The organism is Bifidobacterium hapali (assembly GCF_002259755.1).
GTDB classification, from domain to species: domain Bacteria; phylum Actinomycetota; class Actinomycetes; order Actinomycetales; family Bifidobacteriaceae; genus Bifidobacterium; species Bifidobacterium hapali.
The window spans coordinates 1-48,942 of record NZ_MWWY01000044.1; the positions used below are offsets into that span (position 1 = coordinate 1).

Annotated in this window: 26 protein-coding genes, 1 pseudogene and 1 CRISPR repeat array; of the genes and pseudogenes, 10 read left to right on the plus strand and 17 right to left on the minus strand. The window is 52.3% G+C overall.

What is annotated here, in order from left to right; all coding sequences use genetic code 11:
- Positions 1-460, plus strand: a 460-nt coding sequence (locus tag BHAP_RS10110; RefSeq protein WP_211279730.1) for a transposase, incomplete at its 5' end; no start/stop codon positions are given.
- A 54-nt stretch (positions 461-514) separates the two neighbouring features.
- Positions 515-799: pseudogene (locus BHAP_RS10115) on the plus strand (IS3 family transposase); the annotation flags it as partial.
- Between the two features lie 107 nt (positions 800-906).
- A CRISPR array of direct repeats spans positions 907-2,291; the repeat unit is 33 nt; unit sequence ATTTCAATCCACGCTCTCCGTGAGGAGAGCGAC.
- A 442-nt stretch (positions 2,292-2,733) separates the two neighbouring features.
- On the opposite strand, the gene cas2 reads toward BHAP_RS10115, so the two are convergent.
- The 7 genes from cas2 to BHAP_RS10150 form a co-directional block, all read right to left on the minus strand.
- A complete protein-coding gene (cas2, locus tag BHAP_RS10120; RefSeq protein ID WP_094730561.1) occupies positions 2,734-3,024 on the minus strand; it encodes a CRISPR-associated endonuclease Cas2 in 291 nt (96 codons plus the stop codon).
- 12 nt (positions 3,025-3,036) lie between these two features.
- Positions 3,037-4,068 carry a type I-C CRISPR-associated endonuclease Cas1c gene (gene cas1c, locus BHAP_RS10125; protein WP_094730562.1) on the minus strand — a complete coding sequence of 344 codons (1,032 nt, stop codon included), beginning with the start codon at positions 4,066-4,068 and terminating at the stop codon, positions 3,037-3,039.
- 28 nt (positions 4,069-4,096) lie between these two features.
- The gene (cas4, locus tag BHAP_RS10130) at positions 4,097-4,789 is read right to left on the minus strand and encodes a CRISPR-associated protein Cas4 (RefSeq protein WP_094730563.1); all 693 of its coding nucleotides are present in this window, start codon (positions 4,787-4,789) and stop codon (positions 4,097-4,099) included.
- Positions 4,790-4,984: 195 nt separating this feature from the next.
- Entirely contained in the window at positions 4,985-5,917 is a 933-nt protein-coding gene (cas7c, locus tag BHAP_RS10135; RefSeq protein ID WP_094730564.1) for a type I-C CRISPR-associated protein Cas7/Csd2, read from the minus strand.
- Complete coding sequence (cas8c, locus tag BHAP_RS10140; RefSeq protein ID WP_094730565.1) at positions 5,910-7,712, minus strand: type I-C CRISPR-associated protein Cas8c/Csd1; 1,803 nt, start codon at positions 7,710-7,712, stop codon at positions 5,910-5,912. Before cas8c ends, cas7c begins: the two co-directional genes overlap by 8 nt.
- Entirely contained in the window at positions 7,709-8,365 is a 657-nt protein-coding gene (gene cas5c / locus BHAP_RS10145; protein ID WP_094730566.1) for a type I-C CRISPR-associated protein Cas5c, read from the minus strand. The genes cas8c and cas5c overlap by 4 nt, the downstream gene beginning before the upstream one ends.
- Before the next feature lie 319 nt (positions 8,366-8,684).
- On the minus strand, positions 8,685-11,156 hold the full coding sequence (locus tag BHAP_RS10150) for a CRISPR-associated helicase/endonuclease Cas3 (RefSeq protein WP_094730567.1): 2,472 nt from the start codon (positions 11,154-11,156) through the stop codon (positions 8,685-8,687).
- 381 nt (positions 11,157-11,537) lie between these two features.
- Between BHAP_RS10150 and BHAP_RS10155 the strand changes: the two genes are divergently transcribed.
- Complete coding sequence (locus tag BHAP_RS10155) at positions 11,538-13,358, plus strand: AMP-dependent synthetase/ligase (RefSeq protein WP_094730568.1); 1,821 nt, start codon at positions 11,538-11,540, stop codon at positions 13,356-13,358.
- 160 nt (positions 13,359-13,518) lie between these two features.
- Here the strand turns inward: BHAP_RS10155 and dapB are convergent, their stop codons facing one another.
- The 5 genes from dapB to BHAP_RS10180 form a co-directional block, all read right to left on the minus strand.
- Positions 13,519-14,271, minus strand: coding sequence for a 4-hydroxy-tetrahydrodipicolinate reductase (gene dapB / locus BHAP_RS10160; protein ID WP_094730569.1), 753 nt, complete (start codon positions 14,269-14,271; stop codon positions 13,519-13,521).
- A 149-nt stretch (positions 14,272-14,420) separates the two neighbouring features.
- A complete protein-coding gene (locus BHAP_RS10165) occupies positions 14,421-15,782 on the minus strand; it encodes an MFS transporter (protein WP_094730570.1) in 1,362 nt (453 codons plus the stop codon).
- Positions 15,779-16,615, minus strand: a complete 837-nt coding sequence (locus BHAP_RS10170; protein ID WP_094730571.1) for a GNAT family N-acetyltransferase — start codon at positions 16,613-16,615, stop codon at positions 15,779-15,781. Before BHAP_RS10170 ends, BHAP_RS10165 begins: the two co-directional genes overlap by 4 nt.
- 159 nt (positions 16,616-16,774) lie before the next feature.
- On the minus strand, positions 16,775-21,091 hold the full coding sequence (locus tag BHAP_RS10175) for an ATP-dependent DNA helicase (RefSeq protein ID WP_094730572.1): 4,317 nt from the start codon (positions 21,089-21,091) through the stop codon (positions 16,775-16,777).
- Positions 21,088-25,254, minus strand: coding sequence for a PD-(D/E)XK nuclease family protein (locus tag BHAP_RS10180; protein ID WP_094730581.1), 4,167 nt, complete (start codon positions 25,252-25,254; stop codon positions 21,088-21,090). The genes BHAP_RS10175 and BHAP_RS10180 overlap by 4 nt, the downstream gene beginning before the upstream one ends.
- A gap of 404 nt (positions 25,255-25,658) precedes the next feature.
- Here BHAP_RS10180 and BHAP_RS10185 point away from each other — a divergent pair, with 404 nt between their 5' ends.
- The 5 genes from BHAP_RS10185 (at position 25,659) to BHAP_RS10205 (ending at position 37,493) form a co-directional block, all read left to right on the plus strand.
- Positions 25,659-26,852 carry a serine/threonine-protein kinase gene (locus BHAP_RS10185; RefSeq protein WP_094730573.1) on the plus strand — a complete coding sequence of 398 codons (1,194 nt, stop codon included), beginning with the start codon at positions 25,659-25,661 and terminating at the stop codon, positions 26,850-26,852.
- 326 nt (positions 26,853-27,178) lie between these two features.
- Positions 27,179-32,398 carry an Ig-like domain-containing protein gene (locus BHAP_RS10190; protein ID WP_211279731.1) on the plus strand — a complete coding sequence of 1,740 codons (5,220 nt, stop codon included), beginning with the start codon at positions 27,179-27,181 and terminating at the stop codon, positions 32,396-32,398.
- An 18-nt stretch (positions 32,399-32,416) separates the two neighbouring features.
- On the plus strand, positions 32,417-33,553 hold the full coding sequence (locus BHAP_RS10195; protein ID WP_094730575.1) for an AAA family ATPase: 1,137 nt from the start codon (positions 32,417-32,419) through the stop codon (positions 33,551-33,553).
- A 518-nt stretch (positions 33,554-34,071) separates the two neighbouring features.
- Complete coding sequence (locus BHAP_RS11670; protein WP_158216469.1) at positions 34,072-34,887, plus strand: DUF58 domain-containing protein; 816 nt, start codon at positions 34,072-34,074, stop codon at positions 34,885-34,887.
- Between the two features lie 398 nt (positions 34,888-35,285).
- Positions 35,286-37,493 (plus strand): transglutaminase-like domain-containing protein, encoded by a 2,208-nt coding sequence (locus tag BHAP_RS10205; protein WP_158216470.1) that lies wholly within the window; start codon positions 35,286-35,288, stop codon positions 37,491-37,493.
- Positions 37,494-37,593: 100 nt separating this feature from the next.
- Here the strand turns inward: BHAP_RS10205 and BHAP_RS10210 are convergent, their stop codons facing one another.
- Positions 37,594-41,604, minus strand: coding sequence for a DNA-directed RNA polymerase subunit beta' (locus BHAP_RS10210; protein WP_094730578.1), 4,011 nt, complete (start codon positions 41,602-41,604; stop codon positions 37,594-37,596).
- A 78-nt stretch (positions 41,605-41,682) separates the two neighbouring features.
- Here BHAP_RS10210 and BHAP_RS11675 point away from each other — a divergent pair, with 78 nt between their 5' ends.
- Positions 41,683-41,838, plus strand: a complete 156-nt coding sequence (locus BHAP_RS11675) for a hypothetical protein (RefSeq protein WP_158216471.1) — start codon at positions 41,683-41,685, stop codon at positions 41,836-41,838.
- On the opposite strand, the gene rpoB is transcribed toward BHAP_RS11675, so the two are convergent.
- The 4 genes from rpoB to BHAP_RS10230 form a co-directional block, all read right to left on the minus strand.
- Entirely contained in the window at positions 41,832-45,362 is a 3,531-nt protein-coding gene (gene rpoB, locus BHAP_RS10215; RefSeq protein WP_169713215.1) for a DNA-directed RNA polymerase subunit beta, read from the minus strand. The two genes, BHAP_RS11675 and rpoB, sit on opposite strands and share 7 nt — an antisense overlap.
- A gap of 270 nt (positions 45,363-45,632) precedes the next feature.
- Positions 45,633-46,295, minus strand: coding sequence for a hypothetical protein (locus tag BHAP_RS10220; protein ID WP_244569393.1), 663 nt, complete (start codon positions 46,293-46,295; stop codon positions 45,633-45,635).
- A 69-nt stretch (positions 46,296-46,364) separates the two neighbouring features.
- Positions 46,365-47,297: an HhH-GPD family protein gene (locus BHAP_RS10225; protein ID WP_094730580.1), complete on the minus strand. Its 933-nt coding sequence runs from the start codon at positions 47,295-47,297 to the stop codon at positions 46,365-46,367.
- Positions 47,298-47,521: 224 nt separating this feature from the next.
- A complete protein-coding gene (locus BHAP_RS10230; RefSeq protein WP_420807739.1) occupies positions 47,522-48,172 on the minus strand; it encodes a tRNA (cytidine(34)-2'-O)-methyltransferase in 651 nt (216 codons plus the stop codon).
- Positions 48,173-48,440: 268 nt separating this feature from the next.
- Here BHAP_RS10230 and BHAP_RS10235 point away from each other — a divergent pair.
- Positions 48,441-48,942 (plus strand): transposase-like zinc-binding domain-containing protein (locus BHAP_RS10235; RefSeq protein ID WP_143248790.1); only part of this gene is annotated, 502 nt, incomplete at its 3' end.

Genomic DNA, 48,942 nt, shown 5'->3' on the forward strand with positions numbered 1-48,942 from the left:
GGCGCGTTATCAGCGGTGCATGGTGCATTTCGAACGCAATATCCTCGCCAAGGTCAACCCCAGAAACCGGGAGTGGGCTGCGGACGCGCTTAAGGCCGTGTTTGCTATGGAATCACGCGACAAGGCGTTGGAGAAGGCGGAATCCGTCGCCAAGGAACTGGAGACAAGGAAGCTCAGAGAGGCTGCCAAATGCCTGCGCGAAGGCATTAGCGAGACGACGACCTACCTGCTCGACGACTATCCGAGGGAACATCGCCGGCGCATCCGTACGAACAACATGATCGAACGATTGAACCGCGAGATCAGGCGACGCACGCGCGTGGTCGGCTCGTTTCCGGACGGGCGGAGCGCGTTGATGCTCGTCTGCGCGCGCGTCCGCTACGTGACCTCGAACGAGTGGTCGACGCGCCGTTACCTCGACATGTCCCGGCTCGGTGAGAGCGTACCAGTAGCGAACTGATCATCGTCGCAGAGCCGGGCGAAGACCAAAGTGCGCAAGAATCCGGGCACTACCGGATGCCACTACCGGTGGCCTGAATGGATTCGCATCTGCACGGATCATGGATTGACGAGGTCGATGAGCGCGAAGGGCTGCAGTCCGGACAACGCCGCCGCCGAGGGGTTCTTCGGCCGGCTCAAGCAAGAGTTCTTCCACAAGAGGAGCTTCCAGGGCGTCACGATCGACGAGTTCATTGCGATGCTGGACGAGTACATGGTCTGGTACCGGGACAAGCGCATCAAACTCGAATACGGGATGAGCATCATGGACAAGCGCATCCAGCTCGGGCTCGTCGCCTGAACACATGTGATATCGTTCTGAACGACCATTCAGACAACGAAGTCCAACAAAACGTCACCACCCCCAAACGCGGATACCAACTTGACAAAACACACACAACAAGCATTATTTCAATCCACGCTCTCCGTGAGGAGAGCGGCGGGGATTGCCATATGGGCATCACCTGCAATAACAAATTTCAATCCACGCTCTCCGTGAGGAGAGCGGCGTATCCCAAAGGGGAGAATTAAATATCCCAAAAGGATTTCAATCCACGCTCTCCGTGAGGAGAGCGGCGTTCGAACCGTTCTGCGGCGACAAGGAGGCCGTATTTCAATCCACGCTCTCCGTGAGGAGAGCGGCTCGAACAGCTGCGCATCATTCACGACAGCATGCCCATTTCAATCCACGCTCTCCGTGAGGAGAGCGACCTAGGCACAACCAGCCGTGAAGCGTCTACCACCATCATTTCAATCCACGCTCTCCGTGAGGAGAGCGACCGTAATTGTCCATTGGTTTCCACCACAGGTAGGAATTTCAATCCACGCTCTCCGTGAGGAGAGCGACTATACGAGGCGTCCCCATCATCCCCGACCGCATGATTTCAATCCACGCTCTCCGTGAGGAGAGCGACTATACGAGGCGTCCCCATCATCCCCGACCGCATGATTTCAATCCACGCTCTCCGTGAGGAGAGCGACTTGTTCATGTCACCGCCAGCAGCTTCAGCACTGATTTCAATCCACGCTCTCCGTGAGGAGAGCGACCGACTACCACCGATCCGGCGCAATGGCGGCTGATATTTCAATCCACGCTCTCCGTGAGGAGAGCGACCGCTGGGTCGAACATCATCAACGGCCTGTGGAACGATTTCAATCCACGCTCTCCGTGAGGAGAGCGACCCCAGACCGCCGGCGCCGGCAAGCTCACGACCGAATTTCAATCCACGCTCTCCGTGAGGAGAGCGACACGTCCGCAAACGATTGGATCGCACCAGTATTCTGATTTCAATCCACGCTCTCCGTGAGGAGAGCGACTGGCCCGCACGACGTTGATCCCATGATTGCGACGTATTTCAATCCACGCTCTCCGTGAGGAGAGCGACCGGACTATATGGTTCTCGGATCATCCTCGAGTCATTTCAATCCACGCTCTCCGTGAGGAGAGCGACCAACGGAGAGTCGCCCCTGTTCTTTTTCGATTCGGAATTTCAATCCACGCTCTCCGTGAGGAGAGCGACCGCCGGGCGGGTGCTCCGTAAAGCAGCAAAATCTGTATTTCAATCCACGCTCTCCGTGAGGAGAGCGACCCATGTTCCACCGTCCTTACTTGGTGAGGAGCACATTTCAATCCACGCTCTCCGTGAGGAGAGCGACTCGGACAGGACTTCATCGCCGCCATGATGACCATACACATTTCAATCCACGCTCTCCGTGAGGAGAGCGACCTACAAGGACGGCAAACGGTATTTCGCCTACGTATTTCAATCCACGCTCTCCGTGAGGAGAGCGACTGCGACCGTGAGATGCCCTGACCGCATTGTGGACAGAACATTCACCCACAATCATATTTTACCGCTCATGCTGCCTAACAATCATTAATACTCGCATCCTCAGCTACCCAATTCGCCTCAATACCAATTCAACCCTGTTGAATTATCAAACTGCAATCAAAAACAAGAAAACTTGCTTCAACATCGCTATGCACGCGCATGCTCCACATTGACTCAACGTGCACAACAGCGAGCACAACGATGGTGCGAACAGCCCGCATATTCATGATAGCTTGACTGTCGCACTGCGCAACCACGCTCAACGCTCGGCAGTGCCCACAAGTAATCAAAGCGCCAATCACAAGCGGCACCAATACGCATAACGCACAAACACACTACGCATCCCAGTCAATCAACAAAAATGGGTAGCCAATTCCCATCAACCGGGCACCATCGCATTGGTCTATATCATCATGACATCATCAACCGGCAGATGTCGTTGTTGACCAACATACTCAATCCGAGTCGAATACTTCGCACCAAGATTATAAAACCGAAGACTGTCATGTTCAGCATCAATAATCTCGTCCAACTCGTGACGCAACACCACATAATCCGACGACGATACTGAACATTCGAATACACTGTTCTGTACTCGTTGACCGTATTTCATACAGGCTTTTGCCACCCGCCGCAGTCGACGCCGCCCCGCTGGCGTTTCAGTATTCACATCATAGGTAATCACAATCATCATCGTTATCACTCATCATTTCCACATAAACGGCGGATACGCATCACTATCACCACGCACATAACGAGCCAACAATAATGCCTGTGCATGCGGCACTAATCCCCACGGAATCTTTTCTTCTAAAAATGGATGCGTGATTTGCTCGGTTTTTCGTTTCTGCCATGCCGCAAGCACAATTTTGCGACCTGATTCGTTCAGAAATACGCCCCCATTCTCACGTTCTTCAAAATGCGCGGCTTGCACAGCACCAGTATTAATTAGCGTTAGTGCGAATCGATCGGCAACTACTGGACGGAATTCTTCCATCAGATCCAATGCCAGCGAGGGCCTCCCTGGTCTATCGACATGCAAGAATCCCACATAAGGATCCAATCCAACCCCTTGCAATGCAGCAACGCAATCTCCTGTCAACAACGTATATACAAACGACAGTAACGCATTCATTCGGTCTAATGGAGGCCTTCGACTGCGCTGTTCAAAGAAAAATGAATCTTTATCGCGAAGAATTAGATCATCGAATGCATAAAAATAATCTTTCGCAGCTTTGCCTTCCACTCCACGCACCTCGTCAACCGAAGCACAAGACATCACTCGTCTCAACCCATCTTTCAACAAACTGCTTTGCTCCATAAGACGTTCAGCATTCACGCGCAACGTATGATCTCGTTTTGTGCGTTCGATAACCCATCGACAGTTATATATCTTGCCAGCAACGAACGCTGCAGCAAGTTCAAGACTATTCTCAGAAGAATCAGCTCTGCGAAACTGCTCTCTGCGAAGCAATACGTTACGATTATTTTCACCAAGTATCGAACAATAGAATCTTCCACGCGGAGAGAAAAACGACATTCCCACACCAAACCGCGAACATTTGCCCATTAAAGCTGGCGACGCGCCTTTGTACGAGAAACTGATAATTTGTTCGATGGAACGCAACGGTATCTTTGCCAAAGTTTTATCGTCAATCTGTACAACAACATTGTCATTTTCTAACGATAGATATGCATCGTCGCTCGTTACGAACAATGTATTAAGCATGGTACGCATTATTTATTCTCCCCGCTCAGCCACTTCGCTAAACAGCCACTTCGCTATCATGTATAACCTCATAAATACGATCATCAACATATTTGCGTGCTGATCGTTTCTTCAATAATTCCGGCAAACATACATCTTTCAACGAGCACGCTTTACAACCTTGCTTTGTTCTCACTTTCGGAGTATGACCACGGGTATAAAAATCATGCATCTGACGAAACATATCCGTCACCGTTTCGCGCAATGATTCATCAAAACTTACGGTTTCACGTCGCCGTATGTGTTGATAGAATAACGCGCCTTCACGAATGTCACAAGACAACATTTCTTCTAAACACATCGCTTCAGCACACAACTGCAATCGATCAGCATCCTGCGTTTTAGGCTGTCCGTGTTTGTATTCTACCGGATACGGAATCCACTGACCATCACGTCCTTGCAACGTCACACCATCAGGCGAAGCATGAAACTCCACAACATCGCACGCTCCAGACACACCCATCCGCCGGGAAAATACTCTCAGATCACGTAAAATTAACAGATCCCCACGTTTTTCTGATGCGCCATAATCATGTGCTCGCTCATGCTCTATTGAACCTGATGTCGTCAACACATTGTCTTGCCATAATTGCTCGACATGAATCAGCGCCCATTGACGACGACAGAATGAAAAATGTTGGATGCCAGATAAAGATAGCCAATCATCTTCTGCGTATTCGGCCAGTTCCATCGCAATGACTCCTTTGTCGTTCGCGACTCGCTCACTTCTCATGACTCGCGCATCTTACACGTTACTAACTTACGTACATGGATACGCGCACATACATTCTCACACAGTAGTGTTCGGAAGCACACCAATCATGCGCTCCCGAACACTGACGCAACACATACGCTGCTTCTGCCGCTACTGCCGCCTCAATGTCGTTTACAGTTCGTGATCGACCATTTCAGTCACAGATACAGCATCCGGAATAGCACTGCGATCCACGGAAACCTCATAGTCTCCAAAGCTGCGCGCAACATCCACATCATCGCGTTTGTGAACCGCAATGCTATCGAACAATCTCCACGATGGAGCGTCGCCAAGTGCGCTACTGTGCTTGAACACATACAGCTTGCGTACTGCCATGTTGCCTCGCGCAGCGGAACGATCAAACTCAAACATGTTCACAATCGCCTGCCATAGTACGTCGAGATCCTCATCGCTGAATCCGGTGACATTCTGCGCGAGTTTGGCGGAAACATAGCCGTTCATGCGATATAAACCGTAGGGAATAATGAACTTATTGCCCATCGTATTGTTCTTTTCCGCAGCATCCGCTTCCGTAGTCACGGCAATACGCGTAATAGAAATTTCTTGCACGCTGACTGGGTCAATAGAACGAGCGAAACCAAGCTGGACCGGTCCACGAACTTGACCGCAAGACAAGCTGCCCTTAACGAATGTGGTCATTACCGCACCGAATGTTCGAATATCAAAGAAATTAGCGCACATGTAGTCACGCAACCGACGATCCAATGTCGGATCATCTTTTTTCAACGCTTTTATTTCTTTGGCGAATTCCTTATCTTCAGGACGTGCATCAATGTGTTCAGCTTCTAACGCTTCACTATCAAGTCGATTAAGAGTTCGTTCATTTTGAATGTAAATACGCCACGGAGCAGCATTGCCCATAATAGCTTGCACTCCGTCACGAATTTTACGTTTAATACAAACATCAGTCACCAGACCGTTGCCGGTTTCGATATCGACGCGCGGCATGTTACCCGAATCTGGGTCGCCGTTAGGATTACCATTTTCCACGTCGAAAAGGATGGTAAAGTCATAGCGATTTTCAATAGGTGCGTAATCAGTCATTGATCTCTCCTTGTTCATCATCATTGGTGTTTATAGTGGTCTTGTTGTAACGCTTCTGATTTTCGAAATAGTACCCAAGCTGGAAAGCGCCGCGTTCTTCAAGAGAAAGTTTCGATGGGAAACGGTCCCCCACCATCGCGCTTAGCTCTCCAAGCTTTTGGCCCAACTTAACCTTGTATCCTTGCGAGGTCCAAGTTTTCTTCATATGCTTTGCAGCAAGATCACCCAAAATCGGGAATATACGAGCTGGAGTCGCAGACGCACTAGTGAAATACTTATCTTTAATCGTAGTATTAATACCGGGTATAGCAGCTAATTGAATCTGCTCATAGACTGAGAACATGCGACCAAGTACGTATGGCACATATCTGCTTTCTTCATTAATGTCCACTTGTAATACCTCCTTGAATTGTGCATTCGTTGTTGTGCGTAAGTAATACGCTTTAATAATTGCTGCTTTGTCAGGTGAAACATCGTGTTCAGCGATAATGCGGCGTTCCACAGCGTTGATTAAACTCACTGGATATGGCGTGCCGTTAAGAATTGCCTTCATAACCGCACCAGCCATTTCCGCTGATATTTTCGCATTTTTACTTTGCTGTCTGATAGTTTGATTAAGCAATCGCCACGTCGGTAAAAATACGGTCGTGTCGTAGTTGGGACGACGAATTTCAACATCGTTATAGTGTTGTTCGATGTTGCGAGCGAATGTGCCGAACGTGTTAGTTAAGTAGAATCGAACTGATAGTCGTGCTGCATTAGGAGATAACGCCAGTATATGGAATTCTTCATCTGGTGCAAGATGAATACCTTCATAGTTATATGGTTTTCCATGTGCGAGCGCTTGTGTCGCCGACTTAATTGTCGATTCTTTCAAACCACCGGCAGATTGTGCCGAAGCACCATATCGAGAGCGAGAGGACATCGCACCATTGATCATATAAGAATAAGCAGGGTCGCCGCAGCGCGCCCACGACACAACAGTGGCGTCACCAATATATTGGACTCCATCCTGATCGAAGAGCAGCGTATTTAATGCTGTAGTGTATTCGTAAGCTTCCCGTTTGCTCATTGGAGCATTCTCGTTCTGCTCAACACCATGAGAGCAGAACGCTGACGCATTAAATGAAATCAGCGATGCGCCAGCTGATTGTGCTCCCATGACTCCCTTGATTTTGGGATGCGTTTTTGCTGGGATGACAGGTTTACCAGAAACTAGACTGATCATTGTTTCCGCCTCGCCATCTGCATCCTCATGATCGTAGTATGCAAGCCAAGCATCTTGTACGGAAGCGCAATCTCCAACGAATGTTGTACCAGTCCCATCGTCATATCGCAGGACGAAATTCATCGTCTGAGCAGTTTTCCAAGCATCGTCGCCCAAAAACCGTTGCGCAGTTTCCCATTGCGGATCGCGTGTGAAAAACTCACGTACCGCAGCTGCGGCTGGCTCTTCAATTCCATCTAATATGCGATTATGTAAATCACCACACGCTCGGAACGCTTGTACAGCTCGTTCTGGCTTGCCCTTGGCATTGTACCCAAGCATGTATGCGACAGTATCGCAGAGAAAATTCGCTACAATATCGGACGATCGAGGAGTACGAGTTGGTACTGAGATGAAATTTATTGGTTTTTTACTGCTGTGATCGCCCAAGGGTTGAACATTGACTAGTTGACCTGCATCGTTGATCACGAGACCGTACGGCACATTGATATTATCGTATCCATAAGCTGGCGCTAGCTGCTTGGACACAAGCACGTTGTATTCATCGCAAAGATCGCTGATAATCATGAGCGCACCTCCGCCGATGCGACATCCAATACCCCATTGTCTAGCGCAGCGCGGAAGAACAATGGCTGAGGCTGTGCTGGATTACGATAGTCAAAGTCGTAAAACATATAGCCCAGATCGCGGTGCCCTTGTTCAAAACCGACTGGTTCTGATTCTCCTTCCCACACGCGGAATTCGGCAGGAAATTCTCGTGTTCCAAAATACGGATGATGGAAATACTGTCCTTTGGCTGCACGTCGCATAAACATGCTCTGGAATTTTTCCGCTGAATCCGCTGGTGACATTCTCTTACGATTCATGTCAAAATGTGCATCGATCACATATCTCACATCACGCAAAACAGTAGAAGCGCGCTGCTGAATGGATTCCGACGTATAGATGGCACCGCCATCGCCGCGGCCTTCTGCCATTGCTTTGATTTTACTGACATTGATAACGCTGTCCACCTCATTGCGGCGAATACTTGAGAATCGTATAGGATTGAGCACATGAATCTTATCGATTCTCCATATCATGCCAGGATGCCAGAAGATAGCTTCCAACAGGCCGCGAGCCGCTGATGGCGTCATAACGTCATAGGTGACACGCTCAACCTTTAATTCGGGACGAGAGAAGAGTGCGTAGTCTCCCCACACTTCTAAACGTACTGACATATTCCTCCTTCCCTTGCTGGAGTGGTACATGAGAACATCTCTGTTCTGCTGGTAATCAATATACCATATCTTAATGATAATTAACAATAAAATAAATATGAAAATATTATTTATTTACCGGTTCATGGCATCAACAGATCTCCGCCTCCATGAGCCTTATTCATAATTGCGAAACAAGTCACCCCATTGGACTATGTATTCTGTACATATCAGTCATTCTCCGCAAGGAGAATGTGGATTGAAAAATATTGATTTTTTTGTTTCGGTAGATCGTAAACACCTCGTGTGCCCACCCTTTCACGGACGAGCACACGAGGTATCACACAAAAATACCGTCAGTCGACACGCCATCCACGCGCAGCCCCAGCCGCGACGAATACAAACTCATATCCCGCAAAATAAAACACTCTTCCTCAGCGTTCGTCCCGCGACCAACCGTCAACACGGCGCCTGCCGACTGTAATTTCGCAAGATGCTGAGGCCACACGTTAACCGCATACTTACCCAACTTCCGAAACAGCATGCGGTCAATATCGCCGTGTTCTAGCCGCTCACATAATCGCGCACCCTCATCGCCGAGCTCATCAGATAATGGGATATACACCGGCACTGTAGGGGTGTCAATGAGTTTGAACGATCGAGCAATACGTTCAAACGGCATGTCCACTACCGCATTGTCACCGTGTAAAGGCAGGATGCGATGCGTATCAAACGCGTCATTAACAGCGGAACGAGCCGAACCAGCAGATCCACTGCCATACATTTCCAGCAGCCTCTGAAAATAGGCTTGAATCGCATCTTGCGAAGTCAGATCAGGATACTGTCGTAACACATCACGAAACGCCGCGATATTCTGCTGAAGGAACGGCGCACAACCACCCTCCGTGCAAAACACATATACTTTGCTTGTCTCAGCAGAATGCCGACCTTCACGATTGCATCGTCCGGCAGTCTGAATAACGGAATCAAGTCCAGCCTGTTCACGGTATGCGACAGGAAAATCAACATCTACACCAGCTTCAATCAAAGAAGTCGACACCACGCGGCACAACTCTCCTGCTGTAAGACGCGTACGAATAGTGTCAAGCAATCGTTTACGATCAGCCGCACACTGTAATGTGGTCAGGCAGAAGGTTCCCTCCGCACCGCCATTCTGCGCAAGTTGATCATAGAGATACTGTGCTTTCTTGCGCGTATTGACAACACACAAAACCTGTTCATGACCGCCCAGTCGGTCCGCAAGCGTATCCAATGCAATGTCACCGATGTGTTCGATAGTCACACGGCGGAACGAGTCGCGATCAGTATCTGAAAACGGCGAAATCTCTTGAATATCAACGTCTGCCTCATCAGAAATACTGTTGAACAGTGGCGTAAAGTCCGGCTGTGTAGCTGTACACAACACAGCTGTGGAACCGTATTGTTGCACAAGTTCGGCGATTGCGGTAATGCACGGTCGCAAATACGGTACTGGCAGCGTCTGCGCTTCGTCGAACACGATAACTGCATTCGCAATGTTGTGAAGTTTACGACAGCGCGACGTTGAGTTCGAATACAGGCTTTCAAAAAACTGTACTGCCGTAGTGACTACGATCGGCGCGTTCCAGTTTTCGGCCGCGAGCGCACGGCTGAGATCGGTTTCATCCATATCCGATTCATCTTTGAGCTGGTACGGAGCTTCAGCGTAGTGCGGCAGCACGGCATCCGTTCCAAAGATTGTCTCAAACTGGCTGACAGTCTGATCGATAATTGACGTGTAGGGGATCACGTAGATGACTCGCGGCAGTCCGTGCGTACGCGCATGTTCGAGTGCAAACGTGATTGATGAGATGGTTTTACCACTGCCAGTGGGAGCGGTTAATGTGTACAGCCCTTTGCCGCGCGATGAGTCTTTCCCATAGGTAAGGCATCGCGTAAGTAGTTCACATCGTTTGATGTCGAGCGGTGTTTTGTTAGGTTTATTGAGATACTGTTGAGCGGTTTGCTCGACAATATCAGTCAGCCGCGCGATTGCCGAACATTGTTCGTGAGCATATGTAGCGGCAATTTTCGACGATGTTTCACGCAATGTTTCCCATGAGGGAGCTTGTTCCTGCGCTAACGATTGTGGACCAAGCTGCTCCTTGAGCTGTTCTAACAGTTCATGTTCGGCGCGATGTTCACGGTTTGACGTGAAGAATTCCGCATCCAGACGGTCTCCATCCACTAACGCTGATAGCAGCATACGAGTCAGCATCATGAAGGAGTAATGGGTCGGCTCAGTGGCCGGCGGTTGTGCAGATAACGCTGAGTCTGGAATATGCAGTTGCGTCGACCACGCATGAGCTAAGGCTAATGGACTGCGCTCGCCAGCACTGAAAGCCTTGTTCATACGCCCGCTAAGGGTTGCTCCGTCTAGCTCATGAACATCGCCCACGTCTGCTAACCCTGCATGATGAGCAGCTACTGCAAACTCCGCTGCGATACGACCATATTGATCTAACAACATCGCGCCTGCAGTGGAATGGTCAACTTTTCCTGAGTGTTCAGGATCTCGTATGCGTTTTTGAAACACAGAAGCATATTTGCCGATGTCGTGAAATAGTCCTGCTAACAGACCATCATCGAGATACCCGAATTGACTTGCAAAACCGCCAGACAGGCAACCGGTCATACACAGATGTTCTACGCATGTTTCATATCCGTGGTCGCTGGTTCGCGCATAAAACGGCTGAACTGGACGAGACGAGGAATTCCGACTAACTATTCCGTGTTGGCACCCGTGTTGAGCCGAATGTTCAACTGTTTCCATTATCAACCCCTCATCCGTTGCCGATCACAGTCTGCTTACAACAGGTACGTTTTAAGTAACACAACATTGTGGCCATGTTTCTTATCATCATACTCAATACACCTTGATATTAAGCCGCAACTGCAACTACCTATTATGAGTAATTCATAAGTAATCACAAGCGATCATCAAGCAGACACTAACTCTCCCAGTAATTCCGCCGATCTCCACCGTCAGGCAGTTTGTACACGGTCACAAACCACGCCCAACGGTTTCGTAGGAGCATACAACGCACCATAACCTACGCTGACGTAAGTTATATGACGGAATACAAGAAACACATTATGAGACTTCTGCAATCACATAGGCGATCGCAGAAAAACAGAAAGACACGAACCCAACATGCTCACCGAATACACTACCCCTGGTTCAATCGTCGTACGCGACGACGAAACCTTGTACAGTCTGCTCACTGATCGCATTGCGCGCACCGGAGAAGACACCGTTATCGCCTCGCGCAAGCTCGGACCGGGTCGCTGGGATGACATCAGCGCTGGCGAATTTCAGCAACTCGTACTCGCGGCCGCCAAAGGCCTTATCGCGTTCGGCATCGGCAAGGGCGACGCGGTCACCCTGTTTTCCGCAACCCGTTACGAATGGGGCGTACTCGACTTCGCACTGGCTGCGATCGGAGCTGTGAACGTACCGATTTACGACACTGACTCTGCCGCGCAAGCTGAACGTATTCTCAACGATTCGTCCGTCAAACTCGCCATCGCCGACGATCGCGAACGCTTCGATCGACTCGATTCAATCAAAGACCACTGTCCAAAACTCAAGCAGATTCTGATGATGGACGGTAACGCGCTCGGCGCATTGCAAGGATTCGGAGTCACTGTTTCTGACGAAGAATTGAACGAGCGCATCGCATCCGTGCATGCTGACGATCTGGCGACGATCGTATACACGTCCGGTTCGACCGGTGCACCGAAAGGTGCGGAACTGACGCATCGCAATTTTCTGTCGATCGTGCGCGCAGGATATGAATGCTTGCCACAGATGATCTGCGATCATCACCCGCGGCTGCTGCTGTTCCTACCGCTTGCACACTGTTTTGCCCGTTATATTCAGTATTGTTCGATCGGTTCAGATGATGGCGTGGTCGGTTACTTGCCGGATACAAAGTCGCTGCTGCCGGATTTACGTTCGTTCCAGCCGACATATCTGCTGGGCGTGCCGCGCGTGTTTGAGAAGGTATACAACGCCGCCTCACAGAAAGCAGGCATGGGTTTCAAGGGACGTTTGTTTGCGAAGGCAGCCGCCGCCGCACGCGCGTGGAGCCGCGATGAGCAAGCAGGACGCGCGCATTCAGCAAAAGCGATTGCTGAGCGAGCAACGTTTGAAACGCTCGTATATCGTACCGTGCGCGGCGCGTTGGGACCTAAGATTCGGTTCGTCGCATGCGGCGGTGCACCGCTCGATCCTGATCTCGCACATTTCTATAACGGTATCGGCCTGCCGATGATCCAAGGCTACGGTATGACGGAAACAGCCGCTCCGTTTACCGTGACTCGCGTTGACGACAATATGATCGGTACGGTCGGACAGCCTGCACCCGGCTCATCAGTGCGTATTGCTGACGACGGCGAGCTGCAGGTGCGCGGCGCAAACGTATTCCGCGGTTACCATAATCTCCCCGAGAAAACTGCAGAAGCATTCGCTGAAGATGGATGGTTGAAAACCGGCGATCTTGCGTCGATTGATGACGAGGGCCGCGTAACGATCACTGGTCGTAAGAAGGACATTATTATCACTGCTGGCGGCAAGAACGTGTCGCCGATTCCACTTGAACAGGAAATCGTCAAGTGCCCGATCGTCGAACATGCGGTAGTCGTCGGTGATCAACGGCCGTTTATCGGCGCACTGATCACGCTCGACCCGGATGCGCTCGCCCAATGGTTGCCAGCTCACGGATTTGCTGCTGATCTTCCGGTTTCGGACGTTGCATTACTACCGGATGTCCATGATGAAATCCAACAATATGTCGACAAAGCGAACGCTACTGTTTCGCGTGCTGAATCAGTACGCAAATTCGTAGTCCTCGATCAGCGGTTCACACAAGACAACAAATGTCTTACACCGTCGCTGAAGGTTGTGCGCCCGGCAGTCAACCGCATATTCGCTGATATTATCGATCGCGATATTTACGCCGGCAAGCGGTGATCATCCAGCGCTCGACAATATATCAGCTGTCGTGTAGACCAAAAAGCATGCGTAACTGCGCGCAATACCGAGCCCTGCGCGCAGTTATGCTGGATTTTGAGGGGAAAAACAAGCGTAACTGCGCGCGGGCCTCGGTATTGCGCGCAGTTACGCTGGAAAATTACAGATCGAGGAAACGATCAAGACCGATAGTCAGACCAGGGAACGCGCCAGACGCGATCTTGCGCACTGCGAGCAGAACGCCCGGCATGAAACTCGCACGGTCGAAACTATCCGCACGAATAACCAGTTGTTCGCCAGCATTACCGAACAGTACCTCTTCATGAGCGTTGAGACCACGCAAACGTACTGCATGTACGTGTACACCATCAATTACTTGCCCGCGCGAGCCACCATCTGTAGTCGTCGCATCCGGCATGTCACCAAGCCCGGCTGCGCGGCGAGCCTCACCAATCGCATGAGCCGTGTGGATAGCAGTGCCAGAAGGCGCGTCCACCTTGGTCGGATGATGCAGTTCGATAATTTCAGCTGATTCAAAATATGGTGCCGCAACTTGAGCAAAATGATCAGCAAGCACGGCAGAAATTGCAAAATTCGGTGCGATGAATACACTTTGGTTGTCGCGCGGTGCATTCGCAAGCGCCGTTGTAACCTGCGCGAGTTTGTCATCAGTCCAACCGGTAGTACCGACGACTACGTTTACACCTTGCTTGACGAGCGTAAGAACGTTGTGTAGCGATGCACTTGGCACAGTAAATTCGACCACGACATCAGTATTGTCCGGTGTGATTGCTGTCAGATCATCCTTGGCGTCAAGTGCAAGCGCAAGCTGCGTATCTGCCGCACTGTTGACCGCATCAACCACATGAGAACCCATGCGTCCTTGAGCTCCCACTACGGAAACGTTGATCATTGTTCGCTCCATTCTTACGTTATGCAAATCCTGCACAATCATGCGATTGCCGTTGTGTCTCATACTACAAACGTCGCAGACGACTGAGAGGTAGTTACACAGGTTGAACGTTCCAATGATGTGACTACCCCTCAGTCAGCTTCGCCATACTAGTCGCGTTTCCGTGCGAGCAACCAGCCGAATACCGCGAGCGGTACTGAACAGGCGACCGAAATCCACGGAATCATCATGCTCGCATGGGTACCAGCTGCGTCAATAACTGCGCCCGCAAGCGTCGATCCCAGTGACGTACCGACTGCGCCAGCAGTAGTAAGCCATGACAGTCCTTCAGTCAAGGAACGTTCTGGCACAGCATCTTTAACAATCAAATTGCCGGTGGCGAACAGCGGCGAAACGCACAAACCCGAAAGCACTTCTAATGCGCCAAGCAGCAGGAAATGATCCATAGCAAGGCGGAAGAGTACGAATCCGATCGTGAGTAGCACGAGGAACAACATCATGTGTTGCCAATGCGATCCACGCATCTGTCGAGAACCAAAAATCATCGCTCCGATGCATGAGCCAACCGCGAACATGGCGAGCTGTAAGCCGAGCCATTGTTCGACGCCCGCAGCTTTCATCGACGCGGTAATAGACACGTCGAACGCATTGAAACTCATATTGAATACGATGAACACGATCATAATTGACAGGACGCCGGGATAGAGCAGCGCACTCTTCGGTTTCGGCGCGCTAGTGCGCAATTGACGTATCGTCAAGGTATCAGGTTGCGCGCTGTCGACAGATGAACTGGAAGCTGGAGCTAGGGTTGAATCCGACGTTGAAACAGAAGCTGAAGTCGCACGATTATCTGTTACGTCAACCAATTCCATAACCGGCGGCTGAGTGTGTTTCAACGAGAAAAATACAGCGCCACCGATACCACATGCCAGTGTCGGCACGAATAACTGCGAAACCGGATGTACTGAAGTCGCGAGAAATGCGGAGAGAATAGGACCAACGATAAATACAATTTCGTCAATAGCCGCTTCGAGTGCATAGGCTGTGTTGAGTAACCCCATGTTATTGGAATCACGCAATGCGTACGCCCAACGGGTTCGTACAAGTGCACCGAACGAGAATTGGGTAAATCCCATAACAATCGCGAGCGCAAACAGTAGCGGAATCGGTACACGATTCCATGCGGCGAACGCGAAGCCGAGCATGGCGATCACCTGCACAGTCAAGGCAACTGTACCGATGCGACGTTGCCCGAAACGGTCGAATAACCGCGCATAAAACGGCGTAACTGAAGCGACGGCGAGAATATACGCAGCGCTCATCGAACCAGCAACGGTCCAGTTATCGTACAAGTAATTCAGCGCAAGTACGATACCGAGACTCATCATGGAAATTGGCAGGCGCGCGATCGCGCCGGATATGCAGAACGATTTCGTGCCGGGAATAGCGAATAGTTTCGCGTACGGGGATGCCGCAATGCGTGATGTGGTTGTGGATGTCATCGATGTCATGCACTAGCTCCGTCGTGGTGAATGTCGTGTGTTGTACTGTGCTGTGATTGCTGTGATTTCGTTATTCTGGATGACGCTGCGTCTGTGGCTCCGGCATAAATATAGACATCGGCCATAGTTTTGCCATACTCCGGATGACCAGCCGCATACCACGAGATCAGACAACTCAGTCCTTGATGCACGTAGAAGCTCACGTCGCAAGTGGAATCGGTGTGTAGGAAGTAGCGAGTTACACCTACTTCACGCATGGTACGCATGGCGCTTCGCCACAATGTTCCACCGACACCATGTCCTCGTGCTGCCCTAGCCACAAGGAATAGTTCAATCTCCCCTTGCGTTGTTTCGTTGGCTTGAACCTCATGTTCCAAATCGATTTCCAGCGCATGCCATCGCAATGTTTCGGTAAGCGCTTGTGCGCCGCGCGGATCGTCTTGGAGCATGCGATCCACGTCGGCGAGCGCAGGTGTTGCTTGAGGAAATAGTCTCGGACATCCGACTACACGGCAAACGATTACGCCGAGGAACTGTCCGTCACGTTCTGCAAGAATCGTATGTGTTGCTGGCTCAAGATAATGCAGTACGAAATGCCTTGATAAGACTATGGAAGCCGGAGTGCCGGCTGCACTTGAGAATCGTCCCCACGTTGCTTCGAATTGGGTAACGATGTCGTCGACGTCGCTCCATGTCATTGGCCGGTAGATAATTCCTGACGGGGTTTGTTGTTCGTGCTGTTGGTGAGAAGACGATACAGTGTCCGTACTGGAATGATAGATAATGCGGTTGGTGTGATCGTCGTGCGAGGCGATCCGATCGGTTGCGCTCGTCGCAGCCATGATAATTCCTGCTCCTTTTTGTACTGGCTGTTGTGTACGTGTGCCCGCCCACACGTAATGGCCAAGGGTCGCAGCTTCCCTCCGACGCGAGGCCCACGGCACGTTTTACCTCTGTGGGTGGCACATGGTATTGGCCGCCATGACTTTGGCCGCCATGTGTCAGTCGTCGTCGGATTGTTCCGGGATACCGGAGCTCAACTCGGCAAGGATTTCCTGTTCTGTTTTCGCATGTGCATGTAGCTCACGCGTTCCCTCATTGGGTTCACTCAGATAGTAGAGGGTGGCATCGATACTGTCTAACGGCACGTGTTCGACGTTCGCTAATAACAGTCGATACCAGTCAAGTTGCACAAGTTTGTTGGCAATATCCTCCGATGTATGAGGTCGTTTTCCTGTCTTCCAATCTACAATAACGTATTGTTTGGTCGTATCAGATTCGTCAAGTCCACCGTAAAAAACCGCATCAAGTTTGCCGTTGACAATGGTTCCATCTGGCAGAGCGACGACGATTTGCCGCTCAGCCCACGCTGGTCGTCGGCTCGCCCACGGTGATGTTGCGAGGCGGCGTTTCCACAATGCTACATGGCGTTCTTTGGCGGTGCTGGGGTTGGCACGTATTGTGTTCTCTTGTTCGACTAGTTCGGCAAGCATAGTTTCACGAGTCGGCGGTATGGCTGCGGATGCGATGATGTTGTCCGAATTGTCTGCATTATCTGCCGATAAGTTACGTATATCCGTGCCGATAGTTTCGCCGCCGAATTCGTCATATGCTCTGATAAATTGTTCTGCCCACGCATGGAGCAACGTGCCAGCTTCAGCTGCGGGCGGTGCTACATGCGGAATTGGACGGATGAGTCCTCGCCATATGATGCGCGCGTCTCGTGGAGAGATCTGGCCAGCTCTGGTTTGTAATGCGGTGACTGACTGCCGGCCTCGCGCAAGGATCTGGCTTGCTTTGCGGCGCACATGATCGTCAAGTTCTGTGTCATCGTACGACTGCGGCATCAAGTCAGGATCGGACGTGAGCATGAGTGCACGAGCCAGTAATGAGTCACGCGAGTCTGTATTGACACTGTTATTGTCATTGGTACTGTCGGCATGTTTCGGCAACTGGTCACTGGCTGACGACGTATCAGTTGACTGTTCCAATTCGTTCATACCAGCACAGATCCGTTTCATAACGCCGTGGGATAGCGTTGCTGGCCATGACAGTGTACCGTCCGAAACTTGCTGATTAAGCTCACTACGCCACGCTTGTTCAACAACTGCTTGTTCATATGCGAAGGCTTGGTCGCCGACGAAGAAACCGTCAGGTCGCGCTACGCCTGCTGATTGCAAAGTGATGATGTCATGGTCGTCATGTGCTGATTCTTCACCCGTTGACGGTGTCTCATTCGTCTTGTCCCTGCCTTCAATAGCGTGTTCATTATCACCGTCGGCAGTTACGCGATCGGCATGATTGCCCAGTGATTCGTAGAGTTCACTCCAGAATACTGATGGTTTAGCCGCAACAGGTTTGCGACCACTTGTATTCAGCAACACATTGGGATCGCGGCTCTCCGTGTTATATCGACTGTAGGTTATGAGTGCATCATGTCGCGCACGAGTGAGGGCAACATAGGCAAGACGACGTTCATCCGCGAGTAGACGACGACCGTATTCTTCTTCCTGTGTTAAATACCAGTCGTCTGGATTGGAATCTTCCATACCATCGCCGATATCTTTACCGCGCATGTCTCCGTAAATCTCATCATCGATAACTTCAACATCGTCAAGCAGGGCAAGCCCGTCAGTCGCGTTTTGTGACGACGAATGTGCGTCGTGTGGGAATCTCGGCAAAATACCAGCGTCCACACGTACCGGCGCGGGTACTGCGGATTCATCGTCTAGCCATGTGGTCACACTCGTCTGATATTCGGGCGGCGACCATCGACCTGAAACTGGTGAATAACCACCCGAATGTTGTTCATCAACTGCAATATGCAGGCCGCTCTGATTGCTGGGGAATGAGCCGGCAGCCATGCCGACGACGGCCACCGCATCCCATTCCAATCCTTTAGACTGGTGGATGGTCATGAGTACGACGTCAGCCGGAGTGTCTGGTATTACAGCAGTGTCTTCTTCGATACGATCCATTGAGTCGAGCCATGCGATAAATCCTCGCAATGTTGGTGACTGTCCTTCAAGTGTTTCTTTCGTATACGTATCAACCAAAGTAAGGAGGGTATCGATACCAACGCGCGCTAATACTGGCGTAGTTGAAGAAGACGAGGCATCCGGATGCATGATTGACTGTGCGACAATCAGATCAATATCAAGATTGAGCGCTCGCACTGCAGTTTCGATCACCTCGACAAGCGCATGATTAGCTACTGCTTGCACTTCTTGCAACGCACGGCCTGCGCGCAAGATTATTGCAGCCGAGCGATCGTCAATCGACGTGTCAGCATCAAGCAAGCGTGCTAAATCTTTACGCAACAGTACATCTGCAAGATAGATAGCATGCGGCACCTGATCTCGATATGCGCGCACAATTGCGGCCTGTTCTCGTGCGATCTTGCTATCGATCGCAGTGTCAATCGCATCGTCATCGTGCTGCTTTGGTGTTACAAGGCCCGCTTCAACAAGCGACCGATACCGGTACTGGTCGTCCAATCGACTCGCTAACCCAGCTAACGCAGCTAGTGCGTCAGCCCCGAGTGCAAACCGTGGCGTAGCGAGCAGACGCATCAGTGACGCACTGTCGGTACGATCAGCCACCACATGCAGTAATGCGAGTATGTCACGAATTTCTGGCCGTTCGAGAAGCGCTGCTCTACCGACTACTAGTGTGGTAAGCCCGGCACGTTCTAGACCTTGCGCAAACTGTGCCATGTGGGTTTTGCTGCGCATCAGTACAGCAACGTGCGTTCGATGGTCTTCCGTCGACGTTCTGGTTTCGGGCGTCTTTTGACTATCTTGTCCATCGACTTCGGCGTTATTTTTGCGATATCGGCGAATCGCCTGCCGTGCAAACCTTGCTACCGCATCGACTTCTTGCCCGAACGTGTCAAATCCGAGCACGCCAATCGTACCGACATCAGCAGTGTCAAGAGCTGATAATTCGTTCACTTCAACTTCATGCATGAGTGAGCTACTCTGCCGCGATGAGGGAAGTCGCAACGGCAATGTCAGATTGTTAGCAGCTTCGAGCACGATACGCGAGTTACGACGAGTTACACTCAACGGGTAAGGTTTCACGTCCGCAGGCATGTCGAAATCTCGCTGGAACATGCGGAATGCGCCAGGACTTGCGCCTCGCCATGCGTAAATCGACTGGAATGGGTCACCAACAGCATTAACATGCGCGTACGAATCGGTGACTGGTCGTTTAAGAGAACGCGCCAGCAGATGTTGTGGTACACCGTCATGTTGCGTGTGCTGCGATAGTGCAGTAACACTGTGTGATGCGGCCGATGTCACCGATGTGACAGTGTCGGTATTCTGCGACGGGTGGAATAATGCCGCGATAAGCATGGCTTGCGTGGTTGACGTATCCTGATACTCGTCAAGCAACACGTGAGAGTATCGCCGCCGATACGTTTGCGAGATCGATGGGAATCGAGACACCAGCTGGTAGGCAGCAACAGTAAAATCACTGAATTCTGCCATATTCTGTCGCCGTTTCTCGCGCTCATACTCCGCTACTAAATCGAGAAGTACATCACGACGCTGAGCAACATCACGTAACCTATCACATCGCCATACGCACAATTCATGTAGTTGTGCTCGATACTCGTCTTGTTTCACTGCATAGGAAGCATCCGAATCTTTGCGAGCGCGAGTGGGAGCTTTCGCTTTCGGTATCTCTTGCGGCACGGGTTGTTCACCGATCGCAGTATCGAGCCGTTGTATGAAATCCGCATCCCACTGTCGGATACGAGCGATGGCTTCATCTACGCTCGAGACATCCGCACCGATCATTGCATTGCCGATCGCATGTGACAGTCCAAGCATATGGTCAACTACGGTATTAAACGACCCGAAATCACGCGAGAGTAACGATTCAGTATGCCGACCGATTACCGAAGCAGCCAGTGTCATCGCTCCTGCTTCGCTTAACGGTTGCGTCTCGCGATCAAAACCGACCAGCAGACCATACTGTCGCACAATCGATTGAAAAAACGCATCATACGTGGATATCTCAGGTTTGAGAAACATTCGCCGCGCATGTGTGGCACTGGTCCGATCGGTCAGTTCATCACGCTCGCTTATTGCAGCAGATACTCGTGTGAGTAGTTCGGATGCGGCTTTGCGCGTGAATGTTAAGCCGAGAATGCGTTCTGGCGGCACGCCTTCTGCGATGAGATTGATGATACGACGTGTCATCGTGTAGGTTTTGCCACTTCCAGCACCGGCAACGACGAGTACATCATCGTCGGCTGGCGCGTGAATAACCTTCGCCTGTTCTGGACTGTCAGTAATACGAATGCTCATGCTTGCCTCGTCTCGAATATGGTGTCAATCTGGCCAGCACATGCCGGGCATACTGTCGTCATACGACACTTACGAACATGAGACGGCAACGGGTGAGCTTCTAGGACACGCGATTGGCTTGCTGCAGTCGCATACCATACGCGGGCAATCATCGTAAGCGCCCACACCGCCTGCGTGCCGCGCAAATTCAGTAATGATTGCCATGTTGACTCTCGTACACCGTCCGGCGGCGTGTCAGGTAAATCGGGTACGTCCAGCACCTTGGACGGCTGATTGTAGCCTCTGCGAGGCATGAATACTGTGTTATTCAGTCCTTGACCTGTGAACAGCGATGGTTGGAATAAACTTTCCTGACCGTAACTTTTTGCAGGAGCATCATTGTATGCAACATGGAACAAGGCACTCTGGGCAATAGTCGGCATATGTCCGGATGCAAGACCTGTGTTCGGCTCATGTTCTGGGAACGCGAGAGCAAGCTGATAACATACGAGCTGCAAATCGTTGACGATGTCTTTCACTGATGGCACGCTGCCTGTCTTGTAATCGATCAAACGAACCGTCTCACAGCCGTTCGGCAGTATTCGTCGCTCTAGTCGATCCATACGCCCGGATAAACGGATGGTGAGATGTTCATCCATTGCTTCAGGCCAGCCGCCAACGAGAGAGCCCATGATCGCAATGAGTTCACTGCGACTCATCGATTCGATGCCATCTGTAGCCAAACAAGCGGCAAGAATATCGTTACTGTCAAACCGGGCGGTAAATGTTCGCTCGCATTCGGCCTCTTGCAGAGTGCCTACAGTGAAATTCGTATGATTGCCCGCCGGATATTCGTCCATGTTTGACATGACAAAATAGTGGGCAATCATGTCAAGTATCGCGTCTGCGGAAGCATCTTTACGTGCTGCATCATATTGTTGCTTCGGGTCAGAGACAGACAACGGACCGCTTAACTCGTGATAAATATCCAACATACGGGCGTGAATTGCTGCCACACGCGATTCAATCGGCTGATCTGCGAATGCATTTGGCAAGTCAAGGCCCTCTTCGCTGGCCTGTTGCGCGACAGCGTGAATGAGTGAACCAAATGATGCTTGCACACTGCTAGCGCGAGGACCATAGAACCGTCGAGACAACATCCAGCATATTGGACATGCCCAGATTGCGTCCACATCAGACGGCGACAGAGTAACCACTGACGAAGTATCGCCGGTATTGCGATAGTGCGTGTGACCTTGAGTCAGATCAACCGTATGCTGCTCAGCTTCACACGTACGAAGTTCGTCGCCAAGTGCTGGTGTGTGATGTTCGTTATCTTCATCTTGGCCGTCGCTTACAAACGGCCATTGCTGCGGGTCTGCTGCGCTGACGCCGCGAGAGCGAAGTAGTCGCAACGCGGCGATTGCATCAGCCCATTGAGGAGAATCTTGTGGTTGAGTAACGAGTATCGTACGGGCAGCAGCAACTAATCCACGTACCGTGCCGTCTAATCCGTTGAACCGATCAGCATCTGCAAGTGGAGTATACCCTCTTTGTTGGGGATCTGCTTGTGCGCTGCGGTTGAAACGCTCTGGCAGATACACGTAGAGGAAATCTGAAGGCGCTGTATCGTCGTCGTATACTGCGCTTAACGTCACTCTCCGTGCGCGAGTCAGCGCCACAAGCAAACTCTTCTGTTCAGAAGCTAGCACCGCGTCGATTGCAGGATCAAGGGCTGTGTCAGCACCGTCAAAAATACGGCCGAATAGCACCACATTCGTCAAGTCTTCACCGCCAAACATGGTATTACGCGGTGTCAGATTCGGCCATACGTCTTGCTGCAGTGCTGGAATCCATACTTGTTTCCAATGTCGTCCAGCAGCTCCAGCCGGTGTGGTTAAGGTGACAGCCTGATCAATAGGGGCGAGACGTGCTAGGGAGTCAGCTTCAATACGCATGTCTCGAATTTGATTGACAAAACTGTGCCAGTCATGTGCAGCAGTTGAACCAGAAGCGTAGTCAAACAGGCGCATTGCAGCGTCCAACCGGTCATTAGCTGTTCTGCCTTCATCCGTGTTATACAACGCCTCACGCTGCCAACGATGCGCAACGCCGCACGCATCCCATGCGAGCGCCAACGCATATTGCGGTTCGTTAGATGGCAGGCTCTCTAATCCTTGTGCGACTTTGGATACAAGAGTCCACAAGCGTGAAAACGCTTGCGCGTGCGGATCGTCACCACATATGGCTTCAATCGAAGCCAATACTGTATCAGTCGCGTCAAATTCGAGGAGCAGATACAGTGCGTTCGTGCCAAACAGCAGGTTATCACCGGCCGATGTAGCCTCATCAATGAGCGAATCATCGCGTTCTACAAGCACACCAGCTCGTGCCTGAAGTATAGCGTCATGCCACTGATTCCAGCGTTCAATAAGCGCGCGCAATGCAGAAGCACCATTGTGATGAAGATCAGTGTCTGTAAGATCATTCGCATCGTTGTATATAACCGATGCTAATGATTCGAGCGCGTTCATAGCAGATTCTACGTTAGCTAATATTGCTGGACGTCCCTCATGATTGCGACTCGCGCCAATACTGATGAGCGGACTCGACATAAGCATGCTGACGCGTGAGCGGACAAACAGTGCTATAGCGCTCAAACTCATCGGCATCTCAGCTGGCATATTGTGGCGTAACTGTGCCAGTTCAAGAAGTGCAAACAATCCTTGAACGAACGACTCATCGCGCAATGGTCGAGTCACCGACGAGTATCGTACTGGCACACCGTCGCGGCGCAATCGTTCACCGAACGCACGTACCGTTGCATTATCGTGAGCGATAACAGCCATATCATTCCACGCATCACCCTGCGTAAGATGCGCTTGTTTGATATGCCATACGATATCATCGAGTTCCTCTGCCTCACTTCGATACAACCGTGTAAGCAAACTGTCGTCTTCAAGTATCGCGTTATCGTTGTCCAATGTGCGTATTGGCAAACTATTCGGCAGTTGTGGCAGTTTACCGGGACGAGATGGCAACGGCGTATCGCTATCCGCGGATGAACGGATAGAGAGTGATACGCGGGATGCTATTAACTCCCGATACGTGTAAGCCGAATGCTCACCATCGCGCTCATCAAGCGAGACATTGACTTGACTGTTATCAGGATGCCTATCAACCGTTTCAATACGCAATGTTCGCGCATCAAATCTGTGGATGATCTGTGCAAATACATACTCAGGATATGATCCACGGAACGTTTGCACCGCCTCGTCAGGATTGCCAACCAATACCAACGGCACTTTTTGCTCATGTAACGCTTCTAAGAATGACAATCCAGCTAATGTCAGATCTTGAACATCGTCAACAACTACCATGCGAGGCAGTTCGTCAGCGTTGGCCTGACGTACCGCTTCCACGCCTTCAATGAGCAGTCGAGATGAATCGAGTCGAAACTCATTGCCAGGCATCTGACGAATAGCGTCCATGTACTGCTTTCTGAGCGCAAAGGCAAGCCGCCACTGTACGCGTAGCCGCTCGACATGCGCCGACCATTCGCCGAGTGTGGCTAATACGCTCGACTCATCCTCATCATGCACACCCAGCTCATTCATGCGCGCAATCATGTCACGCAGCTGCACGACAAATGCACCACTTACCGTGCGGCTAGCATCGCCAGATACTCGCTGTTCTCGCGTATCACCATTCTCAGAGGCGAGTACACTACACCAATCGTCTAAGCCGAAATAGTCGCGTAACAGCAGACACGTTTCGCAGGTATCGCCTGCCTTATCGTGTGTTACGTGTGCTTCGACTACACGATGCAGTAACGCGTCCTGCTCCGCTCCGTTAACGAGCTTAGGCATTGGCTCGCCTAAACGTTTGCGAACTGTCGTAACGAGTTGGAATGCTACAGCAGACAGCGTGGTTACCGGCCGAGTACGTGAGAGCGAACCGATGCGACGAATTGCCTCATCGGCAAGCAAATCAGCCGTATGACGATCCGAAACCGTCATCACCGAGGACATTCCGCCTTCAACGCGCAATCCAGCCATTAACACGTCAAAAGCAAATGAGGTTTTGCCACATCCTGGGGCGCCGCAGGCAAGTAGTGCACCGGAATCTGCCAGCAACGACGCCAGAGCATCCTTGAGCGTCACGATCGCGTCATCGCGTCGCATATCGTCATGCAGCTCGTAACAGGAGCGCTCAGGCTTGGTCCCAGTCATGTCATCCAGCGTAAAGAGAACCATGCCCGGCTTGTCTCATACAGGTCCAGTAAGCCATTGCAGATCAGGCATATTGTCGACGTGTCGCAGTCACGACACGCCGATCGAAAATTCGTTCGAATAATTATTACCTTGCATCACGGCTTCACATAATCATTACAAGCCCGGATTTCCAACGTTTTGCGCCTTTATGCACCTCGAGTTATCCACATTATTTCACACACAATTTCTTCACATCCCCGGTTTTTCAACGATCTTCGACCGTTCGACCACATACCCCAAATACCAGTAGACAAGGTCGCGTAATCGTGTATGCTCGCACCCACTCATGATCACATTCGACTTGGGAGACAACGATGCATCACATCACAGAACCCAACGCATTACCTGTGCCGCAGGTGCCTGACTGTGTGTTCATTCGCATGCTCGGCTCGGGTGCAGCCGCCAACGTGTACCTGTTTCGTCATGTCCAACAGCATCGTGATCTGGCCGTAAAGGTTTCTCATCAGCCTCTTCACTATCAAGATCAACAACGATTCCAATCGGAAGCAAAAGCACTAACAGCACTGTCAGCGCATCCGCACATCCTCACCATCCACGGCTCATTCGTGGATGCTTGTGGACGTGGTTGTCTACTGCTCGATTATGCAACAAACGGATCTTGTCAAGATCTGATTCGTCACCAGCCCATGTCAGTTATGCGAACGCTTGATATCGGCATCCAGCTCGCCGACGCCTTATCGTTCGCACACAGGCAAGGTTTTGTCCATCGCGATGTCAAACCATCTAATGTGTTGCTTGACGCGCATGGGCTACCATTACTTGCCGATTTTGGCATCTGCGCGCATTTGTATCAGACCTCGGTTATCACCGGGCACTCACCACTGTGGTCTGCACCAGAAGTACTCGCTGGGTTAAGTGGCGGCAATGACATGTCCGATATGTACTCGATGGGAGCCACACTAGCAGCACTACTGACTGGTATGCCTCCCGAACGATGCGATCTTGATACTTACGATTTGCCCGCTGACCTCGTGCGTATACTTCGTCGCTTGATGGCGCACCATCCTGATGACCGCTATGGTTCAATGCGCGAATGCATGCACACATTGCAGGAGGTTCAGTATCGTCTTATACACGAAGCAGAGCCACATGCACTACCAGCCCCATCGGATTTGCCGTCAGGCCCAACCGTTTCCATAATGGCTTCTTCCTCAAGCCAACCATATACACGTACACCATCAGCACATCCGAAGCCCGTTACACCCTTACGCCGTATCCGCAGATCACATATACATCCATCACTACACACACTGCTAGCAATCATCATCGCAGCTGCATTACTCGCAGCTCTATTGGCAGCAATGCTTTTATGGCACGGCAGTGAAACTGTCGATACCGACATGCTCGGCGTGGTAAATGACAACAACCGACATATGCCACCACCTGAGGTGGCCTCAACGCAGCCAAACCGTCACTTCAAACATGAGGATGCTACAGCAATAGCGAACTCACCGGCTGCAACGTGCGAGGCAGGAGTCTCATCATGATCAGGATACATCCCCACACACTCATTACTCGACTGACGACTACTCTTCTAACTAAGTCAAGCTCAACAGGTCGCACGCATACCAGAAAACCACACCGCCCTCGTCTCGCGTTACTGTTGGCCGCGCTTATACTGCTAGTCATCATCGTTGGAGCGCTAATCGTCACCACAGTAACTCGGCAACGAGTACATCTCGATAATGGCACAGTATGGGTTACATCCAGCACTCATCGATCGATTGCAAGATTCAACGTGCGCGTAGGGCAAATCGATGCATCCGTTCCTGCTTCGACGCCTCGATTCGACGTCGCACAATCCGGCAACAGTATGGCGATAATCGATTCGCACACGATCACCAGCATGGATACTGCCACCATGCGCACCAATGCGCAGATTGATATCGCAACACATGTTCAGATTTCGCTCGCCGGAAACACTATCGCTCTGCTAGACACAACAAACGGTCACGTACGAGTAGGTCCCCTAACATCTTTGCATGCGCTCGCTGCAAGTCAATCCGACCCGACGATGAAGCTCGGTGAAGGTGGCATGATTGCTGTATCTCATGACGGTATTGTGTACGGATATCGTCCACGTGACGGCATGGTAATCACCGCTGACACTAATGGTTCTGTTCAGGATATGGTGTCGCTCAGTAATGGCCGTTCTCTGTCTGCAAATAGCTTCACTGTAGTTGGCTCGGTGCCAGTAATTGCAACACAAGGATTCATCCAATGGCCCGATGGTATGGCGACAGTCGATTCAACCGATACGTTGACGTTGCAGTCGCCAGATGTGGATGGCGACCAAAGCTCATGGGTAGCGGCAGCTGATCGCAATGGCTTATTCGTCACACAGCTGCGCCACGGGTCATCACAAGCGTTGCGATTGGCTACTACGGGTGAGGGAACGCCAGCACAACCGGTGTCAGTAGCTGGATGTGTATATGCGGCATGGAGTCAGCCGGCGCGTAACTATCGGCGTATTTGCGATGCTGATGGTAGTGATGCACACGGCAATCAAGGAGAATTCCAAACGCTGGCTTCAGTGTCACACTCTGCACATCTTCAGTTCCGCACAAATCATCGATTGGTAGTGCTTAATGATGCGGCTCATGGTACGCTATGGGACCCGCAATCTGCTATGGATGCTGTTGACGTATCGTGGGATTCCTTGCAGCAGGAAGGTGGCGATACTGCTCACGCCGATACGTTTCCAACATCCGGAGAACAGCGAGAATATGCCGAGGAATGTGCTGAACATTCGGGACCACCGAGAGCTGTGGACGATCACATGGGTATTCGCATGGGCAGTACACGAATACTTGATGTGTTGCACAATGATGAGCAATCGGATTGCTCAGTACTACGTATTATTACAGTCACACCACCATCAGTTGATGATGTCACCGTATCGTCAGTGTTTGATGGACGCTATATACAACTCAACGCGACTGCATTAACCGATACAAACAGTACTGACATACGGTTTTCATATGAGATTGATGATGGACGCGGCAGACGATCATCAGCAACCGTTATCGTGAAACCTGTCCCCCATGATCACAATCAGCCTGCAGCACAAACCGATATTCCCCCAGAATATGAGATCGAACAAGGTGCTGTAATGTCAGTGAATGCCTTAGCGTCGTTCACCGATGCTGATGGTGACCTCCTGTCACTGACTGATGCAACCGTATTGGCAGAAGAGGTTAGCGTTGCACAAGTTCGCGCGGATGGTTTACTAACTTTTTCCGCTCATAGCAATGCGTCTGGCCGTGTTCCAGTGCGAGTAACCGTGCATGACGGCCGTGTAACCAGTGATGGACTCATATATGTTTCGGTCCATCCAGTCAATACATTGCCAGCCCGCATTGACCCGATCACCGTATCAGCGAAGCCAGATACACCCGTCATGGTTGATATCACGCCATACGTGCATGCTACGTCTGCGCGTATGCCAATGCTGAGCACTGTGCAACAACCGGCAGGTACAACAACCATCAAAGAGAACGACCTGTCTTTCACGGTTATGGCAAGCAACCCCGGCACATATTACGTGCCTTATACGGTCACGCAAGGCGATGTGAACGCTGACGGTATGGTCAGAGTTGAGATCACCGCTCAATCTTCAATCGATACCATTCCTGTTACAGCTGATGATGTCGCCATACTGAGCACCGATGGTACAGCTATCGTTGAGCCGCTCATAAACGATCGTGACCCATCAGGCGGAACATTAGCGATCACCAGTGTCAACGTCGAACCGTCGACAGGCATATCTGCCGGTATTTTGGGTACCCGAGTATATGTGGTTGGACAGCGCATCCCGAATGCACCAGTAAATATACGGTATACCGCATCAAATCAGGCAGGCTCATCTGTAGGCACCATCGTGGTATATCCTCCGACTGCTCGTCGTCATGGAATACTCGTTGCGCGCGATATCACATTACGCGTGAGAACTGGAGGTATCACATCAGCCACTATTCATGATTACATACTCGCTTCATCTGATGCTGGAGTCACGCTCGACCACGATCTGCAATACAACCGCGATACCTTCAAAGGATTATTGTTCGTGTCTGACAACACTATTCGATACCAAGCGAGTTCAGTATCAGGCCGATATCAAGCCACCTATACGGTACATGATGATGCCGGTAACAGGGCACATGGCACTATCGTTATTGAAGTACATCAAGCAGATGCACAGTCCAAAGCTGATCCAAAACCGCTACCGGTACAAGCTCAAGTCGCTGCAGGACGAACAGCGCGCCTTGAGATTGCACTCACTGGTATTGATGCAGACGGCGATGACGTTACATTACTGGGATTAGGCAATCGTGCGCCTTCACTCGGACGTATTATTGATATCGGTGCCAATTACATGGTGTATGAAGCATATGCGGATTCTTCTGGCACTGATTCGTTCTCATATGCGGTAGAAGATTGGTCAGGACGCAGAGCACAAGCCAACATATCCGTTGCCGTGTTTCATCAGGATACAGCAGATACAGTGCTGGCTCGCGATGACGACATCACGTTGCGCCCCAATACGCGAGCTAGTGTGCAAGTGACTGATAACGATATCATTTCGGATGATTCTGTCATATCGGTAAGTCGACTTGACGATGTGCAGGGTATTACTGACGCCACGTATAGCCAAGGCACGATCACCTTTACCACGCCACAGCAGGAAGGCACTGCCTACGTGGTGCATACAGTACAAAATGAGGCTGGTCTATCAAGTACCGCCACATTGACCATTCATATTGACGCAGCGGCACCAATTTCTCCTCCCATTGTGCAAGATCATCGAATTCCTGCTGCTGATACGATCGATAAACGATCAGTAGAAGTCGACGTTGCAGCATGGATTAATAACCCATCCGGTACTGCTCACGAGCTCACAGTAACTATTGATTCATCCGCAGCCGATCACGCTCGTCGTATTGGCGGTGAATCCTCCACCATTATCAGCATTGATCTCACTGAACAGGCCCGCGCTGTACCGTATACCGTAACGAACACAACACATGGCATTTCCTCGACGGCATTCATACATGTACCAGCGTATGGAGTGTTTCCACCATTATTGCGACCAAATGCACCATCGTTGACAGTACGTGACGGTGATGCGTTAATCATTCGCATCGCAGATCATGTGCGAGTAGGCGTTGGGAAAACCGCGTTCGTAGCATCTGCAGAAGAGGTCAGCGCAACCAAATCTGAGAATACTGACTTGTTCGTTGACGCGCAGACTTTGCGATTCGTACCACAAGACGGTTATGTAGGCCCTGCGTCAATTACGTTTGCAGTGGTTGATGCCAATCCAAGCGAGCACACATCGCGTATTGTCAATCGTGCGGTTTTGACACTACCGATCAGTGTAACAGGTACGACTATTCCCCCACCATTATTCGTCTCCCCCACCGTTGATGTACCAGCCGGTGAGACGTCGGTTATTGATCTGTCTGCGTTCATACGTGACACTGGCTCCTGCACTACTCATCGCAGTACCGATGCCAATACCAGTGCAAGCGATAGTCCTTCTGCTACACAACGCTGTACGTATACAAGCACTGGAGCTGACGATGAACGGATAGCAGTATCTGTAACATCTGACGGGATGATGACCATTCGCGCGGTAGAACACGCGACTGCTGGCGATATCACTGTTCCGATTACGATCCGTTACGCGAAAGGCACCGTTAGCGGACATGTGATCGTGCGTACGACTATTTCATCGCGGCCATTGGCGCGTCTCAATCAGCAACGGCTGACTGTTCAGGCAGGGGCATCTGCGACAGTGAACATATTAGAGCATGCGTATAACCCGTTCCCGCAAAAGGCTCTAACAATTGTGAACTGCGTTGTTGATGGTTCACATGAAATCAACGTGGCACAATGCTCAGCCAATGGCACGATATCGATTACTGTTGCCGATACTGCACAAGCTGGAGCATCAACTCTTCGAGTAACCGTGCAAGACGGTACCAACTCTCCCGATCGACACGTGCGCACACTGGTTGAGATAACTGTAATCGCAAGACCAGCAGCACCACTGATGCTGCCGACTGATAGACAGTCACACAATGCTTCAGTCAATCTGGCGTGGGTTGCAGGAGCCTCAAACGGCAGTCCAATTCTTGAATATCGAGTTGAGTGGGATGGAGGTTCTCATTCTTGCGGCCTTGCCACAACATGTCGAATCGATGGCCTAACCAACGAACGGCAGTATACGTTCACAGTAAAAGCGCGTAACGAAGTCGGATGGTCCGATGCCTCAGCCGCAGTGGTAGGCATGCCAGATGTAGTACCGCCGCAGCCAATCAATATCGTGGCGCAAGCTGGATATCGTCGTATTACAGTTCATTGGAATATGCCCGACTATGACGGCAGCAAAGCAGAACGATTCATCGTCACGGTATCTGATGCCTCAGGCCGGTATCACAATACGCAGAGCACTAATGGAACGTCCATTGATATTGCAATACCTGATGAAGCTATTACCGATGAGACAACCTTCCGAGCCAGTGTGACAGCATATAACCGTGTTGGAGGCAGTATTGCTGGCACGTCCAATGATGATACTCGACCGTGGAGTGATCCTGATCCACCAAAACTAGTGTTGACACAGGATGGCAATCAAATTACAGCTCATGTCACGCTCGGTAATATGCGCAATGCTGGGTGCGCACAGGTGACGCTTGAAGGAGCAGTGACGCACACACTCTCATGTGATAATTTGTCCACGTCTTTTCCTCTTACCAACAATGAAGAGGACAAGTCAGATAACGCCATAACGGTGACAGCAACCTTACATTTACGACGTTCAATTCCTTCGAGTCTCTCAACAACAGCGACCATTACGCCGACGCTCCCAGAAGTTCCAGAACCGGGCCCAAACCCGGACCCGTCGCCCAATCCGGACCCGAAACCAGAACCGGATCAACCCGATCAGACTCGTACTCCACAATCAACCACCAATCCCCTAAGCAGACGCTCCCAACATACGCGTCTCATTCCTATCGAAATGATGTAAAGAGATAAAGGAGTCACCATGACAGAGCATATTCTCGTACACGATGCAACTTGGATTGCCGATGATGCCACCCAATTACGCTCCGATATGCCGCAACAAGTAGACAATGCACAATCTACTGTTCCAGTGCCACGAGCATCTTCCCGCCGTAGCCGCCGATCAACTCCACCTACGGACAATGCCGCACAATTATTGCATGCAGGATTTGAGCTATTAACCGATACCATCGGACGGGTCGTTGTGGGCAAACCAATACCGATTCGGCTGTGTGTTACCGCGTTACTTGCAGGAGGCCATGTACTCATCGAAGATGATCCAGGAACCGGCAAAACTCAGTTAGCAAAAGGATTAGCACGATCAGTTGATGTACCGTTCAATCGTATTCAATTCACAGCGGATTTATTACCGTCCGATATCATCGGTGTCACATTCTACGAGCGGTCACGTTCCACGTTTTCGTTCCGACCTGGCCCAGTATTTGCATCCATTGTGCTCGCTGACGAAATCAACCGGGCATCAGCCAAAACACAGTCCGCGCTACTGGAAGTGATGGAGGAACGCAAAGTCACAGTAGATGGAACGACGCATACAGTACCAGATCCATTCATGGTTATCGCCACGCAAAATCCTATTGATCAACTCGGCACATACCGGTTGCCGGAAGCGCAATTAGATCGATTCTTATTACGAACCTCAATTGGGCATCCTGGTCATGAAGCCAGTCTTGCCTTAGCTCAACAGGTTGACGTGCCAGATCGTGCAGCCAGTGTCCGTCCAGTCATAGACGGACCGGGACTCGCCGAACTGCGTTCGTTAGCGAGCGCAATCCATATCGCTCCAGTGCTGCTGGACTACATGGTGCGCATCATTGAATATATTCGGCATGATGAAACAACAGCGAGTGGCCCGTCAACTCGAGGTCTGCTGTCACTCGTTCGTTGCGTGCGCATTTGGGCTGCGGCTGAAGGTCGCCATTTTGTTATACCCGATGATGTTAAAGCATTGGCAGTTCCTATATTGGCACATCGCATTATGTTGCAACATCAAGCGCTTATGTCAGGGGATACACCAGAACGGACTGTTGTACGCGCACTTGACAATGTGCCGGTACCAACAGTGGATGAAGCACATATGGAATGGAGGAATTCGTCATGACTATGCCATTGATGTCATTTATTCGTCGGCGTACGTGTCACGCGTACGATTCCATTTCCCAAGGGCAAGAGGCTGCTGTGCCAACATCTATTGCGGCTCCTGCGGTGCAATTCAACAATGCTTGTGCCTCGTTGAAAACCCGCATTCGAGTAAGCAACGTATTATCTACCCGAGGATTATTGTCCGCATTATTCGTTGTTATCTGTCTTGCAATATGGTTTCCAACACGATGGCATGAGTTTCTGGCTTGTGCCATCATGCTCAGTTGCATGCTCATTGTGGCGCTCATATCGTGTATCCAAACTGGTTCACTACGTGTTGATATTCCTAGTCCAGAACGCTCGGCTGTCGCCGGAGAAACTATTGAGATGTCACTTGTGATCACCAATGTTTCACGTATCCGCCCAGCACGATGTCGCTTACAGCTACCAGTTCGTGATCACACATCTACCGCACAGCACATCGTTGATGTTCCTCGCATCCAACGCGGGACATCACGTACTGTGAAAGTCCCACTCATGCCAACGGCACGAACAGTACTACATATTGGACCAGCTAGTACGTCGCCTTCAGATCCATTCGGCTTATGCGGGAAGACACGAGATCTGTCTGAGACAGTCAATGTTCACGTGCATCCGTTTACTACAGCAGTCTCACTGCCGCGTACGGGCTTTATTCACGATCCACAAGGACTGCTCTGTGGCGATCAGGTGAGCGATGGGCTTGATTTTCAATCATTGCGAGAGTACCAGCCCGGCGATGATTTGCGTAACGTTCATTGGCCGAGTTCAGCGAAATCTGATGTGCTGATGATACGTCGATACACTGCTATGCGTCGTGTTGACACTGGGTTGACACTGGTGTCTGACGCGGATGCTTACTCAGATGCGAATGAATTTGAAATAGCGGTCGCTGCATATGCGTCACTGGGCGTGGCTTGTATTAAGGCTCAGCGGCCGTTATCCGTATCCGCTGGAGGCAAGGTTTTCCGACCAATAGATATGCAGTCATTTCTTGATGCTTGCAGCGACCTTATATATGGTGATGATCATGCCACGGGCGAACAGCAACATGTACCTGTGCAATCAAGTGAAGATGAGAGTATTGAACGTTCTCGCCTTGACCAGCGTATATGCCAGATGCTCGTTACCGGTTCACGCATGCATGATGAGCGCATCGCTGCATTGACTGAATCCAGTCCACATGCCGCTTATCACGTAGTGATCACAGTACAACAAGATAAGCCGTGCCATGTGGCAATGTTGCCGTGGTATGTTCTCATGACAATCAGCTCATTGCAGGATCTCCCTACGGCGATGGGAGCATTGTTATGAGTAACACAGCAGATAGTAATGTCCACCAAAGGAGACTACCGCAATTATCTACCACAGTGCGCGGGTCAATCATAGCTATCGTTATAACGTTGTTATCCGCGTCGAATCTCATTGATGTGTACGGGTCCTTCTTTATCAGCTGGCTCTGCACTGCAATACCAGCAACCCTATGTGGGGTATTGGCCGCTCGGATGATGAAGCAGGCCACTGCGTGGGCGGCAATAATCACGTTGATCATCTCACAATTCATGATTGGCCCATTGATCACGTATGACGGTATTGCTGTGGGACATTTGCCAACGCTGACGTCACTGGTCTTGGGATGGCGAGCCATATTCGATTCGTTCTCATACGTTGTTGCGCTTAGCTCTCCAGTTGGGACGGATAACGGAGGATTCATGGCATTATGGACAATATGCCTATGGTCGTCAATGCTTATGCGCTGGTGCTTGTGGCATGTCATGACGCCAGCGGCACCGACAGGTGCACCGTATAACACTAACATTCACAGTAGCGTTCATCATACATCGCAGCAACTTCTGCAATGGCGTCATGCTGTTGCGTTCATCATCGTTGTATTGTCGTCGTTTGCTATATGTGCAGCATTAGGCACGTCATCAGGTTATTACCGCGTTACCGCAGCGATCAGTGCAATAAGCATTATGGCCTGGCAGTGGCTCACTACCACCGAGCAAACCAACAACCAGTATCAGCACCATGTGAGAAAGATAATACGCGCTATTATCACGTTACTTGTTGCCGCTGCAGTGACCTGTATTATCTGTCAGACCATACCATCGCATCGCTTCGTGTTACGTGAGTACTATGATCCGCCCGTCAGTTTGCGCGATTATGCCAGTCCGTTAAGCGGTATGCGCGCATACCGCAAACGATATGCAAACGATACCATAATGACAGTGACTGGATTACCTCATGGAACGCCAATCAGGATTGCTGTTATGGATGTATTTGACGGTCAGGTGTGGAATGTATCCGGTGAAGAGGCGCATACCAGTCATGGTGAATACCGTCGCATTGGATCGGGCACAACATTGCCAACGTCGGATACGCACGATGAGACAGCTATACCTTTCAGTGCTCGATTTACTATTGGAGCGAATTTCGGTGACATTTGGCTACCAGTCGCTGGTGATGTTTCTTCTATCGCACTAGAGACTATAGAAACTCACGCTTCACGGGATACAGATTGGTTACGCAGTCAGACTCCGGCGGTTTTCCACCATGCTGATGCTGAAGCAGCACTCATATTGCCGGGAATACAACAAGATTTATCGTATACCGTCAGTGGCATTCTGCATCCACAGCCAGATGAGCAGCAAATCAATAATGCTGCAGCAGATACGATCACATCACCCGAACCTCTTGCAATGCCAGAATCGTTGACCTCATTGGCTATAGCTACCGCCGCAGGGCAAAAACCAACTGGTCAAACAGCACAACTGCTCGCCACTGTATTGCATGAACATGGCTGGCTATCCCACGGAGCACAAGGAGAATACCCGTCGCCGCCCGGGCATAGCAGTTATCGACTTGATGCAATGATGTCCGCTGATCTTATGGTCGGAGATGATGAACAATACGCTTCTGCAATGGCCCTTATGGCACGTCAAGTTGGGTTGCCAGCCCGCGTGGTATTGGGATTACTACCGTCTGACAGCGATCGAACAGCGATCATGCCATATAACAGCGAGAAGGCTAGTAGCGAGGCTGTCCAAAATACGGTTATGACATTCACTGGCGAGCATATTGCCGCATGGGTGGAAATCAAGCTCGAAGGGCTTGGATGGGTGATGTTCGATCCAACGCCTGATGAGTCGCGCACTGCTGTAGCAGGCATGAGCGTGGTACCGGATTCCACACCTATTATCCGACAACCATCACTACCCTTGATAGATCCGTTACGAGATCATGCTCAGCTTCATGATCGTTCGACAGTAGGAGGTACGAACGCTGAACCACCTGTAGAACCAACTGCACAACATCGTTTCGCACACATTGCAACCAAAGCGTTATGGTACGGCAGCCCGATCTGGCTTATGACGTTATATTGCATCTTAGTGATCGCAATCAAACGAACAGTGTTGATGATCATCCGATGTCGCGGTTCGCCTCGTCACCGTGTGCTTGCCGGATGGGATGTACTTATCGTACAAGCATTGCCATGCACAATGGCGACACGACTGTGCTCTGGAACATTGACGCGACATGAGCAAGTGAGCGCGATAATCAAGTATGGAGACATACCGATATCACTCAGCCCGCTCAGCCATAGCTCAATGAGTGCGCGTCTTCTCCAGTGTTTCCGTAACCACAGCAAACATCGTGCACAGACATCTCATTTATCCGACCAGCACACAACCGAATTTACCATTATGTTGCGCAGCATGGCAGACCAAGCTGATCAAGCGATGTATTCGAGTATTGCGCCCGATGCATATCAGGCTGAATCATATTGGCTCAATGTCAAACAACTCAGTCAGCAAATGTTGGCATCACTGCCACTGATGCAACGCTGGCGAGCACGGCTGTCACTCCGTGGCGTTCTGTCAATCATCCGACAGCACGCCACGGAGCTGCCCTCATAACAATATGGTGGCTTCCTTCATCAGAAGGAAGCCACCATATTCAGCAGACAGTCAGTCAGACTAAGATTATTACCTCATCTGACCAACCGTAGAGCATCGATCACTCGAAGTCGCCCTGACCGCCTTGATCGTCAAGGAAGTCGTCCGGGTTGAAGTCATCACCGAGCTTGAGATCGCCGAAGTCGATGTTTGCGAAGTCCACATCAGACAGATCAGCATCGGAGAAGTCAGTGTCCGCATCGGTACCGCTACCCAAGCCGAAGTTCGGGTAAATAGTGTCGCGGATTGCCTTATCCGGCTCGACCACAGCGTTACGGTAACGGGCGAGACCCGTACCAGCCGGGATGAGCTTACCGATGATGACGTTCTCCTTGAGACCCTTAAGGTCATCGACCTTCTGGCTCAAGGCGGCTTCGGTGAGCACGCGCGTAGTCTCCTGGAAGGATGCGGCAGACAGCCACGAATCGGTAGCCAGCGAAGCCTTGGTGATACCCATGAGCTCCGGACGTCCGGCAGCCGGCTTGCCACCGTTCTTCACGGCTTCCATGTTCGCTTCCTTGAAACGAGCCTGATCAACCAGCTCACCCGGCAGCAACGAAGTGTCACCCGAGTCGATGACGGTGATACGACGCAACATCTGGCGCACGATAACCTCAATGTGCTTATCGTGAATATCGACGCCCTGAGAACGGTACACCGTGTGCACTTCCTCAACGATGTTGACCTGTGCTGCACGCGGGCCGAGGATACGAAGAATCTTCTTCGGGTCCACAGAACCCTCAGTCAGCTGCGTACCAGCCTCAACATGCTGACCGTCCTTCACCAAGAGCGGAGCACGACGAGTCACCGTGTAGACGATCGGCTCAACGGTCTGATCGTCCGGCGTCAACGTCATCTGGTAGACGTGGTCAGCTTCCACATCAGTCTTGATAACGCCCGGGAACTCGGCGATAGGCGCCTCACCCTTTGGGGTACGGGCTTCGAAAAGCTCGGTAACACGAGGAAGACCCTGCGTGATATCGGAAGCCGCCGCAACACCACCGGAGTGGAACGAACGCAGTGTCAGCTGTGTACCAGGCTCACCGATGGACTGTGCTGCAACGATGCCGACAGCTTCACCAACATCCACCAGCTTGTTGGTAGCCAGCGACCAGCCGTAGCACTTGGCGCACACGCCGCGCTTGGATTCGCAGGTGAGCACGGAACGAGCCTTCACCTGCTCAACTCCGTGTGCCACGAGGTCCTTGAGCACATCCATGCTCAGCGCGTCGCCACGCTTGTACAGCACGGTCGTACCGTCAGCCGGGTCCACCACATCGGCAGACAGCAGACGAGAGTACGGGCCACCGTCAGCTGCCTTAACCAGCGTCAGGTTACCGTCAGCGTCACGATCAGCGATCTGCATCGGCAGACCCTTCTTGGTGCCGCAGTCCTCTTCGCGCACAATCACGTCCTGAGAAACGTCAACCAGACGACGGGTCAAGTAACCAGACTCAGCAGTACGCAGTGCGGTATCAGCCAGACCCTTACGAGCACCGTGCTCGGAGATGAAGTACTCCAGCACGGACAGGCCCTGACGATAGTTCGATTCGACCGGTCGAGGAATAACCTCACCCTTCGGGTTGTTCACCAGTCCTCGAATACCTGCGATCTGGTTGATCTGGGTCATGTTGCCTCGTGCACCAGACTGCACGATAATAGCGAGGTTGTTGCGCGGGTCGAAGTGCTTGACAACAGCATCCGACACCTTTTCGGTGCACTTGGTCCACTCGTCAATAATCGCCTGACGACGCTCTTCTTCAGTAAAGAAGCCGAGATCGTACTGCTGATTGATCTTGTTGACCTGTGCCTCGGATTCGGCGACGAGATCGGCACGTTCTGGCGGCTCGGTGACGTCAGAGAATGCGAAGGTTACGCCAGACCACGGTGCGCGGGTGAAGCCGAGATCCTTGAGTGCATCAAGGGTCGCGGCCACCTGAGCGGTGGAGTAACGAGTTGCGATGTCATCGACAATACGCGAGAGCACCTTCTTCGGAGCCTGTTCGTTGACGAACGGGTAGTCGGTCGGCAGAGTCTCGTTGAACAGGAGACGTCCCATTGACGTGGCGAACAGCACAGTACCGTCCTTGAAACGCTCTTCGCGGACGACTTCCGGGCTACCCGGCTGCGGGTCAACAACCTTGACTTCGCTCGGCTCCCAATTGGTCGGCAGCACGAAGTCAGCGGGCAAACGTACCAGTACCTTGGCCTGCATGTCGATCTCGTGCAGGTCGAGTGCCATCTGCATTTCGGCAATGGACGAGAACACGCGACCCTGTCCTTTAGCTCCTTCAAGCACGGTGGACAGCCAGTACAGACCGAGGATCATATCCTGAGACGGCATGGTCACGGTGTGACCGTCAGCCGGCTTCAAGATGTTATCGGATGCGAGCATCAACGAACGGGCCTCAGCTTGTGCTTCAGCGGAAAGCGGGAGGTGCACAGCCATCTGGTCACCATCGAAGTCTGCGTTGAATGCGGCGCAGGCCAGCGGAGGCAGGTGGATAGCCTTACCTTCAACAAGGATCGGCTCGAACGCCTGAATACCCAGACGGTGCAGCGTAGGTGCACGGTTAAGCAGTACCGGATGCTCGGAGATGACCTCTTCGAGCACACCCCACACTTCAGTGTCGCCACGGTCAACCATGCGCTTAGCGCTCTTCATGTTTTGCGCGTAGTTCATGTCGACAAGACGCTTGATAACAAACGGCTTGAACAGCTCAAGTGCCATCGGCTTCGGCAGACCGCACTGGTGCATGCGCAGCGACGGACCGATAACGATCACGGAACGGCCAGAGTAGTCAACTCGCTTACCGAGCAGGTTCTGACGGAAACGACCCTGCTTACCCTTAAGCATGTCAGACAGCGACTTAAGCGGACGGTTAGACGCGCCAGTAACCGGGCGGCCACGACGACCGTTATCAAACAGGGAGTCAACAGCTTCCTGCAGCATACGCTTTTCGTTGTTGAGCATGATCTCAGGCGCACCGAGTTCAATGAGTCGCTTGAGTCGGTTGTTACGGTTGATCACACGACGGTACAGATCATTAAGATCGGAGGTTGCGAAACGGCCACCATCGAGCTGAACCATCGGGCGCAGATCCGGCGGAATAACCGGAATCACGTCGAGAACCATTGCCTCAGGCTTGTTCTCAGTGGTCAAGAACGCATTGACCACCTTAAGGCGCTTGAGCGCGCGAGCCTTGCGCTGGCCGGTGCCAGTGTCAATTTCTTCGCGCAGCTGCTTAGAGGCAGCCTCAAGATCGAAGTCCTGCAGGCGCTTCTTAATCGCTTCAGCGCCCATGCAGCCTTCGAAATAGTCGCCGTAGCGATCTTCCATTTCACGCCACAGGTCGACGTCGCCTTCCATGTCGCCGGCCTTCAAGTTCTTGAAGCGGTCAAACACGGCATTCAGACGCTGAATCTGATCGTCGTAGCGCTGACGGATAGCCGACATATCACGCTCGGCGCCGTTGCGCAGCTTTGCCTTGTTAGCACCGCTCGCTTCGCCAGCCTCTTCAAGCTCACGAAGATCAGATTCGACCTTCTTAGCGCGCTCTTCGATTTCGTTGTCACGACGCTTAGCAAGGTGGCTGATCTCCGTGTCAAACTCGTCCTGCAAGTCAGGCATGTCCTGATGACGCTGCTCATCATCGACCTTGGTGACCATGTATGCAGCAAAGTAAATGACCTTTTCAAGGTCCTTCGGCGCAATGTCGAGCAGGTAACCCAAACGAGATGGCACACCCTTGAAGAACCAGATGTGCGTCACCGGGGCAGCCAGTTCGATGTGGCCCATGCGTTCACGACGCACACGGCTCTTAGTAACTTCTACGCCGCATCGCTCGCACACGATGCCCTTGAAGCGCACGCGCTTATACTTACCGCACGCGCACTCCCAGTCACGAGTCGGGCCGAAGATCTGTTCGCCGAACAGACCGTCCTTCTCAGGCTTCAAAGTACGGTAGTTAATAGTTTCCGGCTTCTTGACTTCGCCGTGGCTCCAGCCGCGAATGTCGTCGGCGGTGGCCAAGCCGATACGAAGCTTGTCAAATGCGTTGACGTCCAGCACTCTATTGTCCTGTCTGTAAATCTGCGATGGTTTTATCAATGGGAGTCGTCACCCGATAACATTGGAATGACACCGATAATGGCATCAGTAACGTCGTCGAATTACAACTCAGCTGATATTCAGTTGATACGTCGTTCACAGTCGATCGATGATACGGTCACCGGCTGCGCGCAAAGCGCACCATGCGTGCAGAGCTCAGCACGCGCAACCGGCGACCAATCAGTCGATCACTGATATTCAGGCTCTTCTGCTTTCTGATCTTCCTTCGCGGCCGCGTCAGGACGCGCACCAATGTTGAAGCCCAGATCGTCGCTGGCAGAAGCCGGATCGTCGTCCTCATCCTTCATGTCGATGGCCACGCCTTCAGCGTTCAGCACTTCAACATTCAGCGACAGCGACTGCATTTCCTTGAGCAACACCTTGAACGACTCAGGGATACCTGCCGGCGGCAGGTTATCGCCCTTAACGATCGCGCCATAGACACGCACGCGACCGTCCACATCATCGGACTTGGTGGTCATCATTTCATGCAGCGTGTAAGCAGCACCGTAAGCTTCGAGTGCCCACACCTCCATCTCGCCGAAGCGCTGGCCACCGAACTGGGCCTTACCGCCCAGCGGCTGCTGCGTAATCATCGAGTACGGACCGGTAGAACGCGCGTGAATCTTATCGTCAACCAAGTGGTGGAGCTTGAGCATGTACATGTAGCCCACGGAAATCGGCTTGCCGAAACGCTCACCCGTGCGACCATCAAACAGCCACGCCTTGCCGTCTTCGCCGACCATCTGGTCACCGTCACGGTTCGGCAATGTCGACTTCATCAAGCCCTTGATGACTTCAGGCTTAACACCGTCGAACACCGGGGTAGCAACCGGCGTACCCGGTTCGCCCTTTTCAGCTCCAGCCGGCACGTACTTCTTCCACTCGGCGTCAAGATCCGGATCCAGCGAAATATCCCAACCGGAGTGTGCAATCCAGCCGAGGTGCAGTTCAAGCACCTGACCGAGGTTCATTCGAGAAGGCACACCCAGCGGGTTCAGCATGATGTCAACCGGAGTACCATCCGCGAGGAACGGCATATCTTCTTCCGGCAGAATGCGCGAAATACAACCCTTGTTGCCGTGACGACCGGACATCTTGTCGCCGACGGTGATCTTACGGTGCTGCGCAATGTACACACGAATCATCTGGTTGACACCGTTCGGCAGCTCGTCGCCGTCTTCCTCAGCATCCTCACGAGTGATTTCCTTGACTGCGATCACCGTACCAGTCTCGCCGTGCGGCACACGCAGTGATGTATCGCGCACCTCACGAGACTTCTCACCGAAGATCGCACGCAGCAGACGCTCCTCTGGGGTCAGCTCAGTCTCACCCTTCGGCGTGACCTTACCGACGAGAATATCTCCAGCCTCAACCTCAGCACCGATGCGGATAATGCCGCGCTCGTCGAGGTTTGCCACTGCATCCTCGCCCACGTTCGGCAGGTCGCGCGTGATCTCTTCAGCACCCAGCTTGGTTTCACGAGCATCGATCTCGTACTCTTCGATGTGAATCGAGGAAAGCGTATCGTCCTGTACGAGTCGCTGCGAAATAATCACAGCATCCTCGTAGTTGTAACCGTTCCACGGCATGAACGCAACCAGCAGGTTCTTACCGAGCGCGATCTCGCCCTTTTCGATTGCCGGACCGTCAGCCAGCACCGTGCCAGCTTCCACGCGTTCGCCGTTCTTGATAATCGGACGCTGGTTGTAGCAGGTGGTCTGGTTAGAACGCTGGAACTTCGCCAACTTGTAGCTGGACTGCGTGCCATCGTCGTTCATCACGCGGATGAGATCAGCGGACACGTAGATCACAACGCCCGGCTTGTCTGCGATGATCACATCGCCGGAATCGTAAGCGACACGCCATTCAGAACCGGTACCCACCAGCGGACGCTCAGACTGTACCAGCGGCACGGCCTGACGCTGCATGTTGGTACCCATCAGTGCACGGTGGCCTTCATCGTGCTCAAGGAACGGAATCAGCGAAGCGCCGATCGAAACCATCTGACGCGGTGAGACGTCCATGTAATCGACGGAGCTCACCGGCACATCGACGGCCTCTTCTTCATCGGCTCGAGCAAGAGCCATATCGGTGGCAAACTTACCGTTCTTGTCGAGCTTCTGGTTGACCTGCGCGATCACATGATCGTTTTCCTGATCAGCGGTCATGTACTCGACTTCGTTGGTCACCTGACCGTCGATAACCTTACGGTACGGGGTCTCGATAAAGCCGAACGGATTGACGCGGCCGAAGGTTGCGAGCGAGCCGATCAGACCGATGTTCGGGCCTTCAGGAGACTCGATCGGGCACATACGACCGAAGTGGGACGGGTGCACGTCTCGCACTTCCATCGAGGCACGGTCACGAGACAGACCGCCAGGACCGAGGGCGGACAGACGACGCTTGTTGGTCACACCAGCCAGCGGGTTGTTCTGATCCATGAACTGCGACAGCTGGGACGTTCCGAAGAACTCCTTGATGGTCGCGTTCACCGGACGAATGTTGATCAGCGACTGTGGAGTAATCGCCTCAGCGTCCTGCGTGGTCATACGCTCACGTACAACGCGCTCCATACGGCTCAAGCCCGTGCGCAGCTGGTTTTGAATCAGCTCGCCAACCTGACGGATACGACGGTTACCAAAGTGATCGATATCGTCAGTCTCAACACGCAGATCGACATCCTGACCCTTGCGCTTGCCCGGGAACGTAGCGTCACCCGAGTGCAGCGTCACCAGATACTTGATGGTGGCGATGATATCTTCGCGCTTGAGCGAGCGATCGTTAATCTCATGCTCAAGGCCGAGCTTACGGTCGATCTTGTAACGGCCAACGCGAGCCAGATCGTAACGCTTCGTGTTGAAGTAGAAGGAGTCAAGCAGGTTACGGCCAGCCTCAGGAGTTGCTGTATCGGACGGGCGAATCTTACGGTAGAGATCAGTGAGTGCCTCGTCCTGCGTATCGATGGTTTCCTTGTCGAGCGCATCGAGAACCAGCGGATAGCCTTCAAATGCGTCGCGAATTTCCTGCTTGGTCATGCCGATAGCCATGAGGAACACGATCGCGGACTGCTTACGCTTACGATCGACACGCACGCCGAGCACGTCGCGCTTGTCGATTTCAAACTCAAGCCAAGCACCGCGCGACGGGATGATCTTCGCGCCGAAGACATCCTTGCCGGATGCACGATCGGTGGAACGATCGAAGTAGACACCCGGAGAGCGCACGAGCTGGGAAACGATGACTCGCTCGGTACCGCCGATGATGAAGGTACCGTGCGGAGTTTGCAGCGGGAAGTCGCCCATAAACACGGTCTGCGACTTGATTTCGCCAGTATCGCCGTTCTCAAATTCAGCGTTCACATACAGCGGTGCAGAGTAGGTGTAATCCTTCTCCTTGCACTCCTGCACGGTGTGACGCGGCTCCTCGAAGTACGGGTCCGAGAACGTCAAGGACATGGTCTGTGCGAAGTTTTCAATCGGAGAAATCTCGTTGAATACTTCATCGAGGCCAGACATATGAGGAACAGTATTAGTGCCGTTCTTCTCATCTTCTTCAACCCGCTTCTTCCAGCGGTCAGAGCCGATCAGCCAATCGAAGCTGTCGGTCTGCACACCCAGCAGGTAGGGTACATCAATGGGCTCACGGATGGAGCCGAAGTTCACACGGTCCGACGCCTTGTGCACGTCAATGTCGTGCTGGTCGGCGCGTGCGATCATGGTGGTGGTGTTCGTCGTAGACTCAGTAGCCAATGGACGTTCCTTATCGCTCGCTTGTTCGTTCGATACTGTGTATATAGTTCCCCGACAAGCGCCTTATCAGGCCGCCATATGCCTGAAACTGCGGGCGCTCCGTCTTTGTCAGCATGCCCGCAATATGACATGCGTATACGCGAAATTCATATAGTAGCACTACCTAGCTCATACTGCAAGAGTGCGACATAACCGGCGAGTCGCGCCGTATAGTAGGACAGCAGGACTGGCAGTAGCTTACTGAACCGTAATCGTCACAGGGTCGCTCGTCACTTTCGGCTGATCGCGCAACGACAGACGGGCAGTATACGTACCAGCGTTCACTTTCGGCAATGCGGCATCATCCTGACATTCGGAGCCAGTTGCGTTCGCATTCCACGTAATCTGCTGACGATCCTCGTCACCTTTGCCCATGAGCAGCATGCGCGAGTCAACCGGGCACGAATCTGACCGCCATACCGTTTTATCTCCCGACGAAATCGTCAGTACACGACCAGCATTCGACCCGTCAACCAAACAGCCAGCTTTGGCCGAACCGGTGTACGCGATCGTCGCCGTAAAGTCCAGCGAACCCGCAACTGGCACACTCTGCGCGGCCGCAGTCAGCGACAAACTGACTGTGCCTTCGCCGCAGTCACGTACACCACCAGTTTTTGCGGGGTCAGGAACCGCACCGCGCGAGATCGCGTATATCTCACCGTGATTCATCGCGTCACCAATCGCACCAATACCACGAGCGATACTGTATCCGCAAAACACCACCAACGCGAGCGCAATCAGCAGTACTGACGCGACGACGATACGCCGACGACGATAGATAGCCCGCTGACGTGCACTCATCGCACGTCCGCGCGGCTTACGTCGCTGATTTGACCGTCCCGACTTGCGCTGTACCACCATAGTCTCTCAGTGTATACCACGCCGCATGATGTGCGATCCGCACGCAATCAGCGCCCAATCAGCGCCCGATCATCGCGGCAAACAAACGCCGCCATCCGGCAGTATTTCAATCAAACCGTCATCATCCAACGATGCAAGGCACTGATCTAACTGGACATGATCATTCCACAACGATTCGATGCGAGCTCGATCAAGCACACTCTTCCCTTGCGGTAACTTACGCAACGCATCGAGAACCATTCCACGTACCTGCCGATCAGTTCCAGCAAACCGTTGCCGCGGGCGTGTTCTGCGCTCCCCCAGTCCCGGCCTGCCAGCCGCGAGAAACGCACACTGCGCAGACACAGGACACGTTTCACACAACGGTTGTTTTGCCGTGCACACTACCGCGCCCAGTTCCATCACCGACTGATTCCACGTCACTGACTGCGCATCGTGAGCTGGCAACACGCGCGCAGCCAACTCACGTTCAGCCGGCCGGGCTGCTCCACCAAGCGACTCGACACCGAGAAAAACACGCGACAATACGCGGCGGATATTCGTATCAATGACTGCAATACGCTTACCGAACGCGAAACTGAGCACTGCCGACGCAGTGTAATCACCGATACCGGGCAAGCCGGTGAGTTCGTCGTATGTGCGCGGCAGCTGGTCATCGTACTGGTCACGCACCACGCGAGCGCACTCTTGCAATCGCAATGCGCGCCGCGGATAACCCAGCCGACCCCATGCAGTGATTACCTCAGCTGTCGTCGCATCTGCGAGCGCTGCCGCATCTGGCCACACTTGCATCCATGTCTGCCAATACGGCACTACGCGACTCATCTGCGTCTGCTGGCTCATGACCTCGGAAACAAGCACACCCCACGGTGTGGTTCGGCCGAATCGCCACGGTAAGTCACGCGCGTTGATTTGCCACCATGCGGCGAGCGAGCGGCGGATAGACTCGGCGGACGACTTGACGAGCGGCTTCGCCGTTATATTGTCAGTGGCTGTAGTCATCACGCTCCATTTCCCGCATATAAGGACTCGCTACGCGAGAATATTATTACCTCGCTCACGCCTACCGGCGCTCACTCGGCGTCACTACTCGAAAGCCCACAGGGCTTTCTCCTCACGCTCCGAACACAAACAAACGACTCGCTACGCGAGCAATGTTATTACCTCGCTCACGCCTACCGGCGCTCACTCGGCGTCGCTACTCGAAAGCCCACAGGGCTTTCTCCTCACGCTCCGCCAGCGAAATTTAATTGTCGCCATGCTTCGTAGATGGCGATGGACGCGCAATTGGTGAGGTTAAGCGAACGCAGACTTGGACGCATTGGCAAGCGCACTTGTTCGGCAACGTGAGGGCCAGCCATAATGTCCATTGGGTCCGGGATGTCGCCCGGTTCAGGACCAAACAGCAGAATATCAGTGGGTTTATATTCAACTTCCGTGTACAGCTTCGTGGCGTGCGCAGTGAACGCGATAATACGCGAGTTCGGCATTGATTCGACGAGATTATCGAAATTCGGATGCAACACCACATGTGCCATGTCGTGATAATCGAGGCCCGCACGACGCAACTTCGTGTCGCGCAAGTTAAAACCGAGCGGTTCCACAAGATGCAGAATCGTGCCGGTGACCGCACACAGGCGAATCGCTGAACCGGTATTGCCGGGGATGCGAGGGCTGTAGTAGCACAGATGCGGGGTTGATGTTTCAGCCTTAGCAGCATCTTCGGCTGACAACATGGCATCGACCACTGATATCGGATTACCATGTGCATCAGTGACGAGCTCATCAGGACCATAATTCGACTTGCGGTAACCGTATTCAAACATTTTGCCGACTTTGGCTTCGGGATTTTGCGCCCCCGCCTGCTCCGTCATCATCATCACCTCGTAATGCTTCACACTTTGCCGTGCTTATGCGTAATTCGACTTTCGAGCATAAAACAGCCCCTGAACCAAGCCAGAGGGTTATAGGCCAAAATGTGTGTCTGTTTTGGCTCGCTTTCCTTTGTGGCAGTGGGCGTTTCCCCTGTTCGAGTTGTATGGGCGGGGAACTTGAAGTCGGCCAGAATGTGTGTCCGGAACAGGCTGTGAGGCCTTTCGGGACAACGGTTGAGCGGCTTTCGAGTTGGCGTGGCAGATTGGGTGGATGAACACACCCAGTTGCGCCGTGTGCGGCGAGCCGATGAAACGGAACGGAAGAACAAGCTCGGGGCGGGTCAGGTGGCGGTGCCGGGACGCCGGCTGCGGGAGCTCGCGCACCCAGTCGCGCGACAACAGGGCCCGTGACCTGCGGTGCGGACTGGACTGGCTGTTTTCCAAACGGTCGCAGGCCGAGCACGACCTGCCCTCCCGCACGCTGCGCCGCCGGTGCGAGCTGATGTGGGGCCTGTGGCCGCCGGTGCCCCTGGTGGACGAGGTGCATCACGTGGTGCATGTGGACGGCATTCACCTGCACCGCGACGCCGTGGTGCTGATCGCCATCGCCGACGGGCACGTGATCGGCTGGCACATCGCCAAAAGCGAACGGTCGGCGGCGTGGCAGAGCCTGATGGCGCGCATCGCGCCACCGGACGTGCTCGTGTGCGACGGCGGGGGCGGCATCATGAAGGCCGCGAAGACCATGTGGCCCGACACCCGCATCCAACGCT

Bases quoted from the DNA above. Each gene is read 5' to 3' on its own strand.
- BHAP_RS10170 (WP_094730571.1), bottom strand. From the start codon at position 16,615: ATGGCTGCGACGAGCGCAACCGATCGGATCGCCTCGCACGACGATCAC.
- BHAP_RS10150 (WP_094730567.1), bottom strand. From the start codon at position 11,156: ATGGAAACAGTTGAACATTCGGCTCAACACGGGTGCCAACACGGAATA.
- cas8c (WP_094730565.1), bottom strand. From the start codon at position 7,712: ATGATTATCAGCGATCTTTGCGATGAATACAACGTGCTTGTGTCCAAG.
- cas5c (WP_094730566.1), bottom strand. From the start codon at position 8,365: ATGTCAGTACGTTTAGAAGTGTGGGGAGACTACGCACTCTTCTCTCGT.
- cas7c (WP_094730564.1), bottom strand. From the start codon at position 5,917: ATGACTGATTACGCACCTATTGAAAATCGCTATGACTTTACCATCCTT.
- dapB (WP_094730569.1), bottom strand. From the start codon at position 14,271: ATGATCAACGTTTCCGTAGTGGGAGCTCAAGGACGCATGGGTTCTCAT.
- BHAP_RS10155 (WP_094730568.1), top strand. From the start codon at position 11,538: ATGCTCACCGAATACACTACCCCTGGTTCAATCGTCGTACGCGACGAC.
- BHAP_RS10195 (WP_094730575.1), top strand. From the start codon at position 32,417: ATGACAGAGCATATTCTCGTACACGATGCAACTTGGATTGCCGATGAT.
- cas1c (WP_094730562.1), bottom strand. From the start codon at position 4,068: ATGCGTACCATGCTTAATACATTGTTCGTAACGAGCGACGATGCATAT.
- BHAP_RS10220 (WP_244569393.1), bottom strand. From the start codon at position 46,295: ATGGTGGTACAGCGCAAGTCGGGACGGTCAAATCAGCGACGTAAGCCG.
- BHAP_RS10190 (WP_211279731.1), top strand. From the start codon at position 27,179: ATGGCGATAATCGATTCGCACACGATCACCAGCATGGATACTGCCACC.
- BHAP_RS11670 (WP_158216469.1), top strand. From the start codon at position 34,072: ATGCCAACGGCACGAACAGTACTACATATTGGACCAGCTAGTACGTCG.
- BHAP_RS10225 (WP_094730580.1), bottom strand. From the start codon at position 47,297: ATGACTACAGCCACTGACAATATAACGGCGAAGCCGCTCGTCAAGTCG.
- BHAP_RS11675 (WP_158216471.1), top strand. From the start codon at position 41,683: ATGGCATCAGTAACGTCGTCGAATTACAACTCAGCTGATATTCAGTTG.
- rpoB (WP_169713215.1), bottom strand. From the start codon at position 45,362: ATGATCGCACGCGCCGACCAGCACGACATTGACGTGCACAAGGCGTCG.
- BHAP_RS10165 (WP_094730570.1), bottom strand. From the start codon at position 15,782: ATGACATCGATGACATCCACAACCACATCACGCATTGCGGCATCCCCG.
- BHAP_RS10180 (WP_094730581.1), bottom strand. From the start codon at position 25,254: ATGCGACGCGATGACGCGATCGTGACGCTCAAGGATGCTCTGGCGTCG.
- cas2 (WP_094730561.1), bottom strand. From the start codon at position 3,024: ATGATGATTGTGATTACCTATGATGTGAATACTGAAACGCCAGCGGGG.
- BHAP_RS10205 (WP_158216470.1), top strand. From the start codon at position 35,286: ATGGCATTATGGACAATATGCCTATGGTCGTCAATGCTTATGCGCTGG.
- BHAP_RS10230 (WP_420807739.1), bottom strand. From the start codon at position 48,172: ATGATGACGGAGCAGGCGGGGGCGCAAAATCCCGAAGCCAAAGTCGGC.
- BHAP_RS10185 (WP_094730573.1), top strand. From the start codon at position 25,659: ATGCATCACATCACAGAACCCAACGCATTACCTGTGCCGCAGGTGCCT.
- cas4 (WP_094730563.1), bottom strand. From the start codon at position 4,789: ATGGAACTGGCCGAATACGCAGAAGATGATTGGCTATCTTTATCTGGC.
- BHAP_RS10175 (WP_094730572.1), bottom strand. From the start codon at position 21,091: ATGAGCATTCGTATTACTGACAGTCCAGAACAGGCGAAGGTTATTCAC.